This window comes from Protofrankia sp. Cas4 (genome assembly GCF_963555915.1).
GTDB lineage: Bacteria > Actinomycetota > Actinomycetes > Frankiales > Frankiaceae > Protofrankia.
In genome coordinates this window covers 29,491-74,282 of record NZ_CAUVXL010000031.1, presented here as the reverse complement: position 1 = coordinate 74,282, position 44,792 = coordinate 29,491, and the positions used below count along the sequence as shown (strand labels likewise).

37 protein-coding genes, 1 tRNA gene, 1 other RNA gene and 1 pseudogene are annotated in these 44,792 nt (G+C 68.3%); 17 read left to right on the top strand and 23 right to left on the bottom strand.

What is annotated here, in order from left to right; all coding sequences use genetic code 11:
* The first annotated feature begins 211 nt into the window (after positions 1–211).
* A complete protein-coding gene (locus U9979_RS03370) occupies positions 212–943 on the top strand; it encodes a site-specific integrase (protein ID WP_322778216.1) in 732 nt (243 codons plus the stop codon).
* A 57-nt stretch (positions 944–1,000) separates the two neighbouring features.
* Here U9979_RS03370 and U9979_RS03365 read toward each other — a convergent pair.
* Positions 1,001–1,085, bottom strand: a tRNA-Ser gene (locus U9979_RS03365).
* A 61-nt stretch (positions 1,086–1,146) separates the two neighbouring features.
* Complete coding sequence (locus U9979_RS03360; RefSeq protein WP_322778215.1) at positions 1,147–1,569, bottom strand: TOBE domain-containing protein; 423 nt, start codon at positions 1,567–1,569, stop codon at positions 1,147–1,149.
* Positions 1,570–1,758: 189 nt separating this feature from the next.
* Here U9979_RS03360 and ffs point away from each other — a divergent pair.
* The 6 genes from ffs (at position 1,759) to U9979_RS03330 (ending at position 7,454) form a co-directional block, all read left to right on the top strand.
* Positions 1,759–1,855: signal recognition particle sRNA small type (ffs, locus tag U9979_RS03355), an RNA gene on the top strand.
* Positions 1,856–1,950: 95 nt separating this feature from the next.
* Entirely contained in the window at positions 1,951–4,230 is a 2,280-nt protein-coding gene (locus tag U9979_RS03350) for a DNA polymerase III subunit gamma and tau (RefSeq protein ID WP_322778214.1), read from the top strand.
* 97 nt (positions 4,231–4,327) lie between these two features.
* Positions 4,328–4,768, top strand: a complete 441-nt coding sequence (locus U9979_RS03345; protein WP_322778213.1) for a YbaB/EbfC family nucleoid-associated protein — start codon at positions 4,328–4,330, stop codon at positions 4,766–4,768.
* Between the two features lie 61 nt (positions 4,769–4,829).
* Positions 4,830–5,426: a recombination mediator RecR gene (recR, locus tag U9979_RS03340; protein WP_322748718.1), complete on the top strand. Its 597-nt coding sequence runs from the start codon at positions 4,830–4,832 to the stop codon at positions 5,424–5,426.
* Between the two features lie 270 nt (positions 5,427–5,696).
* Positions 5,697–6,149, top strand: coding sequence for a hypothetical protein (locus U9979_RS03335; protein WP_322748717.1), 453 nt, complete (start codon positions 5,697–5,699; stop codon positions 6,147–6,149).
* A 54-nt stretch (positions 6,150–6,203) separates the two neighbouring features.
* A complete protein-coding gene (locus U9979_RS03330; protein ID WP_322748716.1) occupies positions 6,204–7,454 on the top strand; it encodes a Fic family protein in 1,251 nt (416 codons plus the stop codon).
* 121 nt (positions 7,455–7,575) lie between these two features.
* Here the strand turns inward: U9979_RS03330 and U9979_RS03325 are convergent, their stop codons facing one another.
* The 6 genes from U9979_RS03325 to U9979_RS03300 form a co-directional block, all read right to left on the bottom strand.
* Positions 7,576–8,580 carry a zinc-dependent alcohol dehydrogenase family protein gene (locus U9979_RS03325; RefSeq protein WP_322778212.1) on the bottom strand — a complete coding sequence of 335 codons (1,005 nt, stop codon included), beginning with the start codon at positions 8,578–8,580 and terminating at the stop codon, positions 7,576–7,578.
* Between the two features lie 122 nt (positions 8,581–8,702).
* Positions 8,703–9,287 (bottom strand): TerD family protein, encoded by a 585-nt coding sequence (locus U9979_RS03320; RefSeq protein ID WP_322748715.1) that lies wholly within the window; start codon positions 9,285–9,287, stop codon positions 8,703–8,705.
* 362 nt (positions 9,288–9,649) lie between these two features.
* Positions 9,650–10,216, bottom strand: coding sequence for a hypothetical protein (locus tag U9979_RS03315; RefSeq protein WP_322778211.1), 567 nt, complete (start codon positions 10,214–10,216; stop codon positions 9,650–9,652).
* A 134-nt stretch (positions 10,217–10,350) separates the two neighbouring features.
* The gene (locus U9979_RS03310; protein WP_322778210.1) at positions 10,351–10,830 is read right to left on the bottom strand and encodes a hypothetical protein; all 480 of its coding nucleotides are present in this window, start codon (positions 10,828–10,830) and stop codon (positions 10,351–10,353) included.
* A 60-nt stretch (positions 10,831–10,890) separates the two neighbouring features.
* Positions 10,891–11,388, bottom strand: a complete 498-nt coding sequence (locus tag U9979_RS03305) for a hypothetical protein (RefSeq protein WP_322778209.1) — start codon at positions 11,386–11,388, stop codon at positions 10,891–10,893.
* Between the two features lie 188 nt (positions 11,389–11,576).
* The gene (locus U9979_RS03300; RefSeq protein WP_322778208.1) at positions 11,577–18,485 is read right to left on the bottom strand and encodes an RHS repeat-associated core domain-containing protein; all 6,909 of its coding nucleotides are present in this window, start codon (positions 18,483–18,485) and stop codon (positions 11,577–11,579) included.
* A 344-nt stretch (positions 18,486–18,829) separates the two neighbouring features.
* Here U9979_RS03300 and U9979_RS03295 point away from each other — a divergent pair, with 344 nt between their 5' ends.
* Positions 18,830–19,087 carry a hypothetical protein gene (locus tag U9979_RS03295; protein ID WP_322778207.1) on the top strand — a complete coding sequence of 86 codons (258 nt, stop codon included), beginning with the start codon at positions 18,830–18,832 and terminating at the stop codon, positions 19,085–19,087.
* 116 nt (positions 19,088–19,203) lie between these two features.
* Here U9979_RS03295 and U9979_RS03290 read toward each other — a convergent pair whose 3' ends face one another.
* Positions 19,204–19,401, bottom strand: a complete 198-nt coding sequence (locus U9979_RS03290; RefSeq protein ID WP_322778206.1) for a hypothetical protein — start codon at positions 19,399–19,401, stop codon at positions 19,204–19,206.
* 123 nt (positions 19,402–19,524) lie between these two features.
* Entirely contained in the window at positions 19,525–20,721 is a 1,197-nt protein-coding gene (locus U9979_RS03285; protein WP_322778205.1) for a right-handed parallel beta-helix repeat-containing protein, read from the bottom strand.
* 487 nt (positions 20,722–21,208) lie between these two features.
* Here U9979_RS03285 and U9979_RS03280 point away from each other — a divergent pair, with 487 nt between their 5' ends.
* On the top strand, positions 21,209–22,477 hold the full coding sequence (locus tag U9979_RS03280; protein ID WP_322748712.1) for an aspartate kinase: 1,269 nt from the start codon (positions 21,209–21,211) through the stop codon (positions 22,475–22,477).
* Complete coding sequence (locus U9979_RS03275) at positions 22,474–23,607, top strand: aspartate-semialdehyde dehydrogenase (protein WP_322778204.1); 1,134 nt, start codon at positions 22,474–22,476, stop codon at positions 23,605–23,607. Before U9979_RS03280 ends, U9979_RS03275 begins: the two co-directional genes overlap by 4 nt.
* A gap of 314 nt (positions 23,608–23,921) precedes the next feature.
* On the opposite strand, the gene U9979_RS03270 is transcribed toward U9979_RS03275, so the two are convergent.
* The gene (locus U9979_RS03270) at positions 23,922–24,125 is read right to left on the bottom strand and encodes a cold-shock protein (protein ID WP_013872098.1); all 204 of its coding nucleotides are present in this window, start codon (positions 24,123–24,125) and stop codon (positions 23,922–23,924) included.
* Positions 24,126–24,875: 750 nt separating this feature from the next.
* On the opposite strand from U9979_RS03270, the gene U9979_RS03265 reads away from it, so the two are divergent.
* On the top strand, positions 24,876–25,883 hold the full coding sequence (locus U9979_RS03265; protein ID WP_322748710.1) for an aldo/keto reductase: 1,008 nt from the start codon (positions 24,876–24,878) through the stop codon (positions 25,881–25,883).
* Between the two features lie 65 nt (positions 25,884–25,948).
* Here U9979_RS03265 and U9979_RS03260 read toward each other — a convergent pair whose 3' ends face one another.
* On the bottom strand, positions 25,949–26,662 hold the full coding sequence (locus tag U9979_RS03260) for a response regulator transcription factor (protein ID WP_322748709.1): 714 nt from the start codon (positions 26,660–26,662) through the stop codon (positions 25,949–25,951).
* 202 nt (positions 26,663–26,864) lie between these two features.
* Between U9979_RS03260 and U9979_RS03255 the strand changes: the two genes are divergently transcribed.
* Positions 26,865–27,416 (top strand): hypothetical protein, encoded by a 552-nt coding sequence (locus U9979_RS03255; RefSeq protein WP_322778203.1) that lies wholly within the window; start codon positions 26,865–26,867, stop codon positions 27,414–27,416.
* A gap of 82 nt (positions 27,417–27,498) precedes the next feature.
* Positions 27,499–27,913, top strand: a pseudogene (locus U9979_RS25050) (IS982 family transposase); the annotation flags it as partial.
* A 71-nt stretch (positions 27,914–27,984) separates the two neighbouring features.
* On the opposite strand, the gene U9979_RS03240 reads toward U9979_RS25050, so the two are convergent.
* From U9979_RS03240 to U9979_RS03210, 7 genes are read right to left on the bottom strand one after another with little or no spacing between them, the layout of a single operon-like run.
* Complete coding sequence (locus tag U9979_RS03240) at positions 27,985–31,413, bottom strand: protein kinase domain-containing protein (RefSeq protein ID WP_322778200.1); 3,429 nt, start codon at positions 31,411–31,413, stop codon at positions 27,985–27,987.
* Complete coding sequence (locus U9979_RS03235; protein WP_322778199.1) at positions 31,410–32,714, bottom strand: phosphotransferase; 1,305 nt, start codon at positions 32,712–32,714, stop codon at positions 31,410–31,412. The genes U9979_RS03240 and U9979_RS03235 overlap by 4 nt, the downstream gene beginning before the upstream one ends.
* Positions 32,711–33,505: a hypothetical protein gene (locus U9979_RS03230; protein WP_322778198.1), complete on the bottom strand. Its 795-nt coding sequence runs from the start codon at positions 33,503–33,505 to the stop codon at positions 32,711–32,713. Before U9979_RS03230 ends, U9979_RS03235 begins: the two co-directional genes overlap by 4 nt.
* 10 nt (positions 33,506–33,515) lie before the next feature.
* Positions 33,516–34,358 carry a VWA domain-containing protein gene (locus tag U9979_RS03225; protein WP_322778197.1) on the bottom strand — a complete coding sequence of 281 codons (843 nt, stop codon included), beginning with the start codon at positions 34,356–34,358 and terminating at the stop codon, positions 33,516–33,518.
* A 17-nt stretch (positions 34,359–34,375) separates the two neighbouring features.
* On the bottom strand, positions 34,376–34,981 hold the full coding sequence (locus tag U9979_RS03220) for a hypothetical protein (protein WP_322778196.1): 606 nt from the start codon (positions 34,979–34,981) through the stop codon (positions 34,376–34,378).
* A complete protein-coding gene (locus tag U9979_RS03215) occupies positions 34,978–35,559 on the bottom strand; it encodes a hypothetical protein (protein ID WP_322750202.1) in 582 nt (193 codons plus the stop codon). Before U9979_RS03215 ends, U9979_RS03220 begins: the two co-directional genes overlap by 4 nt.
* A complete protein-coding gene (locus U9979_RS03210; protein WP_322750203.1) occupies positions 35,550–36,053 on the bottom strand; it encodes a hypothetical protein in 504 nt (167 codons plus the stop codon). The genes U9979_RS03215 and U9979_RS03210 overlap by 10 nt, the downstream gene beginning before the upstream one ends.
* Between U9979_RS03210 and U9979_RS03205 the strand changes: the two genes are divergently transcribed.
* The gene (locus U9979_RS03205) at positions 36,052–36,558 is read left to right on the top strand and encodes a response regulator transcription factor (RefSeq protein ID WP_322778195.1); all 507 of its coding nucleotides are present in this window, start codon (positions 36,052–36,054) and stop codon (positions 36,556–36,558) included. The two genes, U9979_RS03210 and U9979_RS03205, sit on opposite strands and share 2 nt — an antisense overlap.
* Here U9979_RS03205 and U9979_RS03200 read toward each other — a convergent pair.
* Together U9979_RS03200 and U9979_RS03195 are read right to left on the bottom strand one after the other, a co-directional pair.
* Positions 36,540–37,226 (bottom strand): response regulator transcription factor, encoded by a 687-nt coding sequence (locus U9979_RS03200; protein ID WP_322778194.1) that lies wholly within the window; start codon positions 37,224–37,226, stop codon positions 36,540–36,542. The two genes, U9979_RS03205 and U9979_RS03200, sit on opposite strands and share 19 nt — an antisense overlap.
* The gene (locus tag U9979_RS03195) at positions 37,223–38,953 is read right to left on the bottom strand and encodes a sensor histidine kinase (protein ID WP_322778193.1); all 1,731 of its coding nucleotides are present in this window, start codon (positions 38,951–38,953) and stop codon (positions 37,223–37,225) included. Before U9979_RS03195 ends, U9979_RS03200 begins: the two co-directional genes overlap by 4 nt.
* A gap of 365 nt (positions 38,954–39,318) precedes the next feature.
* Between U9979_RS03195 and U9979_RS03190 the strand changes: the two genes are divergently transcribed.
* Both U9979_RS03190 and U9979_RS03185 read left to right on the top strand, forming a co-directional pair.
* Positions 39,319–40,134 carry a response regulator transcription factor gene (locus U9979_RS03190; protein ID WP_322750207.1) on the top strand — a complete coding sequence of 272 codons (816 nt, stop codon included), beginning with the start codon at positions 39,319–39,321 and terminating at the stop codon, positions 40,132–40,134.
* Entirely contained in the window at positions 40,109–41,578 is a 1,470-nt protein-coding gene (locus U9979_RS03185; protein ID WP_322778192.1) for a HAMP domain-containing sensor histidine kinase, read from the top strand. The genes U9979_RS03190 and U9979_RS03185 overlap by 26 nt, the downstream gene beginning before the upstream one ends.
* Before the next feature lie 8 nt (positions 41,579–41,586).
* Here U9979_RS03185 and U9979_RS03180 read toward each other — a convergent pair whose 3' ends face one another.
* A complete protein-coding gene (locus U9979_RS03180; protein ID WP_322778191.1) occupies positions 41,587–42,099 on the bottom strand; it encodes a hypothetical protein in 513 nt (170 codons plus the stop codon).
* 328 nt (positions 42,100–42,427) lie between these two features.
* Here U9979_RS03180 and U9979_RS03175 point away from each other — a divergent pair, with 328 nt between their 5' ends.
* The gene (locus U9979_RS03175; RefSeq protein WP_322778190.1) at positions 42,428–43,366 is read left to right on the top strand and encodes a helix-turn-helix transcriptional regulator; all 939 of its coding nucleotides are present in this window, start codon (positions 42,428–42,430) and stop codon (positions 43,364–43,366) included.
* Between the two features lie 80 nt (positions 43,367–43,446).
* Here the strand turns inward: U9979_RS03175 and U9979_RS03170 are convergent.
* A partial coding sequence (locus U9979_RS03170; protein WP_322778189.1) for a CYTH and CHAD domain-containing protein occupies positions 43,447–44,792 on the bottom strand: 1,346 nt, incomplete at its 5' end.

Here is a 44,792-nt window from a genome sequence, read left to right as displayed (position 1 = left end):
TCGACTAGTCGTCGGCAGCGTCAGATGTGTATAAGAGCACATCGAGGCCCTGTACCAGCGGATGCGGCAGTCAGGAAGCTCCCCCGGCACGGCCCACCAGGCACACCGGACGCTGCGAGCTGCACTGAACGAAGCGGTACGTCGGAGGCACCTTGGACGTAATCCCGCAACGCTCGCAAGAGCGCCTCGACTTTCTGAATCCGATGACGAGGTGGAGCCCTACTCGGTCAAGGAGATCCAATGTCTTCTGACCGAAGCTCTCAAGCGACGCAACAGCGCGCGGTGGGCAATCGCGTTGGCGCTCGGTCTACGGCAGGGGGAAGCGCTGGGATTGAAGTGGCAGGATGTGGACCTCGATTCCGGTCTGATACGAATCCGTCGAGGACGACTGCGCCCCAGGTACGAACACGGCTGCGAAAAGCCGTGCGGGCGGAAATCGGGTTACTGCCCGAACCGGAAGCAGATTCGGCCGGACACCAAGGATGTGAAGTCGAGAGCCGGGCGACGCAACATCGGCCTACCGGACGAACTGGTCAAGATCCTGATACGTCATCGAGAGAAGCAGGACAAAGAGCGCACGAACGCGTGCCAGCTCTGGCGTGAGGAGGGTTGGGTGTTCGCAAGCGAGACTGGCGGACCACTCAACCCGAACACCGACTACCACGAGTGGAAGTCGCTGCTTCAGGCTGCGGGGCTACGGGACGCCCGGCTGCACGACGCGCGGCACACGGCGGCCACCGTACTGCTGCTGCTCGGTGTACCCGACCGCGCGGTGATGGGGATCATGGGGTGGTCCTCGGAGAGCATGCGACGGCGGTACCAGCATCTGACAGACCCCGTCCTCAAGGACGTGGCAACCCGCCTGAATCGCCTGCTGTGGGAGGAGCCACCGGACCCCGCCGAACCGACCGGAGCAAGTGAGACCAGAACTGAGACCAAATGATCGACTGTCGAGCCGGCCGATGATGATCGGCTCGACAGAATGCCTGGTAACACACGGCGGAGGATGAGAGATTCGAACTCTCGAGGGGTTGCCCCCAACACGCTTTCCAAGCGTGCGCCCTAGGCCACTAGGCGAATCCTCCGTTGCCAAGCCTATCGGATCCACGGGCAACGGAACCGACGGCCAGCAAGATCCCTACCGGCTCAGCGGGATGCGATCGAGATCTCCGTGGATTTGATCAGCGCCGTGACCGCGACACCCCGGTCAAGGCCGAGGTCGACGACGGCCGCCTTCGTGATCGCCGCAGTGATCTCGTCACCCCCGTCGATGACAAGCTTCACCACCGCCATCGCATCGCCCTCGTCGATCGCGACGATCGTGCCGGGAATCCGGTTGCGGATACTCAGGCCCGACACGGGACCCGTGGCCAGCGCGACCTCGGTGGACTTGACCATGATCCGAACCTGGGAGCCTTCAGCGAGATCAAGATCATTAATCGACTCCACGGTAACCGCGGCGGTCACCTCCGGACCGCCGACCAGGCGGATCTTGACCGTTGCCATCGCCGCACCGGACGTGATGACGGTTACGGTTCCGGCAATCTGGTTGCGGATGCTGACGCTCATGTTGGACCTCACCGGCACTTCCTGGACATCGTTGCTGGTCGGGATGCCACCACCTTCACACGCAAGGCATTCGGCCAGCCGTCCCGACCGACCATATGGATGGCTTTCGGTGAGTATGCCTGACTGATGGCGGCTTTCGAGCCACCGATGCGCTGCTGAAGATCCATCCGACAGGCCTTAGACTCACTGGCAGACCCCTCGCGCGGCGTCACCCTCGTGAACCCCCCCAGGGCCGGAAGGCAGCAAGGGTAAGCAGGCTCTGGCGGGTGTGCGAGGGGTCGTCCTCTTCGCGGGGGCCGCGAACCCGGCGACGGCCTTGATCCCGGGCAACGCCCAGCGTGCTGACGTAGCGAGTGATCGACGGAACAGGTCGGTGATCATGTGAGCGGCGCGTTGTACAACCGGTACCGTCCAGCGACCTTCGCCCAGGTCGTCGGTCAGGAGCACGTGACCGGTGCCCTCATGCAGGCGTTGCGGACCGGCCGCCTGCACCACGCCTACCTGTTCAGCGGTCCGCGCGGCTGCGGCAAGACGTCGTCCGCACGCATCCTCGCCGCATCCCTGAACTGCGTGAACGGGCCGACACCCGAGCCGTGCGGGGTGTGCGAGCAGTGCGTGTCGATCCGACGCGGTGTGTCCATGGACGTCACCGAGATCGACGCCGCCTCCCACGGGCTTGTGGACGATGCCCGCGACCTGCGGGAACGCGCGTTCTTCGCGCCAGCCTCGGCGCGGTTCAAGGTGTATGTCGTCGACGAGGCCCACATGGTCACCGCGGCGGCTTTCAACGCCCTACTCAAGGTCGTCGAGGAACCACCGCCCTACCTGAAGTTCGTGTTCGCGACCACCGAACCCGACAAGGTCATCGCCACCATCCGCTCCCGGACCCACCACTACGCGTTCCGACTCGTTCCACCCGGGGCGCTGCGCGACCACCTCACGTCCGTCTGCACGTCGGAAGGGGTTGACGTCGATCCGGCGGTACTACCGCTGGTGGTACGAGCCGGCGCAGGCTCCGTCCGCGACTCGCTGTCCGTACTCGACCAGCTGCTCGCCGGCGCGGGGCCGGATGGCCTTGGCTACGATCGGGCGGTAGCGTTACTCGGGCTGACCGACGGCGTCCTGCTGGACGAAGCGGTCGACGCCCTTGCCGCACGGGACGGCGCCACCTCGTTCACCGTTGTCGACAAGGTCGTCTCCTCCGGCCACGACCCCCGGCGATTCGCCATGGACCTGCTGGAACGCCTACGGGATCTGATCGTCTTCGCGGCCGTGCCGGACGCGCCCGCCAAGGGGCTGCTGGAGAACTACTCACTCGACCAGATCGAACGGATGCGCGACCAGTGCGGCCGGATGGGCCCGGCCGAGCTTTCCCGGGCCGCGGACGTGGTACACGCAGGTCTCAAGGAGATGCGCGGGACGACCAGCCCGCGCCTCCTGCTCGAACTGGTCATGGCACGGGCGTTGCTGCCCGCTGCCGGATCTGACCCGTCGGCGTTGCTGGTCCGCCTCGAACGGTTGGAACGGCGGGCGGAGGCCGGCGGCATCACCGGTCCATCACATGATGATGCGGCGGCGGCGACCGGCCCGGGACCGTCGACCGGCCCGGGACCGTCGGCCGGCCCGGCGCAACCGCCGACCCCGGCCCGGTTTTCCGGAACTGGCGAGGTCCGCGCACAACCAGCACCCGGACCGCACTCCCCCGCCGTAACGCGATCGACTGGCAGTGGTGGTGGCGATGCCGGCGGTGGTGGCGATGCCGGCGGTGGTGGCGATGCCGGCGGTGGTGGCGGTGCCGATGCGGGACGACTGCGAGCAGCCTGGGACGACGTGCTCCGCGCGGCCCGGTCGCGCAAGCCCGCCACGCACGCCCTACTCCAGGAGTACGCCTCGGTCGCGGATGTTCGTGGGGACGAAGTCATCCTCGCGTTCACGGTCGCGACGATCGCCCGGATGTTCGGTCAGGGCAGCAATGTCGAGGTCCTCCGCGCCGCCCTGACAGAGATTCTGGGCGGCAGCTGGCGGGTCACCATCGCAGCCGCGGGGGGACCACCCGGTGCGCCGGGGGGCACCGGCGTGCCCTGGACCCCTGGTGGGAACAGTCGGCCAGGCCGTCCGGACGGGACTTCCGGGCCGGAACCGGCCGGGTCCAGCTCACCGCGAGCCTCGGCCGGGCCGGTGCACGCCGTAGCCGTCGCCACACCGCCGCCGGCAACCCAATCGGGAGCACCGGCACCTGTGCACCGCCCGACCGGACGAGCCATGGCCTCCGGCGGACCTTCGGCGCCTACCCCGACGGCCGGGCAGATCCGTCATGAGGCGACGACCGTCCGACCAGGGGCAACGCCCGCCGACCGGCCGGGTGCACGCGCCACGGGGGAGGGCCGTGCCACCGCCCACGCCGGCCCTGACGTGGCACGACGTTCGCCCGCGCCCCGTGAATCGTCCTCGGCCACACCACCGGCACCGGCACCGGCACCGGTGACGTCGGTACCACCAGCGTCGTCGGCTGCCGGCCACTGCGACACCGACGATGAGCCCTCGGCCGGCGACGATGACGCGCCGGCGTACCCAGGCGCGTCGCTGTCGGGTGAGGCGGCCGCGATGGCGTTGCTGCAGTCCGACCTCGGCGCCACCGTCATCGACCAACCCATCGACTGATCGACCATTGCGTCGACTGGCCGCACACCGGACGGACCGGACATTCCTCAGTCAGCGGCACATGGGTGCGTCGGACCCCGGACGTAGGCTCATGGACATGTCGAACCCGCAGATACCTGGGCCGGACATCGGCCAGATCCTCATGCAGGCCCAGCGGATGCAGGCCGAGTTGATGACCGCCCAACAGGAACTCGCCGACACCAGAGTGGACGGCACCGCGGGCGGAGGTCTGGTGAAAGCCACCGTGACCGGCGGCGGCGAGTTGGTCGATCTCACCATCAGTCCGGCCGCGGTCGATCCGACCGACACCGAGACCTTGGCGGACCTCGTCCTCGCGGCCGTTCGGGACGCCGCCGTCAACGCGCGCGGGCTCGCCGCGGAGCGGATGGGCGAGGTCACCGGCGGGCTGGGCGACGCTCTTGGTGGGCTCGGAGTTCCGGGTGGGCTCGGAGTTCCGGGCGGGCTCGGAGTTCCGAGCGGACCGTCAGGTCTGGCCGGCGGGTCGGGCTCGGGGCCGCAAGCCCCAGGCCTGGGATGACAGGCATGCCGATCGGCGACCGGCTCGTGCCTGGCTGCCACATCGGGGCAGGTCGGTGACAATGTACGAGGGGATCGTCCAGGATCTGATCGACGAGCTCGGCCGGCTGCCGGGTATCGGCCCGAAAAGCGCGCAGCGGATCGCTTTCCACCTTCTCTCCGCGGACCCCGTCGATGTGCGGCGCCTTGCGGCGACGCTGAACGAAGTCAAGGACAAGGTCCGGTTCTGTCGGCTGTGCTTCAACGTCGCGCAGGCGGAACTGTGCCGGATCTGCTCCGACCAGCGACGTGATCCGGCCCAGATCTGCGTCGTCGAGGAGTCGAAGGACGTCGTCGCCATCGAGCGGACGCGGGAGTTCCGGGGGCGCTATCACGTCCTCGGTGGCGCGATCAATCCGATCGGTGGAGTGGGCCCTGATGACCTGCACATCCGAGAGCTGATCGCTCGGCTGGCCGATGGGACGGTGACCGAACTGATTCTCGCGACCGATCCGAACACCGAGGGTGAAGTCACCGCGTCCTACCTGGCTCGCCAGATCGCTCCGATGGGATTGAAGGTCACCCGTCTGGCCAGTGGCCTGCCGATGGGCGGGGATCTGGAATGGGCGGACGAGGTGACTCTCGGTCGCGCCTTCGAAGGCCGCCGGGTCGTCACCTGATCGCCTGACCAGGCCGCCGCCTGACCGGATACTCCACAATCGGTGGCTGTACGAGGCAGGACAGTGTGAGCCTGCGCCGCGTGTGAAGGCCTGCGAACCCCTCTCGGCTACTGTGGGCAGCTCTTGCCGAGTTCGGCAGAGGCTGCGCGATCACGACTCCTGCCGCGCCGCCGCTGGCCGCACGGGAATAGCAGCCCTGTCCAGACAGCGTTCGCGACCTGGTCGTCCGCGCGCGAATGAACTCCTACGACCGTGGGGAGCACACATCAAATGATCATTAGTGCACACGTAGGTGCGGGGGCCCTGGTCGGTACAGCACTACGTCGGCCGATACCCGCGTTTGCCGTTGGTTTCGCCTCTCACCTGGCAATGGACATGCTGCCGCACTGGGGTACCGGCCCGGGGCTGGACTGGATTCCGGTCGCCCGACGCGACGGCGTGGCGGGTCTGGTCGCAATGGGTGTTCTGACGGCGGCCGCTCCACCCGGCCGAAGGCTCGCAGTGCTCGCCGGTATGAGCGGGGCCTGCCTTCCCGACACCGACAAAATCGGAATCTACTTCGCCGGCCGCAGTCCGTGGCCGGAACGTTTCGACCGCTTCCACGGCCGTATTCAGCGGGAATCCGCCGACCTGCTACCCCGGGATGTGCTCGTCGCCGCCGCACTCAGCGCAACCGCGGCCGGGCTGCTACAGCTTCTGGGCCGGGGTCGGAACCGTAGTTGAGCAAACTCCAAGAGTTTGCCTGTGTCGAAATGCTGAAAACAGGGGAATCCGGCGATGGGTCGATACGGGGAACAGCTCTGGGCCCCGAACCCTGCCGCACCGTTGCGCGGGCGCCGCATGGGGGTGTACCGCCCGTACTGTCCCGATCCTCTCGCCGGGTCGCCGCCGAGCCTCCACGATGATCTCATCGCACGCGCGACCGCCGTCGAGGCGGGCATCCGGTCGCTGACCGGCACAGTCATGGTGAGCCTGGACCGGCTGGCCGGCTTTCTCCTGCGGTCCGAGGCGGTTGCCTCGTCGCGCATCGCGGGCATCGGGGTCCCTCCCCAGCAGGTCGCCCTGGCGGAGTTCGCGAGCGGAGCCGGTACCGACAGCGTCGTCGAGGGCTTCAGCGTGAACGCCCGCCGGGTCGCCCGCAACATCGCCGCGCTCCGCCACGCGGTCACCGATCTCGCCGAACCCGGGGCAATCACCGTGGACGGCATCGTCAACCTGCAACGCACCCTGCTCCCGGGCCACCGGCACACCGGCCCACGGTCGGTTCAGACCTGGCTCGGCGGGAGCGAGTGGAACCCGTTGGACGCGGCCTTCATACCCGCGCCGCCGTCCGAGGTGGTCAGCCTGATGACTGATCTTGCCGCCTATGCGTCGGGCGACGCCCATCCACCGCTGATCCAGGCCGGGCTCGTCCACGCCCAGTTCGAGACCATCCAACCGTTCGACGACGGAAACGGGCGGGTGGCGCGGATGCTGATCCATGCTGTGCTCGCCCGACGGGGCCTGGTCACGCCGGCCGTGCTACCGGTCAGCCTCGCCTTTGTGAGCCGGTCCGACCGCTATGTGACGGCCCTGGCCGCCTACTGCCACGACGGTCCGCCCGGCGGCCGGGCCTCCCATGCCGCGCTAAACCAGTGGTTGACCTTCTTTCTCGACTCCATGGTGGTGGCGATCGAGGAGGCCCGCACCTTCGCGGACGAGATCGCCGAACTGCGCCGGTCCTGGGACACCCGGCTGGCAGCCTGCCGGGAGCAGACCGTCGTGGTTCGCAACCGGCCCCGGGAACCGTCAACCGCCGATCGGTTGATCACCATGCTACCCGGATCCCCGGTGCTCACCGCGGCCAGCGCGGCGCGCATCCTGGACGTGTCCGTGCAGGCCGCCTGGGCCGCGGCCGAGGAACTCGTCGGCGCGGGCATCCTGCGCCGACGGCAGATCGGACGCGGCGCCACCGGCTACCTCAGCAGGGAGGTATCCGACCTGCTCACTCTCGCCGAACGCCGGCTGGCGGCCGTCAAACGGGCCTGATCCGCGGCTGGGCTACGGTCGCCCGCAGCCTGCCCGAGCCGGGCCCTGCTCAGCCGGGCCCTGCTCAGCCGGCCCTGCTCAGCCGGGCCCTGCTCAGCCGGCCCTGCTCAGCCGGCCCTGCTCAGCCGGCCGGGAACAGGACCGCGGCGCCGGTCACCCGGTCCGCCGCCAGGTCGATCAGCGCCTCGTCCGCCCGGTCCAGCGGATATGGCTGGACCGTGACCGCAAGCCGATGCCGCGCAGCAATCTCGAGGAACTCACGCCCGTCGGCCCGGGTGCTCGCGGTCGTGCTCCGCAGCGTCCGTTCCTGGAACAGGTGCCGCTGGTAGCTCAACGCCGGCACATCGGACAGGTGGATACCGGCGATCGACAGCGTCCCGCCCCGGTCCAGTGCTCCCAGCGCAACGGGCACCAGGTCACCGACCGGCGCGAACAGGACCGCGGCGTCCAGCGGCTCCGGCGGGGCGTCGTAGGGCCCGGCGGCTGACGATGCGCCGAGCGCGAGCGCGAGTCGCCGCGCCGTCTGCGACCGGGTCAGCACATGGACCCTCGCACCCTGCGCCAGCGCCACCTGCGCGGCCAGGTGGGCGGACGCGCCAAAGCCGTAGATCCCGAGTCGGCCGCCCGGTGGCAGGTCGGCGCGGCGCAGCGCCCGGAAACCGACAATCCCGGCGCACAGGAGCGGCGCCAGCTCACCGTCGGAGTAGCCCTCAGGCAGCCGGTAGGCGTAGTCCGCGCGGACGACGGCGTACTCGGCATAACCGCCGTCGGCATCCCAACCGGTGTAGCGGGAGACCAGACACAGGTTCTCCGCGCCGCGCCGGCAGTAGGTGCAGGTCCCGTCGGTCTCCCGCAGCCAGGCGATCCCGAGCCGGTCACCGGGGGCGACATCTTCCACCTTGGGGCCGACGGCGTCGACATAGCCGACCACCTCGTGCCCGGGAACCGTGTTGGGTCGACGCGGCCGGAGGTCGCCTTCGGCGAGATGCAGGTCTGTACGGCAGACCCCGCACGCCGCGACCCGCAGACGCACCTCGCCGGCAGCGGGTTCGGGCACGGGCAGGGTCGTGCACCGCAGCGGTCGCGCCGTTGCCGGTGCTGGTGTGGTGACCTGCCAGGCGGTCATCATGGGCGTCATACCCATGACTTTCCCAGATCTACCGCCACCTACCGATCACACACCGTTGCCATCGGTGGACGGGGAGCCGGAGCATCGCCGTCCACCGACAGGCCATGTCACGCATGGTGTCAGATGGTGACACCATGGTCACGGGCGAGACCACCAAGGTCGTTGTGACCCTGGCCGACCGCCCGGAACTTCCATTCCGCACCGTTACGATAGACCTCACCGAAAATCACCACCGTCTCGGTGGAGTAGTCCTCGGAAAGGTCGTAACGGACCAGTTCGGTGCCGGTCTGGTCGACAACGCGGATGTAGGCGTTACGCACCTGCCCGAAGTTCTGGTTCCGATCCTGCGCACCGTAGATCGACACCGGTACGACAATCTTGTCGATGTCGGCCGGTACCTGACCGAGGTTGATGACGATCGACTCGTCGTCCCCCTCGCCCGCGCCGGTGAGATTGTCGCCGGTGAGGGTGATGGCGCCCTCCGGGGACTTCAGATTGTTGAAGAAAACAAAATGCTCGTTGGTGAGAGCCTTGCCGTCGGCCTTCACGCCGATGGCGGACGCGTCCAGGTCGAAGTCGGTTCCGGTGGTGGTGCGGGCATCCCAACCGAGCCCGACCGTCAACGCGGTGAGCTGGGGCGTACCCGCGTCCGCCGCCTGCTTGGTAAGGCTGACGTTGCCGCCCTTGGCGAGACTGATGGCCATCTGTAGATCGTCCCCTCTGATCGGTCCGCGCCGGCGCGGATCGTCCCGTGCAGGTACAGACCTACCCCGGGGACCTCCGGCGACGCGAAAAGGTCATGATCGCGTGACCTGGGCTTAACAGCTACGAAAGAACCTTCGCACACGCTAGGGCACCCGCCCACCGTCGGTCCGGTCGGGTGCGGTACAGGCCGAGCCCCGCCACCACCGGTGACAGATGTCCGCACCACCCGGCGACGACCATGATCACGCCGCCCACCCCATGCAACCCGACAGGTGGTCCACGGCACAGCGGGCTCGCCGACGCGGTCGGTAACCGGGAGGAAGCCCTGCGCGTCGTTGGGAATAATGCCCCAAAGTGGAGTCTATCGTAGTACTTCGCCCCAGGAAGACAGCGAATCGTCGGGGTTTACAAACGACCGGGCTGCCTTCTCGTCGAAGAAGACAAGAAGCGAAGTCGGGTGACACACCAACGTCCCATCCTGCTCCTCGCCAAGAGCAACGACAGCACTGCCATAGCCGTCAAAGGTCAGACGCAAGGACCACGGCAACCGTGGACGGCCCTCATACGGAACATGCCAGGCCACCGCAACCTCAGACACGGGATGCCCAATCAACGGTAGCCACTGCTCACTTCGCGTAACATCAACCGTATTCAGCCCCTCCGGTGGGGCTTGGTCCAAGACAGCCTCAAGCCCCTGGTCGAACCCAGGCAGGATCCATCTGATCCGCAGCACGGCTCCGCTTTCCATGCCAATCATCACAACCATGTCCACTTCGTGAACAACGTCGTCATGTCGATGCCCACAAAGCCACTCCTCTCCCTCCAGAACTGCGTATTTCACAAAAACAGGCTTTTCGCCCACCACGCGCTCTGCCGTATACCGAAAAGAATCCGTAGAATCGGCGCCACCCTTGCCCTGCAAGTACATCAATTCCGCTCCACAGGCGCTCCCGTTCTCAGCTGAATCATACCGAAGCGAACCGGAGGTATCGGTCGATGGAATACCTGATAGCCGACCGGGCTGGTTTCCCTGAGCATGCCTCCGCTTACGACAGCCATCGGCTATTCAGGGAACGGCACGATGGGTGGCGAGATGTCGAAATCCCACGGAGCGTTTCTGGGTAAGGGCGGCTGTTTCGCCCGCCAGGCCCGTTTACGCTCAAGCTCACGGGTCCGTTCGCTCCGCAGGAGCTCTCCATCGATGCGTTGACGTCGTCCAAGCGTGACCTCGGCCGCCTGGACTCGTATCTTGTCCCCAAGACGATGGGGATGCGTCCACACCCCGTCGACGACAAGGCCTCCACCATCTCCACCCTCAACCGTCGATCCGACGGGACACTGCTTGAAGGTCACGGTGGCGATGGTCGGATCCCCACTCATCCAGGTGACCGCATCCAGATCGGACACGAGGGTGAAAAGCGCTTCAGCGTCACACCGAACCAGCCGCACCGGAACGGTCAGAAAAATCGTCCCGCCATAGTCGCCGCTGAGAACCACTGCGGCTCCGGAGTCCCGACGCGCCTGCTTCAGTCCTTCATACACAAACGGCTCGCCGTCACCGGACTATCCAGAAACCGATCAACCAAATCCCCGGGACCCGAGTCAGAACCCAGCCACATCGGCAAGATCAAGAATGGCTATTGCTTCACGCTGGAATCCTTCGAGGTCTTCGAACCAGTCGGGATAATGGCCTCGTCTACTGAAAAATTTTACAGTAGCACCCTGCAGAAAAAAACCCTCATAATCCTCGTCGGCAAAAATACTGACGAGCGCAAGCAATCGATCGCATCCCTCAAGAGCGGAGGCATCCCTCAACATTCGACGGGCAAAAAAGAGGCCGCGCGAAGCCGCGCGGGGAAGATATCTCCCCATATCCCCCCTGAGGTCAGAAAGCGATATATAGACGTCGTTGACTTCATACTCATAATGTCCGATCTCTAAAGGATCGAATTCACCGCTCCAGCTATCACCATACATTGCCCGCAGAAGGAGCGCACCATTCGGCCCTACCATCCAGCCGGCTTCGACAATAGACTGAGCGCGGCTCGGCAGGCTTGGCCTCCAAGTTTCCGTCAAAGAATCCGCCAGAAGTTCCCGCATACGTATATTTGTTTTCATTGCAATTGATTCCTAGAATACCCACGCAAACCGTGTAACGAAATTCGACCAGGAGTCGACCTTGCACCCCGAAGAATATTCGTCAACCGAATGCTGGCGATGCTGCGCCAGATCTTGTTCAAACCTCGATAGTCCACAGAACTGACACATCCGAGATAACTCCTACAAATTTACAGTCCGAGGACCTTGAGCCCCTGTGCGATGGCTCGAGAGACTGCCGGGTCTTTTGCCACCTGCTTCGCCAACCTGCCCGGCAAGCCCTCAAAAGCCTTGGTTGTAAAATTGTACTGATATTTGTGTCCCGCATAGTCCTGAAGATGAAGTTGCCCTGGACGCGACCCAGGTGCAGGATTCTCGACGTCGATGTGAAATCGTTCATTCTGCATCAGCGTATCACTGGTGGTTTGAGTGCCCTTGGCTCCTATCATATCGTCGCCGGGGCATCCGTTGGTACCGGAGGCGCTGGACCTGGCACCAGAGCTACTGGATCTTCCGCTGGAACCGCTGGAGTTGCTGCCGGAACCGCGGCCGCCGCTTGCTACCGCAGCGGACACGCCACCGATGAAGCCGCCCACCATCGCGCCACCCGCGACGACACCCCCGGTCTCGGCCGCGATCGTGACCCCACCACCGAGCACGAGCGCACCCGAAGCAAGCGCCACACCACCGGCCTCAACCAGACCACACGGCTCAAGAACGATGCACGCCGCGGTGCCCACGACCGCCGCACCGATACCGATACCGGTACCGACCTTGCACCAGAACCCGCACAGCCCGCTCGGATCCGCGTCGTTGAGCGGATTCCCCCCGACATACCCATACGGACTTTGCGTGAGATCCAGAGCGGGATCGACCGTCAGGAACTGCGCCGTGGACGGATCGTAATAACGGGCCCGCAGATACAGCAGCCCACTTTCAGCGTCGGTGTACTGCCCGGTGAAGCCCAACACCGAACCCACCGCACCCGTATGAGCGCTCACCGCACCCCAAGGGGTATAGCCGTAGCCGCCGACCACCGCCCCGGTGGAATCCGTCAACGCCCGGACGGAACCAATTTGATCACAGAAGAACCACTGCGTGGCACTCCCACCGATCTGCTCGATCGGCACACCACCCGGCCCATAGACATAAGCGGTGGCACCGTCGTACAGGAGCTCACCACCCACGCCCCAGGTGAACGGAGTCGTGGCGCCGTTGACGGTCTTGGAGGCACGCAGGCCGGATCCGTCATAGGTGTAACTCGCCGTGGTTCCGCTCTTCGTGAACCCGGTGAGCCTGCTCGCCTGGTCGTAGGCGTAGGTGGTGACCGCGCTCCCGGCGGTGCTCTTGGTCCGGTCGCCTTCGGTGTCGTAGGTGTAGGTGGTGGCGCCGCTGGGTGTGCTGGCGCAGGCCGGGTTCGCGGGCGGGGTGGCCGTGGTGGTCCAGCACAGCCTGCTTGTCACATCGAAGGTCTGCGTCGTAGCGCCGACCGTGGTCGGGTTGTCCGCGGCGTCATAGGCGTAGGAGGTAGTGGTACCGCCGACGGTCGTCGACTTGAGCTGCTCCAACGCCGTGTAAGCAAAAGTTTGCGCGCTGCCCGGAACACCGGTCGGTGTCTCCCCGCTGACCTGGCCGGCGGCGTCCCGGGGGCTGGTCAGGGAGGCAAGCGTGGTGCTGCCGGCCTTCAGCGTGGAGCCGGTGAGCTGGTCGGCCTTGTCGAAACTCCCGGTGACACTAGTGTTGTTGGGGTAGGTCGTCGTGAGCAGATCGCTGTCGCGGTCGTACCCGAACGACGTGCTCTTGGCGTTCCAGTCCTGAACGGTGACCAGCCGGTCGTCCTTGTCGAACGTTCGGGTGACGCTCCGGCCGCTGCCACCGGGGTAGGCGATCGAGGTGACGTTGCCGACAGCGTCGTAGCTGTAACCTACCGTGGCTCCGGCGCCGTTGGTGTAGGAGGTGATCTCGCCGAAGGAGTCGTAGGACCAGTGGCTGGTCCCGGTGCCGTCGGTCGTGGACGTACGCCGCCCGAGGCCGTCGTACGTCGTCGCCGTCACGTTCGGGGTAGCGCCGTCCGAATAGCCCACCGTGGTCTGGTGACCGGCGGCGTCGTACCCGTAGGTGGTCACCCGGCCGGCCGCGTCAGCGAGTGTCAGCAGCCTGCCGGCCGTGTCGTACTTCCAGGTGATCGTGTGGGACCCGGGATCGGTCCGGGTGGTCCGCCGGCCCTGGTTGTCGTAGCCATAAGTGGTCTTGTGGGCAGCCCCGTCGACGATGTCCGCGACGGTGTTGTCGGCGTTGTAGTCGGTCTTGAGAGTCGTGGCGTCCGGCCGGGTCGTCACGGTCTGCCGGTCGGCGAGGTCGTAGGTGTAGGTCGTCGTCCGGTTGTTGGCGTCTGTGGCCGAGGTCCTGTTGCCGTCGGCGTCGTAGGTCGCGGAGCTGACGTCACCGAGCGGGTCGGTGGTTTTGATCGGGTTGTTCCAGGCGTTGTAACTGTAGGTGGTGCAGCCCGTGGCCGGCGGGGTGCAGCCGGGGACGATGCCGGCGGACACGCCGATCGGCGAGACAACCGAGGTGCGCAGGCCGCGGGCGGTGTCGTAGCCGTACTTGGTGGTGTTGCCTTCGGGGTCCTTCGTGCTGGCGAGGTCACCGAAGGTGTCATAGGTGTTCGTCGTCGTGTTCCCACGCGCGTTCACCGTGCGGGAGACGTCATCGGGATGCGCGGCGTCGTCGTAGTAGAAGCTCGCGGAGCGGACCACGGTCGAGGGCGGATTTCCGTTGGAAACTTCAGCGGCCTGGTCGACCTGTTGCAGGGTGATGCTGGTCGGCAGCTTGTACGCGGACGTGCCGTCGTTGGTGCCGGTGCTGGTGGCGATGTGCCCGGCCTCGTCGTAGCCGTAGCTGGTCTGCGTCCCGGTCGGGTCGATCGTCGCGACGAGGTTGTTCCGGTCGTCGTAGGTGCGGGAGGTGGTGAACCCGCGCGGATCACTGGCGGAGATCTGATTGCCATGATCGTCGTAGCTGAAGGTCTGGAAGTTCCCGTTCGGGTCGGTGATCGAGGTGACCCCGAGGCTGACCGGGTCGTAGGTGTAGCTCCAGGTCCCGGCGTCGGCCGTCCCGGCGCCCCGGGTTTCCGAGGTCAGCAGACCGCCGGTGTAGGTGTACACGGTCTTGTGACCAGCCGGGTCGGTGACCTGGGTCTGCCCGGCTACGAGATTCGCCGCCGTGTTCGGGCCATAGGTGAACGTGGTCGTGTGGCCGAGCTGGTCGGTCTGGGCGGTGACCCGCTCTGCGCTGTCATAGGTCATGCCGACGACCGGGGTCGGGGTGGCGGTGCTGCCGTAAGCGGCCGGTTCACGCATCGCATTGAGCAGATGCGCGGCGGTGTAGGTGTACTGGCTCCGGTCGTTGTTCCCCACCGACGGACTGCGGGTGGTGCCGACCCCGAAGACGTCGGTGAGGTTGCCAGCCGCGTCATAGCCGTAGGTGACCTGGCGCCCAGCCGTGTCGGACAGGCCGGTGATGTGGTTGCCGGTCCAGGTGAGCGTATAAGTGCGCGCAGCCGGGTCGGTGATGGTACTCAGATGCCCGGAGCTGTCGTAGGTCAGCGCCGTGGCATATGCCGGGCTGGCCTTGCTGCCCGCCAGATCCGTCTCCGAGACCAGCCGGCCCGTGGCCACGTCGAAGCTGAAGATCTGGCTGCTCCGCCGGGTGAACACATAGGACGAACCGTTCTTGACCAGAGTCGCGTCATACCTGGGCGCTGACGGAGTGTAGACGCCGGAGGAGTTGACGAACGTGACCTGAGAGCCGTCCTCCTGCTTGACCGTGACGTTGCCGGTCGCACTGTCGGTGACGGTCGACAGGTTGTAGGAGAAGGTCCACCCGTAACCGAACGGGCCGTTCAACGCCGCCGACCCGTTCGGGCCGGACGGGTCGGCCAGCGCGGAGGCATAGGTACGGGTGAAGTCCAGCGGCATGCCCCGGCCAGGAGTGGCCAGGTCGGTGAAGGTCTGACCGAAATAGCCGGTGCTGGTGTCGACCGGGTCACCGGCGGTGCGTCGGGCGCAGCCGCACTGCACCCAGGCCGGGTTACTGCCCTTGGGCGCGTCGATCACCTGCGGTGGGCCGCCGATGGGCGTACCGGGAGTACCGCCCATCTGGACGAAGGCGATCGCGTCGTACGCGACGTCGTAGTTGCTGTAGCTGGTGTCGCCGTAGGCGGTGTCCGTGCTGGTGTTGCTCAGCTGGACATACCCGCCGTTCTGCATGGCGAAGGTCCCGATCGTGACCCACTGTTCGGATCCCCAGTGCTGGTTGACCCGGATCTTCCATGGGTTCGCCCCGCCACCGGGGTAGATCTTGTAGACCACGTCGGTGGCGGAGGCTCCCGTCGCCGGGATGTGGATCTTAATCTTGTAGTACTGCAACCGTGGGAGGGTCGGCGTCCAGGTACCGGTGTTGACCAGGCTCGAATCAGAACCGTTCTCGGTGTGTGTGAACAGGATGTGACCACCGAAACCGGCGCCGAGCTGATGGGTGTCGATCGCACCGATCGGGTCACCGGCCGCGTTGGCGCCGTAGGCATAGCTGAACGTGCCGCCCTGGGACCAGTTCGACGACCCGCAGCCGACAAGGTTCAGCGGTGGCTGGCTCTGCGACTCGTCCACGATGATCGGCGGGCCGCTGGATGTGGTGGGCACCTTGGCGGTGTCCAGGGAACAGGTCGGCGGATGCGGGTCGGCCCCGGCCGCCGGTTCGGTCGAGCCGGCAGCGGCCGAATAGTCACTGGTGGCACAGGTTGTCGCACAGTTCGCCACCCAGGTGGCCGGCAGGTGCCACCAGCACTCCCTGTCGGTCAACGTGCAGAAACTCGCGGTCGGGTCGGTGGCGTTGGTGTAGTTCGGGTCGCACTTGTTGTCGGTCGTGCAGAAAGTGTTGACCCCGGGGATCTGCAGCCAGGTGCTACCGCCGTGGTAGGTCGGGGTGGCATAGGCGGCATGGTCGAACCGGATGATCGGGCTGCCCATCCACCCCATTACCCGTTCCTGGTAGGGCCACTGCGAGGGATGCGCGGCGTCGGCGTAGGTGTCACGCAGGAAGGGAACCCGGTTGGGCGGGTAGTCGGGGTTCTTCGGGTTGTTGGTCCACCCCAGCCCCCAGGTGCCGTCCGGACCGACGCAGGTCGGGCTCGGTGTGCATCCTGTGGTGTTGCCGTACTTCGCCGTCGGCTGGATACCGGTGTTGTAGGCCCACGCGGCGAAATACCAGTTCTCCAGGTAACGGGGATTCCCGCCGTTGGCGGTGATACCGGCGTCGTAGAGCTGGTTCCAGGTCTTCTCAAGGACCTGCAGGCCGGCGGCTATGTTCTCCTCGTAGTCAATGGCAATCTTGGTTTTACCGTTGGCGGAGTATGTGGTGTCCGCGGCCGTCATCCCGGTGGTCACCTGGCCGACGCCGTACCCGCAGTCGGCGGCCGAGTAGTTGATCGTGGTGATCCCGCCGCCCGAACCGTAGTAGTCGGCGATGAGCGGGTTTCCGGCAATGCCCGGCAGCGCATGCCAGGATGCCTGGCTCCAGTTGCTCTCCTGGGCCAGGATCGCCTCGTAGACCGACCGGGGAACCGAATCCCAGGTGTCGCCGGTCGGGTGATGCAGGGCGATCTTCGGGAAGTCGCTGTTCGCCGCGTAGGCGGCCAGCCCGAGGTTGGCGTAGCCGGCGGGCCGCTGCACCGACGACCCGGTCAGCAGACCCTGTTCGGCGAGCTGTGTCGCCCAGTCGATCTGGTTCGCGAACGGCTGGAGCACCTGGCGGTTCTCAGCCAGGCGCGGGACGGCGCACGTCGGGCTGCCGGCCGCGATCGGGATCACGCTCACGATGGGCTGAATGGACGGGCCGCTGCGCGTGGCGTATCCGCTCGGCGCCGCCGTTGCCGGCGCGGGTACCGCCGTCCAGGTACGGGCACCCGGCGCAGCCGCCGGACGGGTGAGGACCGATCTGGTCCGGGTGTCGAGAATCAACGGAGCAGACTGATCACCTGCGGTTCCGACTCCCAGCAGGGCATGGCCGTCGAGAGAGGCCGCGGTCGCACCGTGCGGCAGTCCACCGGCGGGTACGCCGACCAGGCCGGCCCCGCCGGGTGGCGCTGTGGTCGCCCCGGCCAGGACGGGATGCCCGCCCCTCCCCTGGAACAGGTGCACCTCCGTGGCGGGACCGGACCCGAGCGTGGTCACCTGCCCCGACCGCTCCACCACCACCGTCGCGGTCGGCGCGCGATCACGCAGGCTGAGGAAGGCAACACCACCGTCCGCGGTCGGACGCAGGTCATACGCGGCCCCGTCGACGGCGGCGAGTGACACCGGCGTCCCGCCGGCAGGAACCCGCACCAGGGCGCTACCCAGGACGCCGACCGGCCCCGCCTGCGTGGGCACCACCGAAGTGACCTGTCCCGCCACCGTGCTGCGCCCCGCAACCGAACCCTTGGCCAGATCGACAGTCAGGATCGTCGTCGTCCGCTGGTCGACGTCACCGTTGAAGGTGAACACCGCGTCGTCGCCGGTACCGCAACCCGGCGAGTGGTACTTCAGCCCGACACCGCTGGCCACCGGCCGCACCGTGCCGCTGAGCAGATCCACCGCATACCCGGTGGCGCCGTGGTCCCGGGCCGGGGCGTTGTTGGCTGCCGAAGCGGGCAGAACGGCGACCGCCGCGTATCGGCCGTCACCGGAGACACACTGGTAACCGATCCACGACGAGTCGTCGCGACCACCGGGTCGCAACACGGCGAGGTCCCGCCACGCCCAGCCAGCCGATTCGGTGGCGACCGCAAGGTGGTAACCGGCACCGTCGCCCCAGCCGTTCACCGTGACATCACCCGACGCGTCCGGGACCGGCTGGGATGCCGTCGCCGGGGTGATCGCGATGGCCTCGACCCGCGTGGGATGCCGGCCGCCGACCGTCCCGGACGCCGGCACCATCGGGCTTGCCAGTAGCACCACAGCCAACCCGGCGATCCCGACCGCCTGCGGCGTCGATCCCCGCTCTCGGGTGTACCCGAAGCGGAACCTGCGCCGCCACATCCCGAACACACGCCCCACCGACACGCTGACTCACCCTCCGCGACCACGCGCAAAACCGATCAGGCCGGCCACACCCCACGACCAGCGCACCCAGGCAGGCCGCTGGCACTCTTGATCGGATGCCGATTCATCCGGTATTGGGATAGAAGGCAGAGACTGTCAGCAAGAAGGTGCGTACGCAGCAGCTCGGGCGAGGAATTGTTCGTCCGCAGATGTTGCAACCAGACGGTCACCCTAAGTTGATCATTACTAAAGGTGATCAGTGGGGCGGCCGCCAGGAGCCTCACCACTAAAACACCAGGTCGCGACAGCCTCTCGTCCGTAACCGGCCTGACACCATGAGCGGACAGGCATGCCAGCAGGACGGTATGCGCGTCGATGAGACCGACAACTCAATCTCTATTAAGAGACAACAAATAACTTCAGTTTTTGATCAGAAATTTACCAAAGACTACTTGCTACAAGCAGATCAAATCAATATCGGTCAAATCATCGAACCCCAAGCGGAAAGTCACCCACTCGATCGCCGCAGGTGGAGTGAAGATCCAATTTTTATACCGCTCAGACCACCCGGTCTTGACAACAATGATTCGGGGAAGCAGCATCGGTGGCGGCAGCTGGAATGACAAGGCAGACGACTTCCAGCTCTAGTCGTTGAATCGTTGAATGATGCAGGGACACCGGAAAACGGTGCCCCTGCATCATTGTCCAGCTGTGCCGACTTCAGAATCCCCGACAGAACCTACAGGGTATCGGTCACGCTTCTGGCGCTGCCCGCAGCCAACCACAACTGATAGCTGATGACCGCCGGGATGGAAACGCCGAGCTTTCCAGCCTTCGAGGTAAGAACCTGCTCGTGGCCGAGCAGCGTGCCGGTCGTCCGGTCCGCGACAAGCAGATAGCGTGTTGGTAGACCGCCGAAGTCCGAATCAAAGCTCACCGCAACGGCCGAGCGTCCCTCGCGATCAATAACGGAGATTGAAGGACTCAGACGCGCCTGTGATACGGCGAGAGCCCGGGCCCGGGTCCGCAATGACGGACCCGGGCTGAAGCTTCCCGCCGGTTACTTCACGCAGGGCACGTTGAACAGGCCGTCGGCCGCCGCGATGACGATGTTGGTGCACGAGACGATGTTCGCGGTGTTGCTCGGCTTGTCGATGCTGACGCCGAAGCCGGGACCGTCGACGTCGAGCCTGTTCCCGGTGATGATGTTCCCCGTGCCCCAGCCGTCGATGATGACGTGGGTCTGGATGCCGTCCTTCGGGCTGTCCACCCCGGTGTTGCCCTCGATGAGCCAGTTGTTGCCCTTCACATCGACCCACGAGTCCGCGGAGTTGGCGCCGGAGATGGCCGAACCGTTGAAGGTGTTGTTGCCCAGGACACCACCGGTCGTGGCCTCCTTGATGTCAACCGCCTCTGCGGTCACCCCGCTGATCGTGTTTCCAATGATCTTGTTACGGTCGGAGTTGTCCGGCTTCCCGCCGCTGAACTTCTCCCAGTTCGACTTGGCCGTGCCGATGTAGATGCCCTCTCCGAAGCCCGGTTCCTTGCGCCCGGTACCACTGACGACGCATCCCACGACGAAATTGTCGGTGGAGAAGTTCCGCAGATGGATGGCCTCGTCACCGACGTTGCGCACCAGTAGCCCGGAGATGACCGCTCCGTTGGTCTGATCGGTCATCACGCCCTTCTGGCCGCTCTGGATCGTGAAGCCCTCCAGCCGCCAGTAGTCGGCGTTGTCGAGGTGGAAGGAATAGCCGCTGTCGATCGAACCACCGTCGATCACCGCGTTGCGCGAGCCACGCACCGTGATCGGAGCCTTCGCCGTCGCCGGCCTGTCGGCGACGAAGTGTCCGCTGTACTGGCCGTCCGCGAGCGCGATGAGGTCCCCAGGCTGGGCTGCCGCGAGCGCGGCGGTCAGCTGCTGGGCCGTTGACACTCTGACCGTCCGCAATGGCGCCGGCGCCGAGGGTATAACCGGCATGCCGGCGCCGCCGGCCGGGAGAGCCGGCAGGGTCTGCGTGACTGCCGGGGCCGGGGCGCCGCGCGTGGCGGTCGGCGACGGGACAGCCGTCACGGCCGGCGGCGTGGTTGCGGCGCCCGCGGGAGTCTGAGGCAGCTGACTTCCCGTCGGGGACGCCGTACCGTGGGCGGGTTGCGTCAGGCCCGAATCAGCTGGCTTACAGGCGACAAGCCCACCGGTGAGGAGAGCGGCGGAGAGCACCACGCTCGCACTCCACCGCGCGCCATACTTGATCATCACTGGCTCTTCAAGCCCTTCGTAGGTCCCAATCTTGGTGTCCCCCCCAAGTAGGACGAACGGAGCATAGCGGTACCTCGGCCTGCACACTCACGGGGCCTGCACGAGACGGCGAACATCGACCACCATCCGTGACGATGGCAGTGTACGCAATACCCGGGAATGCCTGGTTATCAGCTGATGAACTCACGAAATACATGTTTCATCCGCTATGGCTCGACCGTGATCGGTACCACACCGGCGGATGATGCACATCCCGCACATCCGTGCGCCCTCCCTAATATCGCGATCGCGGATTTTCAGCCAGAGCGCGAGCGGCTCTTTTCGTGGTCGTCGAAATATGATATTCAGGATCGTTCTGACAGCGCCCATTCCCCCCGGCTGACAAGCCCGCCCTCGGCTCCGGCAGGACGGCTCGTGGCCTGGCAGAAAGCGGTGTAGCCGCAGCCCTTCTCGCAGCCCCGCAGTGCCCAGTAACCTGGAGCGCATGGCGGTCGTGGTGGCGAAGTTCGGCGGTTCCTCCGTCTCGGATGCCGACCGGATCAAACGGGTCGCCGCGCGGATCGTGGCTCAACGCCGTTGCGGCGACGACGTGGTAGTCGTGGTGAGCGCGATGGGTGACACCACCGACGACCTGCTCGCACTCGCGGAACAGGTCACGCCTGTTCCGCCGGCCCGCGAGCTTGACATGCTGCTCACCGCCGGTGAACGCATCTCAATGGCGCTGCTGGCCATGGCGATCTCGAACCTGGGCGCCGAGGCACGCTCGTTCACGGGCTCCCAGGCCGGCGTGATCACGACTTCGGCGCACGGCAAGGCCCGCATCATCGATGTCACGCCGGGGCGCATCCGCGACGCTCTGGACTCGGGAGCGATTGCGATCGTCGCCGGTTTCCAGGGCGTCAGCCAGGATACGAAGGACGTGACAACGCTCGGTCGGGGCGGCTCGGATACAACCGCTGTGGCCCTCGCAGCCGCGCTGCAGGCCGACTTCTGCGAGATCTACACCGATGTGGACGGCGTTTTCACCGCCGACCCGCGGATCGTGCCGGACGCCCGCCGCATCGAGCGCATTTCCTACGAGGAAATGATGGAGATGGCGGCCTGCGGAGCCAAGGTGCTGATGCTTCGCTGTGTCGAGTACGCACGCCGCTACACCGTCCCCGTACACGTCCGGTCCTCGTTCTCCTCGAAGCCGGGTACGTGGGTCACCGAGATTCCGGAGGCAGAGCTCGTGGAACAGGCCATCATTCGTGGGGTCGCTCACGACCAGAGCGAGGCGAAGGTGACCGTGGCCGGCTGCCCGGACAAGCCCGGCGTGGCCGCCGCCGTCTTCCGGGCCGTCGCCGACGCGGACGTCAACCTCGACATGATCGTGCAGGTCGGGTCGGTGGCCGGCACCGGGCGGACCGACATCTCCTTCACCCTTCCGAAGACCGACGGCCGCACCGCGCTGACCGCGCTGGAGAAGGTCCGTGGTGAGATCGGCTTCGAACGGACCCTGTATGACGATCACATCGGCAAGGTCTCGCTGATCGGTGCCGGGATGAAGTCGCACCCGGGGGTGTCGGCCCGCTTCTTCGGCGCACTCGCGGACGCCGGGGTCAATGTGGAGATCATTTCGACCTCTGAGATTCGGATTTCGGTGGTCATCCGCGACACCGACCTGCAGGTCGCTGTCCGAGCCGTCCACAGTGCGTTCGAACTCGCCGATCCTGACAGTCAGGCAATCGTGTACGCGGGGACCGGTCGATGACCGCGCCAGCGGCCGGCAGCCGTCCCACGCTGGCCGTGGTCGGCGCAACCGGTGCGGTCGGCACCGTGATGCTCTCGCTGCTGGGCGAACGCCCGGATATCTGGGGCGAAATCCGACTGATCGCCTCCGCGCGGTCCGCCGGGCGCAGACTGCGACTGCGCGGCGGCGACGTCGAGGTGCTGGCGCTGACCCCCGAGGTCTTCGACGGTGTCGACATCGCCATGTTCGACGTCCCGGACGAGGTCTCCAGACAGTGGGCACCGGTCGCGGCGTCCCGCGGGGCGATCGCGGTTGACAATTCGGGCGCCTTCCGGATGGAGGCGGACGTCCCGCTGGTCGTCCCCGAGGTGAACGCGCAGGCGGCGGCGGACCGGCCGCGCGGGATCATCGCCAACCCGAACTGCACGACGCTGTCGATGATCGTCGCGGTTGGCGCGCTGCACCGCGTGTTCGGGCTGGAATCGCTGGTCGCGACGTCCTACCAGGCGGCGAGCGGAGCAGGCCAGGCTGGTATCGACACCCTCTACGCCCAGCTCGCCACCGTGGTTGGCGCCATGCCGACCCCCGGCAGGTCCACCGACAGCAGGTCCACCGACGCAGCTGGCGACACCTGGCTGGGACCCGGCCAGAGCGCCGGGGACGTCCGCAAAGCCATCGGGGAGCACGGGCTCGGCCCGTTCCCGGCGCCACTGGCCCTGAACGTCGTGCCGTGGGCCGGTTCCCACCAGGACGGCGGCTGGTCGTCTGAGGAAATGAAGATCCGGAACGAGTCCCGGAAGATCCTGGGGCTTCCCGGGCTCAAGGTGTCCGCAACCTGTGTACGGGTACCCGTCGTGACGACCCACGCGGTGGCGGTGCACGCGTGGTTCGCGCGCCCGGTGGCCGCGGATGACGCACGGGCCGTCCTGCGTGCGGCGCCGGGGGTGGCCGTCCTGGACGACCCGGCGGCGGGAGACTTCCCCACACCGGCAGACGTCGTCGGTACCGATCCGACCTGGGTCGGGCGGATCAGGCAATCGCCCGACGACCCGTGTGAGCTCGCCATGTTCGTGTGCGGCGACAACCTGCGCAAAGGCGCGGCGTTGAACACCCTCCAGATCGCCGAACTGCTGGTATCCCACGGCCGGTAGTCCGCCGTCAGTATGGCTGGCTGAAGTGATTCAGTGGACGTTTCATCCGACGGATGTGCGCAACAGTAAAATTCGGTGAACAGTCTTCGTTCGGCGAGTTAAAGATCAAAATCGGCGCATCCGACATGCTGGACACACATGTTCAGCCAGGCGAAAGCGCACGATCAACCGGGAGAAAAACGACAGGGGAGCAAAGCGCGACACGCCATGACTGCGCACGAATCGCCCCGCCATCGACAAATGACAAGAGCCCGCCCCTCAGTTGGAGATGGCGGACCCTCGCCCTACGACTGTGGAGTTACGTCTCTCGTGGCTCAGACGACCCGAACGGCGTCAGCCTGTGGACCCTTCTGTCCCTGGGTCACTTGGAACTCGACCCGCTGCCCCTCTTCCAGGCTCTTGTACCCGTCCATGTCAATCGCGCTGTAGTGGACGAAGACATCCGAACCGCCGCCGTCCACGGAGATGAAGCCGAAGCCCTTCTCCGAGTTGAACCACTTAACCGTGCCCTGAGCCACGTGCCGTTCTCCCTGCTGGTGCAGTCAGGACCCACACCGCGCGGGCCCCGGACCGTCTGAAGTGGGATTTTGGCGCTCCCACGACAGTGTTCGCCATCGGCGTCCCTTGTGGACGCCAACCGCCGAACTTGGCCATGGAAGACGCTACACGGCTACAGGCCATCACGGGAGGTCTCCGGGGAAGGAAGTCCACTACATACCTCACGTGCCAGATGGCGGCGTAACGCCCGCGGTAACCCACGGCAACCGCAGGCGGCAGACCTCCACGGCTACCGTCGACCGCTTCGGGCGGGCTGGACGCCGTCACGGTAGGCGTGCCGGCAGCACTGTTGATAGCGAGCCCTTCAGGCACGCCCGGCGGCGCGCCGCTCGCTGAGGGCGTCCCCGAGGGCAGCTTGCCTACTGCCTGGAAGGCGACCCATACCACCAGTTTGATTACTCAACGTGATGTACGCGAGGCACGTTTCACCCCCACGGACCCGCGCGACCACATAGTGACCTGGGTCGTCCGGTACCCGGCGGACGATGTGTCCGGACCCGCTCGCGGCGCGGCAGCATTAATGATCGACGCCCTGCCGTTAGGCAATGTCAACAGGACAAGCATGACATCGCTGGCATTCCCGGCCGCCGGGACTTCCGGGCCGGTGGATGCTTTCATGCTGGAGAAGCCGGCACGGTCCCGGTCGCTCTTAGCCGGGAGTGTTCGTTACCATCCGGTTCCGGAATCTCGCATGGGGGTGCGCACTGACCATGACCCTTCCTACAGCGCTCTTGGGCGCAACCGGTTTGAACATCACCCGGGTCGGCTTCGGCGCCTGGGCGATCGGCGGTGCGGAGCACGCATTCGGATGGGGCGCCCAGGACGACGATGAATCGGTGGCCGCCATCAGGCATGCCGTAGAACACGGCGTGAACTGGATCGACACAGCGGCGGTGTACGGGCGCGGGCACTCCGAGCAGATCGTGGCACGAGCGCTCACGGATTTCAGCGACGGCGACCGGCCGTACGTGTTCACCAAGTGCGGCATGGTCTGGGACCCGGACACAGCGCCCCTGCCCACGAGGGTGGGAGCGCCCGAGTCAATCCGCCGCGAAGTTGACGGGTCCCTGCGACGATTGACGGTCGATCGAATCGATCTTTACCAGCTGCACTGGCCACCGAATGACGGCACACCGATCGAGGATTCCGTCGCGACCCTGCACGAACTGCGCGCGGAAGGAAAGATCCGGTTGGTAGGCGTGTCGAACGTCAACGTTGAACTGCTCGAACGTGCCGCGTATGCAGGTGGGGTCGATGTGCTCCAGCCGCCGTTCTCGGCGATCAGGCGGACCGTGGCTACAGACGTCCTGCCCTACTGCGCGAAGCACAACATCGGGGTCATTGTCTACAGCCCGATGCAGTCGGGACTACTCACCGGGGCATGGACCGCGCAGCGTTCGGCGGACCTTCCGGCCGACGACTGGCGGCGCGGGTCGGCGGACTTCACCGGCGAAGCGCTGCACAGCAATCTCGCTCTCGCCGACATCCTGCGGACTGTGGCGAAGCGACACGACACGACAGTCGCAGCGGTCGCCGTCGCCTGGACCCTGACGTTCGACGGCGTGAGCGCGGCGATCGTCGGCGCACGCAGGCCGGCCCAGGTGGACGGATGGATTGCTGGCGCCGGCCTTGCGCTGACCGCGGACGACCTCGATGACATCGAGCTGGGCATTGATCGCCTCGGGGTCGGCGCCGGGCCGTCCCGGCCGACGGGCTGACGGGCTGACGGGCTGACGGGCTGACGGGCTGACGGGCTGACGGGCTGACGGGCTGACGGTCAGGATCAGGGCTCCCGCAGCACATAGCCGAAACCGCGCTGGGTGTGGATCAGCGGCGGCCCGTGCGGCGCGAGTTTGCGCCGCAGATAGCTCACGTACTGGTCGACGATGGTGTGGCCGCCGTCGAAGTCGTAGTTCCAGACCGCGTCAAGGATCTGGGCACGTGAGAGCACCCGGCGCGGGTTCGCCAGCAGATATCGCAGCAGCTTGAACTCGGTGGGCGACAGCTCGAGCGGATGACCGTCACGGGTCACCTCGTGGGTGTCCTCGTTCAGGACGAGATCGGCGAAGGCGAGTACCTGCGCGGTCAGTGGTAACTGGTCACGTCGCGCCCGCCGGAGCACTGCGCGCACCCGGGCCACCAGTTCGTCGATGGAAAAGGGCTTGGTCACGTAGTCGTCGCCGCCATAGGTCAGACCGGCGACCTTGTCGGCCTGACGATCACGGGCGGTCAGAAAGATCACCGGAGTTTCGATGCCCGCGTCACGCAGCCGGCGGCAGACCTCGAAGCCGTCGGTGTCGGGCAGCAACACGTCAAGCACCACGAGATCCGGTGCGGTCTCGGTGACAGCGGTAATCGCATCCCGGCCGGAAGCGGCGGTGACCACGTCGAAGCCGTGGAAACGCAAGGACATACGCACAAGATCGACGATGTTCGCCTCATCATCCACAACCAGGACCCGCATCGGCTGCGGATCACGGTTCCCGTTGTCGCTCATGTGCCCCCCATCCCGCCTGCGTGTCGCGCAGGCCATAATCACACCGACCGGACATGTGAGTTCCATTCGAGCCGAACCGTCTGTTCGCACATCCAACTCTCACAAACACCGGGCAGGCTCCGGAGATGCAAGGCCCCCCAGCCGTCCCCGCCCGAAGAGGTGTCGAACAACGATGAACCGTCATCACGCCAGTCGCTCTCGGATGGCCGCCGTGATCCTCGCCGGCGTCGCGGTTCTTCCGCTGGCAGCGTGCCAGGCCGGTGCCCATACCGTCCGCACGACCGCGGCCGCGGCAACCACGCAGGCGTCCACCTCCTCGTCATCGCAGGTGACGACCACAGCCACGTCCGCGACCGCACCCGTGACCGCCCCGCCGGCCACTGTGCCCGCCGGGCACGGAACCGGCGGCCCGGGATCCCTGACAGTATCGATCACATCACCAGTCGCGGTTGCCGGCCATGTGGACACAACCGTCACCTGCGAGGCCGGCCGACGCTATGCCGAAACCGCCAATGGCGTCATTCGCGGATACACCGTCGCCGAGACCGTGCGGGTCGCCGCCTACCACGGCCCCGGGTCCTACCCGGCCCTGGTCACCGTTTCGGTCAGCTCATCCGCCGAAGGCACGTACGCGGTGGACGCCATCGCAACCACCGCCGCGATCACGTCCACGGGCGGTTCGCTGTCATTCAGCGGACAGACCTCAGCGGGCCGCACCCTGGCCGGCTCGATCAGCTGGGCCTGCTCCGCTTAGACGAGTAATTCCAAACTCTGGGCGGCTGATGGCCGGGCATAGAGATGGCCGGGCATAGAGAGAGGGCCTCCAAGATCAAGACGTGACCCAAGACCTGGAGACCCTCCTGACCGCACTGTACGTAAAGATCGACAACCGGATCGGAGGGAGGCGCCGGATGGGCAAGCCGCCGCTACTCTCCGACTCCGAACTCATCTACCTGGCCGTCGCCCAAGCCCCTGCTCGGCCACCGCTCGCAGGCCCGCTGGCTGCACTACGCCCGTAAGCACCTGGCCGGGATGTTCCCCTACCTGCCCGGACAGTCTGGCTACAACAAACGGCTGAGGACGGCATTAGCACTGGTCAAGGACATGATCCGGATAGTGGCGGCGGACAGCGACTTCTGGTTCGACAACCACTGGATCACGGATGCGACGCCCGTGCCGTGCGGGATGTCCCGGCCGACCGTGCAGCGCTCGGAACTGGCGGGCTGGGCCGGCTACGGCTACTGCGCGGCTTTCAATATCAACATCGATCGCCCTGTCCGCTTCGCGGCGGAGCTGTTCGCGACTCACAGCCACGACTAGTTTTATATCATCCTGTCAAGACAGGCTTGTATAAAACTCTGACGGCGGGTGGCGCCACCCGCCGCGCCCGGCCCGGTCACCGGCCCTTCCGGGGGGGCCGATCCGCGGCGCAGGACGGACCACGTCGCCCACGCGACGGCTGCGGTCAGCAGCAGGAGCGCGGCGAGGTCAAGCGCCCAGGTGCCGGCGTCGGCCGTCCACAGCGGGTCGATCTTGGGGGCGGCCGGGGTCTGGCGGTAGCCGGTGGTCGCCGCGACCATCGCGAATCCCCACCGAGCAGGCATGAGGTACGCGAGCTGTTCCAGTGGCGGATGGCCGTCCAGTGGGATGAGCAGCCCGCACAGCAGCAGCTGCAGCAGCAGGACGAGCACGAGGATCGGCATGCCGCGGTCGGGGTTCCCGATCAGTGCTGAGACCAGTAGCCCTTGGGCCATCGCGGCCAGCGCGACCGCGACCATGGCGACGGCGACCTCGGCTACCCCGTCGCCCAGTACGAGCGGCCGGTCCGGCGCGCGCTGGCCGTACAGTCCGGCGAAGGCCAGGATCACGGCCTGAACGCTGCTGATCAGACCCAGCACGGCGAGCTTCGACCAGAGGTAGGCGCCGCGCGAGAGCCCGATCGCCTGCTCGCGGCGGAAGACGGAGCGTTCCTTGACCAGTTCGCGGAACGCTCCGGCGAATCCCGTGAACGCGCACCCGAGGATGAGCACGAGCATGAGCGGCGAGATGTCGCTGTCGGGGCTGGTCTGCCGGCTTGTCCACGACAGTCCGTGCCCGCCCGGAAGCAGCCGTGCGAACAGGCTCAGTACCAGCGGCAGCGCCAGCAGGAACAGCGCGTAGGCCCGATCGGCCGCGATCACCGCGAGGTAGCGGCGGGCGAGCACGGCGAATTGGCGCAGCGCCGGCTGCTGGCGCGGCGGCGCGTCCGGCGCTGCCCGTGCCGCAGGCGCCGCGGGCTGCGCCGCGCCGCTCGGCATCCCGTACTTCGCATACTCGGGCGAGGCCCGGAACCGAGCCGTCCAGTCGACGTCCCGCGATTGGTCGAGCAGCAGGAACATGTCCGCGAAGTCACGCTGGCCGAAGTATCCGAGCGCCTCACCGGGCGGGCCGAAGTAGGCGAGCCGACCGCCCGACGCGAGCACGAGCAGCCGGTCGCAAAGGTCGAGCTGCGCGGGTGAGTGCGTGACGACGACCACCGTTCGGCCGTCGTCGGCCAGCTTGCGCAGGGTCTGCATCACCGACTTGTCCATGCCCGGGTCCAGTCCGGACGTCGGCTCGTCGAGGAAGAGCAAGGACGGGCGGGTGAGCAGCTCCAGCGCCACACTCGTGCGCTTGCGCTGTCCACCGGAGAGCGTGCTGATCCGCTGCTCCGTCTGGTCGGCCAGTCCCAGCTCGCCGATCACCTCTTCGACCCGTGCGTTGCGTTCGGTCGCCGGGGTGTCGGCGGGGAACCGCAACTCGGCCGCGTACCGCAGAGCCCGGCGGACGGTCAGCTGCGGGTGCAGGATGTCGTCTTGGGGGACGAGCCCGATGCGCTGGCGCAGCTCGTCGTAGGACGCGTAGAGGTCGCGGCCGGCGTAGCGGACCTCACCGGAATCGGCGGGGCGCTGCCCGGTCAGCGCGCCGAGCAGGGTGGACTTCCCGGCGCCGCTCGGCCCTACGACGGCCAGCAGGCTGCGCTGCGGCAGGGCGAATCCGACCCCGTCGAGGAGCCGCCGGCCGGAGCGGGTGACGATCAGGTCGTCGGCCTCGAACGAGATGTCCCCGGCGTCGGTGTACTCGACGAGGGTGCCGCCCTGCAGGTGCAGCAGGGCGTGCCCGATGCCGACGATGTCCCCGGCCCCGATCGTGGCCGCCTGGCTGATCCGGTGGCCGTTGACGAATGTGCCGTTCCAGCTGCCGAGGTCGACGATCCGATGCTCGGTCCCGACCTGGCGCAGCTCGGCGTGCCGGCGCGAGACGAGCGGGTCGGTGAGCACCACGTCGCACTCGGACGCGCGGCCGATGACGACTGGTGCCGCCCCGACCGGGTGCAGCGCCGTGGCCTTCCGCCCCCACCACGTCCCGCCCTGGCTCGGCCCGGCGGGGGTGCCCGGCGCCCGTGCCGTCGGCGGTAGCCCGGAGGGTGGGGTGCCTGTCGCCTGGGCCGCGGGCGACGGCGCGGCGGGAGCCGGCCGCATCACATGGTGCCTGGTTACGAAGAGCGCGGTGGGTGCGGGCGGCATCGACGGCGAGGCTGGGGGCGTCGACGGTGGGGCCTGCGGCGTCGACGGTGGGGCGCTTCTGGCCTGCCACCAGCCCGATGCGGGTGCGGTCGGCGCTGCGGGCGGCATCGACGGCGAGGCTGGGGGCGTCGACGGTGGGGCCTGCGGCGTCGACGGTGGGGCGCTTCTGGCCTGCCACCAGCCCGATGCGGGTGCGGTCGGCGCTGCGGGCGGCGCTGGCGCTGGAGCTGGAGCTGGAGGAGGCGGGGCCGGGGCCGCGGGGGCGGCGTTCGTGCGCGTCCACCACCTGCCGCCCGTGGCCGGGGCTGCGGGCGGCCACCCCGACGCCGCCGGGATCGATGCCGCCGGGATCGATGCCGCCGGGATCGATGCCGCCGGGCTCGCAGACCCGAGGGCGGCGCGGGCAGCGGCCGCGAACACGGATGCGGCGGGATGCCGGTCGGCCGGGGCCTTCGCCATGCCCTGCGCGATGACGGCGTCGAACGCTGCCGGCGCCCCGGGCCGCACGGCAGACAGGACGGGCGGCGGGTCCTCCAGATGCGCCCTGATCACCCCGAGCCGCTCGGCTGTGACGAACGGCCTGCGTGCGGTCAGGCTCTCGAAGAGAAGGCAGGCCAGCGAGTAGACGTCCGCCCGGTGGTCGACCCGCTCGGACAGGAACCGCTCGGGCGCCATGTACTCGATCGAGCCGATCGCCGCCCCGATCGCGGTCATTCCGGCGCTGTCGACCGAGCGGGCGATCCCGAAGTCGACGAGGTAGACGAAGTCGGTCGGACGGCCGCGACCGGCGCACAGCACGTTGGACGGCTTGACGTCGCGGTGCACCAGCCCGTCGGCGTGCGCGGCGTCCAGCGCGGAGGCGATCTGCTCTACGACGTAGACGGCTGTCTGCGGGTCGAGCGGCCCACCGCGCAGGACGGTGCCCAGGTGGGCACCCTCCACCAGACGCATGTCGATGAAGAGCTGGCCGTCGATCTCGCCGTGGCGGTGGATCGGGATCACATGCGGCTCGCGTAGCTGCGCCACCGCCTCGGACTCCCGGCGGAACCGCTCGGTGTACTGCGGGTCCCCGGCCAGGCTCGGGAGCAGGAGCTTGAGCGCCACCATCCGCTGCTGCCCGGTGTCGTACGCCCGGTAGACCTCGCCCATCCCGCCGCGGCCCAGCAGCTCCTCGATGCGGTACGGGCCGAACATTCGCTGTGTCATCGCGCCTTCCCCGGTGGTTGTCGCCGCCGCCGTCGTCGTCGCCGGACCATGAGGGCGAGAATGGAAACAAGAATGATCAGGTCTGGCACGATGGCGTGCAGCACGGCGAGATTGATGAGCGCACCGGCGATCAGGACACTGCCGAACACCCAGGCCAGCGCCGCGACCACTGCGCGCAGCACCCGCCCGGCGTCGGCTGCCCGCGCTGGGGCCGGCTGCGTTGGGGCCGGCTGCGTCGGGGGCGGCTGCGTCGGTCCGGGCTGCGGCCCGGTTGGCTGCTGCCACCACACGGGCTGCCCCGTCGGCCGGGGACCGGGCTGGGGGCGGGGCCGCGGCCACGCGGTGGTGGGCTGGGGCTGCGCGTCGGCCGGCGGGTGGGCGGCGGTGCGGGTCCACCATGGGACCGGTCCCGCGATCAGCCCTTCCAGGTCGCCGGTGGCCGTCCAGCCCGGGGCGCAGCAGACCCGCAGCCGGGCTGCGAGCCCGTCGATCTGTGGGTCGTGCAGCCGCTCGACCCACGACCATGCCTGGGTCCGGTGCGGGGGCAAGTAGTCCTTGTGCTGGAAGAGCAGGTTCTCGCCGTCGTTGAGCTGCTCCCACTGATTCGGCTCGCGGGCGAGCGCCAGCAGCGAGAGATAGACGACGAGACCGGGGAACGTGTCCATCCATGGGCCCCAGAGCCGGTTCTCGGGCTGGTAGTTGCGGTGCCCGCCCTCCGACGGCGGCGAGGAGCCGGTGAACGGGGCGATCCACGAGCTGTCGAAGTCGACCAGGCGCAGCCGGCCTGCCGTGTCGACAAGCACGTTGCCGTGCTGCAGGTCGCCGTGAGCGAACCGGGCGGCCTGCGTCCGGCGCAGCAGGTCGCGCCACGAGCCGGCGAGCGTCTCCAGCGCCGCGCGGTCGTCGTTCTCGACGAGATCCTCGACATGCCGGTCGAGCGTGCGCCCGTCCACCCACTCCATCTGGACCATCGGCCAGCGCCGCCCGTTGACAAGGATCGCGTCGTCCACCCATCGGCAGCTGGCGACGTCGTCGGTGAGGCCGTGCTCGGTGAACCAGGCGTTGAGCGCGGTGTAACGCTGCTGCGTGGAGGCGTCCTCGCGGGTGAAGAAGCGCAGCGCCTGCGCGGTGGCGCCGACCGTCGCCCGGAACACGACCGCCGTGCTGCCCGACGCCGGGACGGGAATGCCCAGCATCGGGTGCACGTCGAACCGGGCCTCGGCCAGCTCGGGACGGTCGAACACGAGGTCGGGCCGCTGGACGGCCTTGATGTAGTCCTCGGCGGACAGGTGATCGGTCATAACGGGACCACCAGCGCGCCGGGCTCGGTCGTGGCGAGCTGGACCCGCAGCAGGGTGACGTCGTCGTTGCGCATGCGCCCGGCCGCGCGCTGGTCGGCGACGATCGCCGCGAACGCCGCGTCGTGGTCCAGGCCGGCGAGGGCCGCCCACAGCGACGCCTCGTCGCGACCGGTCTCCAACAGCAGCCACTGGGCCAGCGCGTCGGTGGCGATGAAGAGCACGTCGCCCGCGCGAACCTCGCCACTGGCCAGCTCCAGCGCACGCAGCATCGGGCCGAGCGCCTCCGGGCGGGTGCCTATCCCGTCAGGGGAGAGACCGAAGTCGTCCACGTCGATCGGCGGGAAGTGCGTGAGCAGCCGGCCGGCCCGGACGTGGAACAGCACGGTGTCCCCGAGCGCGGCTGCCTCCCAGCGGGCCCGGGGCCCGTCGAGGCCGGTGAGGCGGCATCCCAGGAACGTCGCGAACGACCCCTGCGTGTGGAACTTGTGTTCCTCGATGACCGTCGCGAACCGCGCGGGCGCCTCGGCCACCCACAGCCGCTGGACCTGCTCGAACCAGGCGCACAGCCCGTCGGGGGTGAGGTCGGGCCCGGTGTCGGCGACGAACGAGCCGACCAGCTGCGCCACCCAGCGGATTGCGTCGTAGGCCTCGGTGGCGCCGTCCACAACCACGTAGCGGGGCGCGACACCGGCGGCCGGGTCGCCGTCGTGGCAGGCAGCGGCGTCCTCCCATTCCGGTGCCGCGCTACCCAGCTTCTCCAGCCAGAAACAGGCGGAGCGGGCGAGGATCATCAGGAGGTCCTCACCGGTCCCGGACGTCGGCGACCCGGGTGCCGATCTCCAGGAACCACACGAGCGTCGCCAGGCCGGCGTTGAACACGAACCCGCGGGCGCCGTCCGCGATCTCCACCCGCGCGCCGCGGGCGTTCGCGACCATCGACGCCGGCAGCGCGCTGGAGATCGCGAACAGCTCGGGGCCCGGTTCGGGCAGCCCTGTCGCCGTGACCGGAAACAGCGCCTCGGGCGCGACTGTCGGCGACAGGAAGATGTTGAACAGCAGCGCCTGGCCGTAACGGGTCTCGATCGAGGTGAGTCGGGCGGCCCACTCGGCGAGGCCGGCGCCGTCGTACGGGCTGTCGGTGACCATTCCGTCGGTGATGTTGATGACGATCGGCGGGAACGAGTCTGGATGGCTGGCCGCCCACTCGTACACGTGCTCGCCCGCCGTCGCGATGGCCTGGCACATGGGGGTGCGGTAGCCGAACACCGGCTCGATCCAGACCGGGAGCCGGGAGCCGGCGACGGCGTCGACCGACTGGTCGGCCTCGACTCGCAGCGGGTTGTCGAACACATCCGGGATCGGCACGATCGGCCGCCCGGCCAGCGCCGGCTCGACGCCCTCGCCGCCCGCCACCGGGCAGGCGCCGTAGCCGAAGACGCTGACGTCGAAGTAGTGCCTGGCCCGGCCGCCGACCTCCTTCGCCGACTTCACGCACAGATCGAGCAGGATCTTGTTCACGGCGCGGGCGGCGCCATCGGCGAGGGTACCCCCGCTGGACTGCCACGGCTGCTTCATCGAGTCGGACCGGTCCAGCAGGAACATGATGCAGCCGGGGTTGGTACGGGAGAAGGTCTGCTCGTACATTCGTCCATCCGTCCTGGTCAGCGGGTATTTCGGCGGCGACTCGCGACGACGACGACCGGCCACGCGGCTCCGGGCTGCCAGGTCCACTCGTGGCCATCGACGCGGCAGTGGAACGCGTATCCCGCACCGGCGTGCCGGACGTCGAGGCGGAACGCGCCGCATCGCGGGCACTGCACGACGCGGGCGGAGTCGCGCAGCTCCCCGAGATCGCGCGGAGCCGGGCGGGCCGGCGCGGTCGCCGCGGGTGCCGCGGCCGGCGGGGCGTCCCTGTTCCACCACTGCCCCGCGGGCGGGGCGCTGCCTGCCGGCTGCCCGACCGGCAGCACAAGCTTCGTGGCCTCCGGCTGCGAGGTCTGCGGCTGCGAGGTCTGCGGCTGCGCGCCGCCGGCGCCCGGCCCGGACGACGGGCGCCTCAGTTCCGGCGATTGGGCGCGGTCCGTGACCGGTTGCCCCAGCAGAGCCGCGAGCAGCGTGCCTGCGGCGGCGGACCCGAGAACCACGGCGAGCGTCATCTCGAACGGGCGGTCCTGGAACCGCAGGGCCCAGCCGAATCCGGCCGCGACGAGCGCCGACGTCGCGAGCAGCGGGAGCTGGAGCCGTCCCGCCGCGGGCCGTCCCGTCACGACTTCTCCAGGCGGAACCGCACGTCGGCGGCCGGGTTGGTGACCGGCTGGCACTGCTGGCCGGTCGTTTTCGAGTCGGCGAACCGCCAGCCGGTCGGCAGGTCCAGGCAGACCGTCGCGTTCAGCGGCAGCTTGGACGGCGTGAACCGCCCGGTCTTGTCGAGTACGTAGCTCTGTAACACGCGCTCTGCGTCGCGGATCGTGACCGTGCTGATGCTCGGGACCTGGACGCCCTTGTCCGTCGTCTCCGCGACCACCTGGACCGGCTCGACGGTCAGTTTGGTCTCCCTGCCGTCGGATATCTGCTCCCGGCTCTCCCGGCTGCACGCCGACGCCGGCTTCGGCCCGACCAGCCGCACCGGGGCCGCCGACGAGACCACGCACACGTCCTGGTCGCGGACCTGGACGGTCAGGTCGGCCAGGAGCCGGGCATCCGCCGCCAACACAGTGACGGTGACCCCCTCCCGCGGCAGGATGAGGCTTGACAGCGCGACGGCACCGAACGCGATCACCGCCGCGTACCCGGGTGCCAGCGCCGGGTGCCGCCACGGCGACGCGCGACGCTCTGTCACACGCATGTGAACGGCGAGTTGACGCTGCCCGAACCGGTCCGGTTCGGGGCGGAGACGACCACCGTGAAACCCCCGCCGCCGGAGTAGCTCCCGCCGATACGGACGACCTCGCTCTCGTCCTCGTGGAGGAACCCGGACGACGGGGTGACCGAGACACCCGACGCGGACGTGGCCTTCCAGCGGATCGCCCCGTGGTAGGCGGAGATCTTCAGCTTGCTGTCGATACTCGCGCAGTCGACGCGGTTAGTGCTGTTCGTGCCCCGCTGCGTGACATTCGGGGTTCCCGTCGAGTCCGCCGTCGCGCTCGTCGTGACGTTCGGGGTTCCCGTCACCTTCGATGTCGCGCTCGTCGTGACATCCGGGCGCCCACTCGTGCCCGACCCGCCCGTGCCGCCGCCGAGACCGGGCGAGCTGGAGCAGGCGGTGATCTGGCCGCCGACGACCGCGAGTACGACGATCGTGGCAAGCACGCGTGCGAGCACCTTCAGCGCAGCCTTCATGGGAAGGAGTCTCGGGCGGACCGCGACCGGGCACATCGGTGCCGACACCGGCTTCCGGGACCGGTTTTCCCAGTGCTGGCACCGAGGTCGGGGCCGGAGACCGGGTGCTACCGTCCGTGCGATGGACCGGGTGGCGGTGGGCCGCGTCTTCATCGTCGACGACAACGCGCCGTTCCGCGCCGTCGCCCGCGCGCTCCTGGAAGGCGGCGGCTACCAGGTGGTGGGCGACGCCGCGACCGGGGCTGAGGCGCTGGCCGGCGTGCCCGAAGCGGACCCCGATGTCGTGCTGCTGGACGTCACCTTGCCCGACATGGACGGGTTCAGCGTCTGCCGGGCGCTGCACCGCGCGGCCCCCGGCGTCACGGTGGTGTTCTGTTCGGTGCGCGACGCCGAGCACTACGGCGACGCGGTCGAGCGGTCGTCCGCGGCCGGGTTCCTCCCCAAGTCGACGCTGTCGGCGGCCGCGCTGGCGCTGATCGTGGCGCGTCAGGCCGACCGCAGGTAGGCGAGTACCGCGAGGACGCGACGGTTGTGCTCGGCCTCGTCGGGCAGCGCAAGCCGCTGAAAGACGTTGCGGACGTGCGTCTCGACGGTGCGCGTCGTGAGGTGCAGCTCGTCGGCGATCGCGTTGTTGGACCGGCCCTGCGCCATCAGCGCGAGGACCTGCCGTTCCCGCGGGCTGAGCTCGGCCAGCTCGTCGCGCCAGCCCCTGCCGCCGACGAGCAGCGGGACGACCTCGGGGTCGAACGCGCAGCCGTCGGCGGCCACCCGGCGGACGGCGTCCAGGAAGTCGGGCCCGGTGACCCGGTCCTTGAGGAGGTAGCCGACGCCGCGCGCGGTGTGCCCGACCAGCTCGTCGAGGTGCGCGACCTCCAGATACTGCGACAGCACCAGCACGCCCGTCCCAGGGTGGCGCTGCCGCAGCAGCACGGCCGCGCGCAGCCCTTCCAGGCGGTGGGTGGGCGGCATCCGGATGTCGACGACCGCGATGTCCGGGCGGTGCCGCTCGACGGCGTCAAGCAGCTCGTCTGCGTTCCCGGCCTGCGCGACGATCGCGTACCCGTCGCGTTCCAGCAACTCGGCAAGTGCCGCCCGGAAAAGCGACGCGTCGTCGGCGAGCACGACGCGCGTCACCCCCGCGGCCGGGGCGGGTGGAGTGGTTGCGGTGGTCACGGCCCCTCCAGGGGTAACTCGGCGTGGACGGACGTCCCGGCGCCGGGGAAACTGCGCACGACCAGCTTGCCGTCGAGCGCGGCGACCCGGTCACGCAGCCCGAGCAGGCCGGTCCCGGTGCTCATGTCGGCGCCGCCGACGCCGTCGTCTGCGACGGTGACGAGCAGCCGGTTCCCGCAGGCCCGGACATGGACGTGGACCTGGCTGGCACAGGCGTGCTTCGCCGCGTTCGTCACGGCCTCGGCCGCGACGAAGTAGGCCGTCGCGGCCACCCAGTCCGCCAGCGGCGGCAACGCGGGGCCGTCGACGACATGCACGGGGTACGCCGAGCGGGTGGCGAGTGCCCGCAGCGCGGGTAGCAGCCCGGCCTCCGTGAGCACCGCGGGGTGGATGCCGCGGGCCAGCTCGCGCAGTTCCGTCATCGCCGCATCCAGTCCGTCGGCGGCCCGTTGCAGGAGCGCGTCGAGCTCGAGGTCGGGCGGTGCTGGGCCGAGCCGGTCCCGCGCCAGCCGCAGGATCAGCGCAGCCGTGACGAGCTGTTGCTGGGCGCCGTCGTGCAGATCGCGTTCGATCCGGCGGCGCTGCCCGTCGGCTGCCGCAACGATGCGGACCCGGGACGCGTGGACCTCGGCAAGCTGTGCCCGCACCTCCGCGGCGAGCCGCTGGTTGTCCAGCTCCAGCGCCGCGGCCGCCGTCACGGCATGCAGAACGTGCCTGTCGGCGCGCAGCGCCGGGTCGTGCAGGAGCACAGCGACCACGCGCAGGCCGCGCCGGACCGAAGTGACCGCGTCGTCCGGACGGGGCGTGACGGGCCGTCCGTCGGCATCCAGGTAGTTGTTGGCGGAGCCGGCGTCGTCCGGGCGGGGGTAGGCGATGCGCAGCGTCGGGTCGCCGAGCGCGCGGGCCAGCAGGCCACGCAGCTCGGTCGGCGGTATCTGCGGCAGCTGGATCAAGAGGTCCGCGACGGCCGTGCGGCCGAGCCGGACGCGCAGCGCGCCGGCCAGGAACGCCACCGGGAGCCCGAGCGTGGCGAGGTGGGCGACATCGTTGACCAGCAACGCACTCGAACCGGGCAGCGCCGCCGGGTGGAGCAGCGACGCGACGCTCCCGACGAGCCCGACGCCGTACACCGGCGCGAGCACCCGGCGGGCCGGCGGGGTGGCGACGAGCCAGCGCCGGACCAGCTGCCCGCCGACGACCACGGTGAACACCACCTGCGCGCCGTCAATCAGCATGTCCTGCGTCCGGGCCAGGTCGGCAACGAGCAGCAGGTTCGGCGTCAACGACCGGTAGAACGGGACGCCCAGCGGCACGAGGACGAGCACGAACACATACACGGCGCCGGTCACCACCCGCTCGGTGCGTGTCCGTAGCCGCCCCTCCGGGAAGGCCAGCAGGAGGTGCACGAGACACGCCGAGGCCACGGACCGGAAGAACATCCCAACGGTGTGCGCCACCGGGTCGATCGAGATCTGCAGGTCCTCGGCGAACCAGGCGATGCCGACCGTCACCATCAGCAGCCCGAACGGGCCCGGCCGGCGCAGGTGCGTGACGGAACCGGTCAACAGATAGAGCCCGCCGACAACGCCAGAGAAGAGGGTGCCGGTCGTGCCCGGATCCCGACCGGCATCGGCCAGCCAGAGCACCACCGCGCCGAAGACCGCGCCCGCCACGGCGAGCGCCGGGACGCCGTACCGGCCCCGGAGTCCCTCCCCATGTCTGGTCATGCGCGCCGCGGGCCCGCGCCGGTCAGCCGCCGCTGCGGGGAGGGCGTCGGCTGTGGGGTCGCCTGGTCTTTCTCCCACCGCCACCGCCCCCGGGACGATTCGCCCGCGTGCATGATCGCATCGAGTCGCGCTCCCCACCCCCTTGACCGTCCCGACCTGGCCGCGGGATCGATCAGGTCGCTGGTCGATTATTCGCGAGGCAATGACCGCCGACAAGGGAGGGGCTCACTCAGAGAAACGCTGAACAGTCGGATTTTGTTGGCCCTGCGGGCGGGGCAGACTCCGACACTTGATCCCAGGCCGAGCGGTTCCCGAAGATGCGGATGGAGGCGCGGGCCCGTCAACGTGATCGACGTGAAGCGGCGATGGGCACAGCGGGCTCGTTCACCAGTGCTGTCGGTCTTGCCGTCCGGGGCGCCGTCCCCGGCGGCAGTACCACGCCACTCGCCGCGGGGGCAGTGCGCGCATCGACGCTCACCAACGTCACACTGACGACCGTGGGAGACGACTCGTCCGGTCTCGTCCTGGTCGTCGAGGACGAGCGCCATATCGCCGACCTCATCCGGCTGTATCTGGCCCGTGACGGGTTCGGTGCGCATGTCTGCGCCGACGGCGCGGACGGACTGGCCGCGGCCAGACTGCTGGCGCCGGTAGCGATCATTCTCGACATCCGCCTGCCCGGGATGAACGGCCTGGACATCATCCGGACGTTGCGGCGCGAGGAGAACTGGATCCCCGTACTCATCGTGACGGCACGCGACGACGAAGCGGACCGGATCCTGGGTCTGGAACTGGGCGCGGACGACTACGTCACCAAGCCCTTCTCCCCGCGCGAACTCGTCACCCGACTGCGAACGGTGCTACGCCGCACGGCCGGCGCACCCGACATCTCCCAGACCCTGCGGGCCGGCACGGTTGTGATGGACCTCGGCCGCCGCCGCGTTCTGGCCGACGGTCGGGATGTCGTCCTCACGGCGACAGAATTCGACCTGCTGTCCGCCCTGCTGCGGCGGCCCGGTCTGGTCCACTCCCGTGAACGGCTGCTGTCACAGGTGTGGGGATATTCGGCGGCGGCGGGCACCCGGACCGTCGATGTCCATGTCGCCCAGGTCCGCGCCAAGCTCGGCGACGCAAGTCCGATCCGGACGGTGCGCGGTGTCGGTTATACCGCCGACGCCTGAGCCCCGCACCAGGCTTCGGCCCCGGCCCCGGCCCCGGCCCCGCAGCGGACTTGCGCTGCGAGCGGCCCTGCTGGCCACCGCCGTAGCCACGCTCACGGTCGTCCTCACGGGAGTGATCTTCCTGAGGTTGATCGGCGGAGCCGCCGACGACCAGGCCCGGCGGGCGTTGGGACGACAGGCTGACCTCGTCGCGCAGTTCTACGATCGCCCGGCGAAGACCGTCGAGTTCAGGCCGGGCGTGGGCCGGATGCTTGTGGCCCAGCAGATCACCGTCATCCGCCTCGACGGCGACGGAGTCGTGACCTCAAGCTGGGGACCGCGTGGCGCCGGGCGGGCCGAGTTGTCGGGCGAGGTCCTGGCCAGACTGAGCGCCGGTGATCCGGTCGGACGGGCCGCCACGGTCACGGGACGCCGGGTGAACATCGCCGCCCGACCATTGACCGACGGGGGCGCGGTAGCCCTGGTGCAACCGGCATCCCAGGGTCGGGAACTCAGCGTACCCGTCTCGCGCCGGCTCGCGATCGCGCTCGTTGTCGCACTGTGCGCCGCGACCGCGATGGGCCTACTGCTCGCCCGCCGGCTCGCGCGTCCCCTGCGGGCCATGGCCGGCGCGGCGCACGAACTGGCGGCTGGCCGCCGCGACGTCCGGGTCGAGGTTTACGGGCCTGCGGAGATAGCCGACGTGGGCGAGGCCCTCAACCACCTCATCGCCGCCCTGGCGATCAGTGAGGAACGGCAGCGTGAATTCCTGCTTTCCGTTTCGCACGAGCTGCGCACACCGTTGACCGCGATCCGCGGCTTTGCCGAGGCCCTGGTGGATGAGGTCACGCCGGCTGACTCGGTGGCGGCGACCGGCCGCGTGCTGCTCGCCGAGGCCCTGCGGCTCGACCGCCTGGTTCGCGACCTTCTCGATCTGGCCCGCCTGGGTGCCGATGACTTCCGCATCGATCTGGACGCCGTCGACCTGAGCGCGGTCGTCAGCGCCGCCGCGCAGGTCTGGGAGCGGCGGTGCGCGGCCGAAGGGGTCGAGCTGCGGATGGAGATCCCGAGCGGGCCGCTCGATGCCGTAACCGACGCGGCCCGGTGCCGGCAGATCATCGACGGTCTGGCCGAGAACGCGCTACGGGTCGTACCAGCCGGCGCACCGATCGTTTTCGCCCTCCGCAAGGAAGGTGCGCACATTGTCATAGAGGTCCGCGACGGCGGGCCCGGCCTCACGCCCGAGGATCTCGCCGTCGCCTTCGACCGGTCCGTGCTCTACGAGCGCTACCGGGGTATCCGCCCGGTTTCCACCGGCCTTGGCCTGGCCCTGGTCGCCAGCCTCGCGGCACGACTCGGCGGCCACGCCGAGGCCGGTGTGGCCGCCGAGGGCGGAGCGGCGTTCGCCATCCGGCTGCCGACGACGAGCATTCGCGCGCCCAGGGCCGACCGGCGACTCAGCTGACGGGCATATCAGCTGACGGGCATAGTCACCCGGAGTGCCGTCTTGCTCTGGCCGTCGACGCGAGCGCCGACCCTGACCTTCGCTCCGACCTTCACCGCTGAAATCTCCGTTTTATCCTTACCCTGGCGGACAACCGTGTTATCCGTAATCGAGTAGGAACCGATGTACCCGTCATCGCTGCGGACGGTCAGCGACGAGCTGGACACAGCCGTCACCGTCCCCTGCTGAACGGCGAACGTCTTGAAGCCGTTCGCCGTGCGCGCCACGAACTCCCCGTGCACGCCCTTTTCGGCGAGCCAGGCGCGGCCCATGCCCTTGGGCAACGCATCCGGGTGGGGGTCGGTGCTGGCCGCCGTGGTACTGGCCGTCGGCGTGGCGGACCCGCCCGAGTCGGCCAGCGCTGCGGTCGCGACCCCGCCGGCCGCTACCACCACGGCGCCCGCCACCGCGGCCAGCTTCGTTGCCACTGACATCCTCATGCCGTCACCTCCGTCGAGCGCGGCCACCATGGTCCGCGACATCGACCACTCTTTCGGTGGCTCGTGTGCCTTCCGTCCGAAAGTCGTCAGAACTGTGTAAGGACGGCGTGCCGCGGCGTGCCACGGCGTCCCGACCGTGGCCTCGCAGGTCGGGCAGCCAGCCGCCCGGGGAGGGCAAGGTCGCACTGGGCGGGATCCCGGTGGGTGGTGACCCCGATAATGTCAACATCGACAGGTGTCCCACAAAGGTCAGTTGCCTGGTCAACGGCATCTGAATCTTCGCCGGACAGGTGATCACCGCCCTGTCCGGACACCTCCACCCATGTCCCAGCTGCCGGTGTCCGGGCGATAACCCACAGGACGGTTGACCATGACAGACAGCGCGGCGAACAGCGCGGCGAACAGCGCGGCGAACAGCGCGGCGAACAGCGCGGCGAACAGCGCGGCGAACAGCAACGTCCAGCGGGATGCCCAGCAACGGGAGCTCGGCAAATTCATACAGGCCCACCGCGAGCGGACGCCCGGCCTCCTGCGGGAGGAAGTGGCGCAGCTGTCTGGCCTGGGGCTCGCCTGGTACACCTGGCTCGAGCAGGGACGGGTACCGGTTTCCCCGCAGGTTGTCGAAGCCGTGGCACGCACGCTGCGGCTGGACGACGGGGCCCGACGACACGTCCTGGCGCTCGCGGGTCTGCACGTGCCACCGGTGGCGCGCCGACACCTCCATGATCGACTCCGTGGTACGGCACGGCTGCTCCAACCCGTCCTGGACAGTTGGGCGACGAGCCCCGCGCTGCTGCTGGACCACAGGTTTGACATCACCGGGTGGAACGACGCCTACGCCGCGCTGTGGACGGACCCTGCCCTCGTCGACGACCGGCGCCGAAACCTCATATATCTGATGGTCACCAGCCGTTTGCTCAGCAGCACGCTGAATGACTGGGAGTCCGTGACAAAGGCCGTGCTCGCGCAGTTTCGGAACCACGCCGATCGCAATCCCCGCGACGACCGGACCGACGAACGCACCCGGGAGATATTCGCACTGCTCGAGGCCGACAAACCTGAGCTGCGCCATTGGTGGGAAAGCCGGACGGCGCATGAGTTCACCAGCCGGACGGTCACGGTCAGCACCGCGACCGTCGGCGACATCCGCCTGGTGCTCTCGTCGTTGCGCCCGATGGATGACCCGGACTCAACCATCCTGCTGCAGACCCCGGTCAGCCAGCCAGACCGGGACCGGATCCGACAGCTGCTGGAGCTGCCGGCGCGCTGGGTCGGCAACGACCGGTCACGCGGCTTCTACGACCAATAACCGGTGACCAATAACCGGCGACCAATAACCGGCGACCAACAACCGGCGACCAACAACCGGTGACCAATAACCGGGCGCTCTTAGCGCAACCAGCGACGGTGACGGGGCCGGGATGCCTCCGGCCAGAAGTCGATGAAATCCCGCTCCGCGGTACGCGCCCGGCATTCCTCCAGACCCAGCAACAGCCCGAGGGTGAACGCGGTCGGCTCACCGGTATCCGCGGCCGCGGTGCCCCAGGCACGAAGCAGCCCCTGGGCGACGATCGCATCCTGATGCGTGCCGAGCAGTTCCTGAATCTGCTCGGACAACCTGGCGAACGCCACCGCGTCAGAGCCGAATACCGGTGCGGCCGTCTCGGCCGCGTACCGCAGGCGCTTCGCCTGCTTGCGGGCACTGTGCAGCTGGAGGTCCCGCTCGTGGCCGGACGCAGTGGCCAGCGCGGCCTCGACCTTGCGGGTCAGCCGATGGTCCGCGCGTCCGATCAGCTTCGGGACGGCGGTGCGCGCGGGCTGCGTCGCCGGGCCACGCAGCGGTCCGGCGACCACCGCCCGCAGATCAGCAACGAGTGTCAGGTACCGCTCGCTGCGCAGCATCGCCACGGTCTCGGTGCGAGCCTCGGCCTGGCCTGCGAGCAGCTGGCTGTCGATCGCCTCGCCGACCGGGCCACGCACCAGCTCGGCGGGCAGGGCGGCCATCCGCCCGTCGAAGTACTCGACCATCACCTCGCAGTCGCGGGCCGCGGACAGCGCACCGGCCAGATCGCGCAGCTCACCGTCCAGGTGGCTGGTGGTCGCCGGGTCGAACATCGGCGCGAAGGTACGCAGCGTGCTGCGGAACCGACGGGTCGCCACCCGCATCTTGTGTACGGCATCGGGGGCATCCAGGCGAACCCGTGGATCGGCGGCGAGCAAGGCCTCCACCTGGGCTGCAAGGTAGGCCCGGACAACCTCACCGGCTGGCGACTTCAACCTTGGCCTGGCCCGGGGCGCCGTCGCGTCGGAGTGCCGCTGGTTCGCCAGTGCCGGCCCGAGCACCCGCGCCAGCTTTGACGCGTCCGGGGCTTGGGATGCACCGGCCGCGGTCAGGGTCGCGCCGACCGTGTCCAGCAGGCTGTTCTCACCGGCGCCGACACGTTCGACCTCGATCTCGCGCCACTGGCTGCGCCGCTCGCGCACGGTGTTCCCGCCAAGGGTCTGGGCACTGACGTGATCGTCGACGACCTCCGCGAGATCAGCGCCGGCGGCGTTGCGAAGGCGGATGGCGGTGCGGGTCGTGACCAGCCGCGCAACCGGTCGAAGCGGTGCGCCGCGCAGGTGGACACGCACCAGGTCAACCAGCTCGTCGGGCGGAGTGCGGTTCGCCCAACCATTGTCTGGACCAGCGGCGGCGGAAGCAGCGGCAGACACTTCCGGTACTGGATCAATCA

Coding starts and splice junctions, on each gene's coding strand:
- U9979_RS03190 (WP_322750207.1), top strand. CDS start 39,319: ATGGGCACAGCGGGCTCGTTCACCAGTGCTGTCGGTCTTGCCGTCCGG.
- U9979_RS03175 (WP_322778190.1), top strand. CDS start 42,428: ATGACAGACAGCGCGGCGAACAGCGCGGCGAACAGCGCGGCGAACAGC.
- U9979_RS03295 (WP_322778207.1), top strand. CDS start 18,830: ATGCGCGTCGATGAGACCGACAACTCAATCTCTATTAAGAGACAACAA.
- U9979_RS03235 (WP_322778199.1), bottom strand. CDS start 32,714: ATGACCGATCACCTGTCCGCCGAGGACTACATCAAGGCCGTCCAGCGG.
- U9979_RS03265 (WP_322748710.1), top strand. CDS start 24,876: ATGACCCTTCCTACAGCGCTCTTGGGCGCAACCGGTTTGAACATCACC.
- U9979_RS03280 (WP_322748712.1), top strand. CDS start 21,209: ATGGCGGTCGTGGTGGCGAAGTTCGGCGGTTCCTCCGTCTCGGATGCC.
- U9979_RS03320 (WP_322748715.1), bottom strand. CDS start 9,287: ATGGCCATCAGTCTCGCCAAGGGCGGCAACGTCAGCCTTACCAAGCAG.
- U9979_RS03240 (WP_322778200.1), bottom strand. CDS start 31,413: ATGACACAGCGAATGTTCGGCCCGTACCGCATCGAGGAGCTGCTGGGC.
- U9979_RS03180 (WP_322778191.1), bottom strand. CDS start 42,099: ATGTCGCGGACCATGGTGGCCGCGCTCGACGGAGGTGACGGCATGAGG.
- U9979_RS03330 (WP_322748716.1), top strand. CDS start 6,204: ATGGGTCGATACGGGGAACAGCTCTGGGCCCCGAACCCTGCCGCACCG.
- U9979_RS03215 (WP_322750202.1), bottom strand. CDS start 35,559: ATGCGTGTGACAGAGCGTCGCGCGTCGCCGTGGCGGCACCCGGCGCTG.
- recR (WP_322748718.1), top strand. CDS start 4,830: ATGTACGAGGGGATCGTCCAGGATCTGATCGACGAGCTCGGCCGGCTG.
- U9979_RS03260 (WP_322748709.1), bottom strand. CDS start 26,662: ATGAGCGACAACGGGAACCGTGATCCGCAGCCGATGCGGGTCCTGGTT.
- U9979_RS03285 (WP_322778205.1), bottom strand. CDS start 20,721: ATGATCAAGTATGGCGCGCGGTGGAGTGCGAGCGTGGTGCTCTCCGCC.
- U9979_RS03205 (WP_322778195.1), top strand. CDS start 36,052: ATGGGAAGGAGTCTCGGGCGGACCGCGACCGGGCACATCGGTGCCGAC.
- U9979_RS03230 (WP_322778198.1), bottom strand. CDS start 33,505: ATGATCCTCGCCCGCTCCGCCTGTTTCTGGCTGGAGAAGCTGGGTAGC.
- U9979_RS03335 (WP_322748717.1), top strand. CDS start 5,697: ATGATCATTAGTGCACACGTAGGTGCGGGGGCCCTGGTCGGTACAGCA.
- U9979_RS03315 (WP_322778211.1), bottom strand. CDS start 10,216: ATGTACTTGCAGGGCAAGGGTGGCGCCGATTCTACGGATTCTTTTCGG.
- U9979_RS03195 (WP_322778193.1), bottom strand. CDS start 38,953: ATGACCAGACATGGGGAGGGACTCCGGGGCCGGTACGGCGTCCCGGCG.
- U9979_RS03225 (WP_322778197.1), bottom strand. CDS start 34,358: ATGTACGAGCAGACCTTCTCCCGTACCAACCCCGGCTGCATCATGTTC.
- U9979_RS03305 (WP_322778209.1), bottom strand. CDS start 11,388: ATGCGGGAACTTCTGGCGGATTCTTTGACGGAAACTTGGAGGCCAAGC.
- U9979_RS03360 (WP_322778215.1), bottom strand. CDS start 1,569: ATGAGCGTCAGCATCCGCAACCAGATTGCCGGAACCGTAACCGTCATC.
- U9979_RS03255 (WP_322778203.1), top strand. CDS start 26,865: ATGGCCGCCGTGATCCTCGCCGGCGTCGCGGTTCTTCCGCTGGCAGCG.
- U9979_RS03345 (WP_322778213.1), top strand. CDS start 4,328: ATGTCGAACCCGCAGATACCTGGGCCGGACATCGGCCAGATCCTCATG.
- U9979_RS03275 (WP_322778204.1), top strand. CDS start 22,474: ATGACCGCGCCAGCGGCCGGCAGCCGTCCCACGCTGGCCGTGGTCGGC.
- U9979_RS03210 (WP_322750203.1), bottom strand. CDS start 36,053: ATGAAGGCTGCGCTGAAGGTGCTCGCACGCGTGCTTGCCACGATCGTC.
- U9979_RS03325 (WP_322778212.1), bottom strand. CDS start 8,580: ATGACCGCCTGGCAGGTCACCACACCAGCACCGGCAACGGCGCGACCG.